At 71.2% G+C, this 56,093-nt stretch carries 54 protein-coding genes and 2 riboswitches; of the genes, 26 read left to right on the top strand and 28 right to left on the bottom strand.

All coding sequences use genetic code 11. The features are described from left to right. Window positions 1–382: 382 nt before the first annotated feature. The 3 genes from WFJ01_RS06805 to WFJ01_RS06815 are packed head-to-tail and all read left to right on the top strand — an operon-like array spanning window position 383 to window position 1,429. Entirely contained in the window at window positions 383–607 is a 225-nt protein-coding gene (locus WFJ01_RS06805; protein ID WP_251447061.1) for a DUF3107 domain-containing protein, read from the top strand. Between the two features lie 5 nt (window positions 608–612). Then, a complete protein-coding gene (locus WFJ01_RS06810) occupies window positions 613–900 on the top strand; it encodes a hypothetical protein (protein ID WP_251447059.1) in 288 nt (95 codons plus the stop codon). Window positions 901–907: 7 nt separating this feature from the next. Further along, window positions 908–1,429, top strand: coding sequence for a hypothetical protein (locus WFJ01_RS06815; RefSeq protein WP_292884717.1), 522 nt, complete (start codon window positions 908–910; stop codon window positions 1,427–1,429). Window positions 1,430–1,450: 21 nt separating this feature from the next. Here WFJ01_RS06815 and WFJ01_RS06820 read toward each other — a convergent pair whose 3' ends face one another. Further along, a complete protein-coding gene (locus WFJ01_RS06820) occupies window positions 1,451–2,164 on the bottom strand; it encodes a ferritin-like fold-containing protein (protein ID WP_292884714.1) in 714 nt (237 codons plus the stop codon). A gap of 211 nt (window positions 2,165–2,375) precedes the next feature. Between WFJ01_RS06820 and WFJ01_RS06825 the strand changes: the two genes are divergently transcribed. Beyond that, window positions 2,376–3,896 carry a DEAD/DEAH box helicase gene (locus WFJ01_RS06825; protein ID WP_251447053.1) on the top strand — a complete coding sequence of 507 codons (1,521 nt, stop codon included), beginning with the start codon at window positions 2,376–2,378 and terminating at the stop codon, window positions 3,894–3,896. Between the two features lie 23 nt (window positions 3,897–3,919). Here WFJ01_RS06825 and WFJ01_RS06830 read toward each other — a convergent pair whose 3' ends face one another. Next, complete coding sequence (locus tag WFJ01_RS06830) at window positions 3,920–4,807, bottom strand: PHP domain-containing protein (RefSeq protein ID WP_251447051.1); 888 nt, start codon at window positions 4,805–4,807, stop codon at window positions 3,920–3,922. A gap of 98 nt (window positions 4,808–4,905) precedes the next feature. On the opposite strand from WFJ01_RS06830, the gene WFJ01_RS06835 reads away from it, so the two are divergent. Continuing rightward, window positions 4,906–5,940: an endonuclease/exonuclease/phosphatase family protein gene (locus tag WFJ01_RS06835; protein ID WP_292884708.1), complete on the top strand. Its 1,035-nt coding sequence runs from the start codon at window positions 4,906–4,908 to the stop codon at window positions 5,938–5,940. 18 nt (window positions 5,941–5,958) lie between these two features. On the opposite strand, the gene WFJ01_RS06840 is transcribed toward WFJ01_RS06835, so the two are convergent. After that, window positions 5,959–6,354: a DUF3054 domain-containing protein gene (locus WFJ01_RS06840; RefSeq protein ID WP_251447046.1), complete on the bottom strand. Its 396-nt coding sequence runs from the start codon at window positions 6,352–6,354 to the stop codon at window positions 5,959–5,961. Window positions 6,355–6,594: 240 nt separating this feature from the next. On the opposite strand from WFJ01_RS06840, the gene WFJ01_RS06845 reads away from it, so the two are divergent. Further along, the gene (locus WFJ01_RS06845) at window positions 6,595–8,025 is read left to right on the top strand and encodes an aminopeptidase P family protein (protein WP_336628615.1); all 1,431 of its coding nucleotides are present in this window, start codon (window positions 6,595–6,597) and stop codon (window positions 8,023–8,025) included. After that, window positions 7,992–8,936, top strand: coding sequence for a phosphotransferase (locus WFJ01_RS06850; protein WP_336628616.1), 945 nt, complete (start codon window positions 7,992–7,994; stop codon window positions 8,934–8,936). Before WFJ01_RS06845 ends, WFJ01_RS06850 begins: the two co-directional genes overlap by 34 nt. Before the next feature lie 36 nt (window positions 8,937–8,972). On the opposite strand, the gene WFJ01_RS06855 is transcribed toward WFJ01_RS06850, so the two are convergent. Genes WFJ01_RS06855 through WFJ01_RS06865 form a run of 3 tightly spaced genes read right to left on the bottom strand, consistent with a single transcriptional unit; the run spans window position 8,973 to window position 11,601 of the window. After that, the gene (locus tag WFJ01_RS06855; RefSeq protein ID WP_336628617.1) at window positions 8,973–10,163 is read right to left on the bottom strand and encodes a MalY/PatB family protein; all 1,191 of its coding nucleotides are present in this window, start codon (window positions 10,161–10,163) and stop codon (window positions 8,973–8,975) included. Next, window positions 10,160–10,864, bottom strand: coding sequence for an alpha/beta hydrolase family protein (locus tag WFJ01_RS06860; RefSeq protein WP_336628618.1), 705 nt, complete (start codon window positions 10,862–10,864; stop codon window positions 10,160–10,162). The genes WFJ01_RS06855 and WFJ01_RS06860 overlap by 4 nt, the downstream gene beginning before the upstream one ends. Beyond that, window positions 10,861–11,601 (bottom strand): general stress protein, encoded by a 741-nt coding sequence (locus tag WFJ01_RS06865; protein ID WP_336628619.1) that lies wholly within the window; start codon window positions 11,599–11,601, stop codon window positions 10,861–10,863. The genes WFJ01_RS06860 and WFJ01_RS06865 overlap by 4 nt, the downstream gene beginning before the upstream one ends. An 88-nt stretch (window positions 11,602–11,689) precedes the next feature. On the opposite strand from WFJ01_RS06865, the gene WFJ01_RS06870 reads away from it, so the two are divergent. From WFJ01_RS06870 to WFJ01_RS06880, 3 genes are read left to right on the top strand one after another with little or no spacing between them, the layout of a single operon-like run. Then, a complete protein-coding gene (locus WFJ01_RS06870; RefSeq protein WP_251447032.1) occupies window positions 11,690–12,958 on the top strand; it encodes a magnesium transporter in 1,269 nt (422 codons plus the stop codon). After that, on the top strand, window positions 12,958–13,482 hold the full coding sequence (locus WFJ01_RS06875) for a DUF1003 domain-containing protein (protein ID WP_251447277.1): 525 nt from the start codon (window positions 12,958–12,960) through the stop codon (window positions 13,480–13,482). Before WFJ01_RS06870 ends, WFJ01_RS06875 begins: the two co-directional genes overlap by 1 nt. Continuing rightward, the gene (locus WFJ01_RS06880) at window positions 13,479–14,606 is read left to right on the top strand and encodes an Mrp/NBP35 family ATP-binding protein (RefSeq protein WP_336628620.1); all 1,128 of its coding nucleotides are present in this window, start codon (window positions 13,479–13,481) and stop codon (window positions 14,604–14,606) included. Before WFJ01_RS06875 ends, WFJ01_RS06880 begins: the two co-directional genes overlap by 4 nt. A 133-nt stretch (window positions 14,607–14,739) precedes the next feature. On the opposite strand, the gene WFJ01_RS06885 is transcribed toward WFJ01_RS06880, so the two are convergent. Further along, window positions 14,740–15,213 (bottom strand): Sec-independent protein translocase TatB, encoded by a 474-nt coding sequence (locus WFJ01_RS06885; RefSeq protein ID WP_336628621.1) that lies wholly within the window; start codon window positions 15,211–15,213, stop codon window positions 14,740–14,742. Window positions 15,214–15,309: 96 nt separating this feature from the next. On the opposite strand from WFJ01_RS06885, the gene WFJ01_RS06890 reads away from it, so the two are divergent. Then, a complete protein-coding gene (locus WFJ01_RS06890; protein ID WP_336628622.1) occupies window positions 15,310–15,942 on the top strand; it encodes an O-methyltransferase in 633 nt (210 codons plus the stop codon). A 91-nt stretch (window positions 15,943–16,033) separates the two neighbouring features. On the opposite strand, the gene WFJ01_RS06895 is transcribed toward WFJ01_RS06890, so the two are convergent. The 3 genes from WFJ01_RS06895 to dapE form a co-directional block, all read right to left on the bottom strand. Then, the gene (locus WFJ01_RS06895) at window positions 16,034–16,207 is read right to left on the bottom strand and encodes a DUF3117 domain-containing protein (protein WP_082072398.1); all 174 of its coding nucleotides are present in this window, start codon (window positions 16,205–16,207) and stop codon (window positions 16,034–16,036) included. An 85-nt stretch (window positions 16,208–16,292) separates the two neighbouring features. After that, a complete protein-coding gene (locus WFJ01_RS06900) occupies window positions 16,293–17,531 on the bottom strand; it encodes a hypothetical protein (protein WP_251447020.1) in 1,239 nt (412 codons plus the stop codon). After that, window positions 17,524–18,597 carry a succinyl-diaminopimelate desuccinylase gene (gene dapE / locus WFJ01_RS06905; RefSeq protein WP_336628623.1) on the bottom strand — a complete coding sequence of 358 codons (1,074 nt, stop codon included), beginning with the start codon at window positions 18,595–18,597 and terminating at the stop codon, window positions 17,524–17,526. Before dapE ends, WFJ01_RS06900 begins: the two co-directional genes overlap by 8 nt. Window positions 18,598–18,662: 65 nt before the next feature. On the opposite strand from dapE, the gene dapD reads away from it, so the two are divergent. After that, the gene (gene dapD, locus WFJ01_RS06910) at window positions 18,663–19,616 is read left to right on the top strand and encodes a 2,3,4,5-tetrahydropyridine-2,6-dicarboxylate N-succinyltransferase (protein ID WP_336628624.1); all 954 of its coding nucleotides are present in this window, start codon (window positions 18,663–18,665) and stop codon (window positions 19,614–19,616) included. Here the strand turns inward: dapD and WFJ01_RS06915 are convergent. Then, window positions 19,613–20,182 (bottom strand): TetR/AcrR family transcriptional regulator, encoded by a 570-nt coding sequence (locus WFJ01_RS06915; protein WP_336628625.1) that lies wholly within the window; start codon window positions 20,180–20,182, stop codon window positions 19,613–19,615. The two genes, dapD and WFJ01_RS06915, sit on opposite strands and share 4 nt — an antisense overlap. A 151-nt stretch (window positions 20,183–20,333) precedes the next feature. Here WFJ01_RS06915 and WFJ01_RS06920 point away from each other — a divergent pair, with 151 nt between their 5' ends. Next, complete coding sequence (locus tag WFJ01_RS06920) at window positions 20,334–21,731, top strand: MFS transporter (protein WP_336628626.1); 1,398 nt, start codon at window positions 20,334–20,336, stop codon at window positions 21,729–21,731. 198 nt (window positions 21,732–21,929) lie between these two features. Beyond that, on the top strand, window positions 21,930–23,327 hold the full coding sequence (locus WFJ01_RS06925; RefSeq protein WP_336628627.1) for a DEAD/DEAH box helicase: 1,398 nt from the start codon (window positions 21,930–21,932) through the stop codon (window positions 23,325–23,327). Window positions 23,328–23,399: 72 nt separating this feature from the next. On the opposite strand, the gene WFJ01_RS06930 is transcribed toward WFJ01_RS06925, so the two are convergent. From WFJ01_RS06930 to WFJ01_RS06955, 6 genes are all read right to left on the bottom strand, one after another. Continuing rightward, window positions 23,400–24,695 carry a citrate synthase gene (locus WFJ01_RS06930; protein ID WP_292884667.1) on the bottom strand — a complete coding sequence of 432 codons (1,296 nt, stop codon included), beginning with the start codon at window positions 24,693–24,695 and terminating at the stop codon, window positions 23,400–23,402. A gap of 141 nt (window positions 24,696–24,836) precedes the next feature. After that, on the bottom strand, window positions 24,837–25,949 hold the full coding sequence (gene dapC / locus WFJ01_RS06935) for a succinyldiaminopimelate transaminase (protein WP_336628628.1): 1,113 nt from the start codon (window positions 25,947–25,949) through the stop codon (window positions 24,837–24,839). Between the two features lie 4 nt (window positions 25,950–25,953). After that, window positions 25,954–26,274, bottom strand: a complete 321-nt coding sequence (gene fdxA / locus WFJ01_RS06940; protein ID WP_251446996.1) for a ferredoxin — start codon at window positions 26,272–26,274, stop codon at window positions 25,954–25,956. Between the two features lie 9 nt (window positions 26,275–26,283). Beyond that, on the bottom strand, window positions 26,284–26,763 hold the full coding sequence (locus WFJ01_RS06945; RefSeq protein WP_336628629.1) for a histidinol dehydrogenase: 480 nt from the start codon (window positions 26,761–26,763) through the stop codon (window positions 26,284–26,286). A 35-nt stretch (window positions 26,764–26,798) separates the two neighbouring features. Beyond that, window positions 26,799–27,113 (bottom strand): AzlD domain-containing protein, encoded by a 315-nt coding sequence (locus WFJ01_RS06950; RefSeq protein ID WP_251446990.1) that lies wholly within the window; start codon window positions 27,111–27,113, stop codon window positions 26,799–26,801. Next, window positions 27,110–27,856 carry an AzlC family ABC transporter permease gene (locus WFJ01_RS06955; RefSeq protein ID WP_336628630.1) on the bottom strand — a complete coding sequence of 249 codons (747 nt, stop codon included), beginning with the start codon at window positions 27,854–27,856 and terminating at the stop codon, window positions 27,110–27,112. The genes WFJ01_RS06950 and WFJ01_RS06955 overlap by 4 nt, the downstream gene beginning before the upstream one ends. A gap of 65 nt (window positions 27,857–27,921) precedes the next feature. On the opposite strand from WFJ01_RS06955, the gene WFJ01_RS06960 reads away from it, so the two are divergent. Then, the gene (locus WFJ01_RS06960; protein WP_292884650.1) at window positions 27,922–28,470 is read left to right on the top strand and encodes a helix-turn-helix domain-containing protein; all 549 of its coding nucleotides are present in this window, start codon (window positions 27,922–27,924) and stop codon (window positions 28,468–28,470) included. A gap of 56 nt (window positions 28,471–28,526) precedes the next feature. Here WFJ01_RS06960 and typA read toward each other — a convergent pair whose 3' ends face one another. After that, a complete protein-coding gene (gene typA, locus WFJ01_RS06965) occupies window positions 28,527–30,437 on the bottom strand; it encodes a translational GTPase TypA (protein ID WP_292884647.1) in 1,911 nt (636 codons plus the stop codon). A gap of 111 nt (window positions 30,438–30,548) precedes the next feature. Between typA and WFJ01_RS06970 the strand changes: the two genes are divergently transcribed. Further along, entirely contained in the window at window positions 30,549–31,346 is a 798-nt protein-coding gene (locus tag WFJ01_RS06970) for a CPBP family intramembrane glutamic endopeptidase (protein WP_336628631.1), read from the top strand. A gap of 268 nt (window positions 31,347–31,614) precedes the next feature. Then, window positions 31,615–32,583, top strand: a complete 969-nt coding sequence (locus WFJ01_RS06975; protein ID WP_336628632.1) for a hypothetical protein — start codon at window positions 31,615–31,617, stop codon at window positions 32,581–32,583. Between the two features lie 199 nt (window positions 32,584–32,782). Here WFJ01_RS06975 and WFJ01_RS06980 read toward each other — a convergent pair whose 3' ends face one another. The 8 genes from WFJ01_RS06980 to gcvT form a co-directional block, all read right to left on the bottom strand. Further along, a complete protein-coding gene (locus WFJ01_RS06980) occupies window positions 32,783–33,340 on the bottom strand; it encodes a PH domain-containing protein (protein WP_295034474.1) in 558 nt (185 codons plus the stop codon). A 20-nt stretch (window positions 33,341–33,360) separates the two neighbouring features. Then, entirely contained in the window at window positions 33,361–35,034 is a 1,674-nt protein-coding gene (locus tag WFJ01_RS06985) for a dipeptide ABC transporter ATP-binding protein (RefSeq protein ID WP_292884635.1), read from the bottom strand. Next, window positions 35,031–35,972 carry an ABC transporter permease gene (locus tag WFJ01_RS06990; RefSeq protein ID WP_292884632.1) on the bottom strand — a complete coding sequence of 314 codons (942 nt, stop codon included), beginning with the start codon at window positions 35,970–35,972 and terminating at the stop codon, window positions 35,031–35,033. The genes WFJ01_RS06985 and WFJ01_RS06990 overlap by 4 nt, the downstream gene beginning before the upstream one ends. Continuing rightward, window positions 35,965–36,891 carry an ABC transporter permease gene (locus tag WFJ01_RS06995; protein ID WP_292884629.1) on the bottom strand — a complete coding sequence of 309 codons (927 nt, stop codon included), beginning with the start codon at window positions 36,889–36,891 and terminating at the stop codon, window positions 35,965–35,967. Before WFJ01_RS06995 ends, WFJ01_RS06990 begins: the two co-directional genes overlap by 8 nt. Before the next feature lie 185 nt (window positions 36,892–37,076). Beyond that, complete coding sequence (locus WFJ01_RS07000; RefSeq protein WP_336628633.1) at window positions 37,077–38,702, bottom strand: peptide ABC transporter substrate-binding protein; 1,626 nt, start codon at window positions 38,700–38,702, stop codon at window positions 37,077–37,079. A 197-nt stretch (window positions 38,703–38,899) separates the two neighbouring features. Next, window positions 38,900–41,716 (bottom strand): aminomethyl-transferring glycine dehydrogenase, encoded by a 2,817-nt coding sequence (gene gcvP / locus WFJ01_RS07005; protein ID WP_442928044.1) that lies wholly within the window; start codon window positions 41,714–41,716, stop codon window positions 38,900–38,902. Between the two features lie 56 nt (window positions 41,717–41,772). Then, on the bottom strand, window positions 41,773–42,150 hold the full coding sequence (gcvH, locus tag WFJ01_RS07010) for a glycine cleavage system protein GcvH (protein ID WP_295034476.1): 378 nt from the start codon (window positions 42,148–42,150) through the stop codon (window positions 41,773–41,775). Further along, the gene (gene gcvT, locus WFJ01_RS07015; protein WP_336628635.1) at window positions 42,147–43,253 is read right to left on the bottom strand and encodes a glycine cleavage system aminomethyltransferase GcvT; all 1,107 of its coding nucleotides are present in this window, start codon (window positions 43,251–43,253) and stop codon (window positions 42,147–42,149) included. Before gcvT ends, gcvH begins: the two co-directional genes overlap by 4 nt. A gap of 54 nt (window positions 43,254–43,307) precedes the next feature. Next, window positions 43,308–43,436, bottom strand: a riboswitch (glycine riboswitch). Window position 43,437: 1 nt separating this feature from the next. Then, window positions 43,438–43,531, bottom strand: a riboswitch (glycine riboswitch). Between the two features lie 110 nt (window positions 43,532–43,641). Here gcvT and WFJ01_RS07020 point away from each other — a divergent pair. The 7 genes from WFJ01_RS07020 (at window position 43,642) to WFJ01_RS07050 (ending at window position 51,072) form a co-directional block, all read left to right on the top strand. After that, complete coding sequence (locus WFJ01_RS07020; RefSeq protein WP_336628636.1) at window positions 43,642–44,307, top strand: NUDIX hydrolase; 666 nt, start codon at window positions 43,642–43,644, stop codon at window positions 44,305–44,307. Window positions 44,308–44,425: 118 nt separating this feature from the next. After that, on the top strand, window positions 44,426–45,736 hold the full coding sequence (gene nadA / locus WFJ01_RS07025; protein WP_336628637.1) for a quinolinate synthase NadA: 1,311 nt from the start codon (window positions 44,426–44,428) through the stop codon (window positions 45,734–45,736). Next, window positions 45,736–47,223 carry an L-aspartate oxidase gene (gene nadB, locus WFJ01_RS07030; RefSeq protein WP_336628638.1) on the top strand — a complete coding sequence of 496 codons (1,488 nt, stop codon included), beginning with the start codon at window positions 45,736–45,738 and terminating at the stop codon, window positions 47,221–47,223. Before nadA ends, nadB begins: the two co-directional genes overlap by 1 nt. Further along, window positions 47,220–48,086: a carboxylating nicotinate-nucleotide diphosphorylase gene (gene nadC, locus WFJ01_RS07035; protein WP_251446943.1), complete on the top strand. Its 867-nt coding sequence runs from the start codon at window positions 47,220–47,222 to the stop codon at window positions 48,084–48,086. The genes nadB and nadC overlap by 4 nt, the downstream gene beginning before the upstream one ends. Window position 48,087: 1 nt before the next feature. Next, window positions 48,088–49,236, top strand: a complete 1,149-nt coding sequence (locus WFJ01_RS07040) for a cysteine desulfurase family protein (protein ID WP_336628639.1) — start codon at window positions 48,088–48,090, stop codon at window positions 49,234–49,236. A gap of 64 nt (window positions 49,237–49,300) precedes the next feature. Further along, window positions 49,301–50,242: a glycosyltransferase family 2 protein gene (locus WFJ01_RS07045; RefSeq protein ID WP_336628640.1), complete on the top strand. Its 942-nt coding sequence runs from the start codon at window positions 49,301–49,303 to the stop codon at window positions 50,240–50,242. Window positions 50,243–50,298: 56 nt separating this feature from the next. Beyond that, a complete protein-coding gene (locus tag WFJ01_RS07050) occupies window positions 50,299–51,072 on the top strand; it encodes an SDR family NAD(P)-dependent oxidoreductase (RefSeq protein ID WP_251446934.1) in 774 nt (257 codons plus the stop codon). A 41-nt stretch (window positions 51,073–51,113) separates the two neighbouring features. Here WFJ01_RS07050 and WFJ01_RS07055 read toward each other — a convergent pair whose 3' ends face one another. Beyond that, window positions 51,114–52,997, bottom strand: a complete 1,884-nt coding sequence (locus tag WFJ01_RS07055) for an ABC transporter ATP-binding protein (RefSeq protein WP_442927993.1) — start codon at window positions 52,995–52,997, stop codon at window positions 51,114–51,116. A gap of 256 nt (window positions 52,998–53,253) precedes the next feature. Here WFJ01_RS07055 and WFJ01_RS07060 point away from each other — a divergent pair, with 256 nt between their 5' ends. Together WFJ01_RS07060 and WFJ01_RS07065 are read left to right on the top strand one after the other, a co-directional pair. Continuing rightward, window positions 53,254–54,732, top strand: a complete 1,479-nt coding sequence (locus WFJ01_RS07060) for an MDR family MFS transporter (RefSeq protein ID WP_292884602.1) — start codon at window positions 53,254–53,256, stop codon at window positions 54,730–54,732. Between the two features lie 51 nt (window positions 54,733–54,783). Then, window positions 54,784–55,767 (top strand): hypothetical protein, encoded by a 984-nt coding sequence (locus WFJ01_RS07065; RefSeq protein WP_336628641.1) that lies wholly within the window; start codon window positions 54,784–54,786, stop codon window positions 55,765–55,767. A 64-nt stretch (window positions 55,768–55,831) separates the two neighbouring features. On the opposite strand, the gene WFJ01_RS07070 is transcribed toward WFJ01_RS07065, so the two are convergent. Beyond that, window positions 55,832–55,990: a hypothetical protein gene (locus WFJ01_RS07070; RefSeq protein ID WP_336628642.1), complete on the bottom strand. Its 159-nt coding sequence runs from the start codon at window positions 55,988–55,990 to the stop codon at window positions 55,832–55,834. Between the last annotated feature and the right edge of the window lie 103 nt (window positions 55,991–56,093).

A 56,093-nucleotide genomic window follows, 5' to 3' on the forward strand; every position in this document is an offset into this window, starting at 1 on the left:
CCTCATTCACCGCCACCAACTGCGCCCGCGACAATCCCGCCCCGGACGCCGCCGCACCCCACGCCTCCTGCAGAAGCCGAGTGGCCTCCAGGAGCGGATCAAGGGTGCTGGACATACCCCGAGCCTACCGAGAATCGAAACTAGCTTCGAAAGTTATCCACAGGCATTCCCCTCTTGCTCTGAGGAGTCCCCGCGCGTCTTGCTCTGAGGAGTCCCCGCGCGCAACGGCGACGGACCGCCGAAGAGGATCCGGGGTATCCGACCCGACAAGGCCCGGCACCGGGCTCCGCAATCGCCCTCGGCGAACACCGCCCCGCACACGATCCCACCCCGCAGAGCCCGCGATAGAGTGACGGAACCTCAACCTTTCAAGGAGCATTCCGTGGAGATCCGCATCGGCATCATCAACACCGGCCGCGAGCTCAGCTTCGAGACCTCGGCCGACGCCTCCGAGGTGCGCGCGGCCATCGCCGGCGCGCTCGACCAGGGCGCGAGCCACGTCGAGCTGAGCGACACCAAGGGCAACTCCTACATCGTGCCGACGGCGAGCCTCGGCTACGTCGAGCTCGGGACCGAGGAGTCCCGCCGCGTCGGCTTCGTGGCCTGAGCCCCGTGTACATCCTGCTCGCGCTGATCGCCGCCTGCGTGCTGGGCGTGATCGTGCACTTCGCGATCCCCCATCGGGATGTGCGAGGGGTCGCGCTCGTCCCGGCGGTCGCGACCGCGGTCGCCGCGGCGGCCTACACGCTCGGGCAGTGGGCCGGGTTGAAGGAGTCCAGCTTCTGGCTGTGGCTGATCGCCCTCGGCGGTGCGGTCGTGGTCTCCGCCCTCGTCGGAGTTGTTCTCACCCGCGTGCGGCACCACGGCGACGCCGTGCGCCGCGCGGAGCTCGGCGTCTGAGCCCACGGTGACGGCCTCCGCGAGCGGGGACCGTGTCCGCACCCTGCGCGGGATCAGGATCTGCCTCAGCATCCTCATCCTCGGACTGATCGTGAGCGGCGTCACCGCCTTCCCGCTACGGGAGGAGCTCGGCCTGGCCGCCAGGATCCTGGACGGATCGCCCGTGTCCGCGCTCTTCCCCGACGCTGCCGGGTGGGTGGACCGCGTGGCCGCCGCCCTCGCCGACACCGGCGCGCGATACCCCTTCCTCGCCTACGGCACGGATTGGCTCGCCTTCGCGCACCTGATCATCGCGGTGGTGTTCCTGGGCCCGCTGATCGATCCGGTGCGCAACATCTGGGTGATCCAATTCGGGGTGATCGCCTGCGCCGGGATCATCCCGCTCGCCCTCATCGCGGGAACGCTGCGCGGAATCCCGCTGGGGTGGCAGCTCATCGACATGTCGTTCGGGATCCTCGGGGTGATCCCTGTCGTCGTCGCCTGGCGGCTGACCCGGCGCCTCGAAAGGCTTCCGGTCGAGGCGGGTTGAGCCCGCCGCCGGTCCCGCCTGCTAGGACGCGAGCCCCATCGCGTCCATGCGTCGCGCGTGGGCGCCCATCAGCTCTGTGAAGACCGGCTCGAGACGATCGTCCTCGGCACCGGGCAGATGCGGGCGCAGCGCGGCACGCGCGACGAGGATCGTGTCGCCGACGAGTCTCCGGCCCCACATCGACAGCAGGGAACGCCACTGCTCGTCGCTCGCGATCGTGGCCTGCACGATCCCGATGATCTCGTGGCGGTCGTCGGCCTCGGAGAGGATCGTTGCCACCTTCGCCCCGGTCTCGCCGTAGCTGGACGCAAGCGCCACGTAGAAGTCGTCGAGCATGCCGGCCGTGAGGTAGACCGCGAGCATGGTCTCCGCGATGCGCGGGCCGAGGGTCTTGCGGCGGAACGCGTCCAGCTGCTCGCGGAACGGCAGCATCACCTCGGTCGGGTCGTCGCCGTGCGCGGTGATGATGTCGACGATCCCGCGGTGCTTGACCAGGGCGGCGCCCGCGGCACGCGAGAGGATCTCCTTCTCCGCGAGATCGCTCGTGGCGCGGATGAGGCGGGTGAGCGTCTCGAAGTAGCCCAGCTGCAGATAGGCGGCCTGGCCGAGGAAGGTGTTCAGCTCGGGCGCCAGCTCGGCGAAGTCGACGCGGGTCGCGTCGCCCACGTCGCCCCGGGAGCGGAGCACCAGGGTGCGTCGCGGCGCCTTGTCGCGCTGCCAGAACCACCTCACCACGCGCCCAGCCTAGTGGAGCCGCTCCCCCGGGATCGGCGACGGCGCGCACCGTGCGCACTCCGCTCCCGGAGTCGGGGGCGCGCTCCGGTAGGCTGGATCCCGCTCCGGCGACGGATCGGAGCCCCGCGCCTGTGCATTCGGATTCGGCGTGGACCCCATCAACGAGGCGGCGCCGCGATCGCAAGGCCCGCCGGACAGGCAATCAAAGACTGTGACTTCTTTCGCCGATCTCGGCATCGATCAGGACATCGTGGACGCCCTCGCGGCGAAGGGCATCGTCGACGCCTTCCCGATCCAGGAGCAGACCATTCCCCTGGGCCTGCCCGGCCAGGACATCATCGGACAGGCCAAGACCGGCACGGGCAAGACCTTCGGCTTCGGCATCCCCGTGGTGCAGCGCCTGGGCCTCGACCCCGAGCCCGGCGTCAAGGCGCTCATCGTCGTCCCCACCCGCGAGCTCGCGGTGCAGGTGTACGAGGACATGGACCTGCTCACCTCCGGCCGCTCCACGAGCGTCGTCGCGATCTACGGCGGCAAGGCCTACGAGGGCCAGATCGAGCAGCTCAAGGCCGGCGCGCAGATCGTCGTCGGCACGCCCGGCCGCCTCATCGACCTCGCCAACCAGCGCCTGCTCGACCTCTCGCACGCCACCGAGGTGGTGCTCGACGAGGCCGACAAGATGCTGGATCTCGGCTTCCTGGCCGACATCGAGAAGATCTTCTCCAAGGTCCCCGCGGTGCGGCACACGCAGCTATTCTCGGCGACCATGCCCGGCCCGATCGTGGCCCTGGCGCGCCGGTTCATGACGAACCCGATCCACATCCGCGCGAACGACCCCGACGAGGGCCTCACCCAGGCGAACATCCGCCACCTGGTCTACCGGGCGCACTCGCTGGACAAGGATGAGGTCATCGCCCGGATCCTCCAGGCCGAGGGCCGCGGCAAGACGGTGATCTTCACGCGCACGAAGCGCGCGGCCCAGCGTCTGGTCGACGAGCTCAGCGACCGCGGCTTCAACGTCGGCGGTGTGCACGGCGACATGGGGCAGGACCAGCGCGAGCGCTCCATGGCCGCGTTCAAGGCCGGCAAGCGGGACGTGCTCGTCGCGACCGACGTCGCCGCCCGCGGCATCGACGTCGATGACGTCACCCACGTCATCAACCACACCATCCCCGACGAGGACAAGACGTACCTGCACCGCGCGGGCCGCACCGGCCGCGCCGGCCGCACCGGCATCGCGGTGACGTTCGTGGACTGGGAGGACCTGCACAAGTGGGCCCTCATCAACCGCGCCCTCGAGTTCGGCCAGCCCGAGCCGATCGAGACCTACTCGTCCAGCCCGCACCTGTACGAGGACCTCGACATCCCCGCCGGCACCAAGGGCCGCCTCGTCACCGCTCCCGTGTCCGAGAAGCCGGCCCGCAAGCAGCGCGAGCCGCAGCGTGCGACCGAGGCGGCCGCCGAGGGCACGAGCGAGGGCACGACGCGCCGTCGCCGCCGCCGTCGCCGTGCGGCGGAGGGCGTGGGATCCACGTTCACCGAGGGCGCCGAGACCGCCGTCGCCAAGGGCGCACCGGCGGGCGACGCCGACCGCGGCGCGGAGGGATCCGGCACGCACGACGGCCAGGGCGCCGAGCACCACGACGGCAAGCCGGCCGCGCAGCGTCGTCGCCGTCGGCGTCGCCCCTCCGGGGGCGCGGCCGGTGGCAGCGCCCCGCAGACCGGGGCCTGAGGCTCCCTCCCGGTCGCGGGCGCTCAGCCCCCGACCGGGTAGACCGGGGCCGCTCCGGATCCGCGGTCGATGATCCGCTGCAGCATCGCCGGGGTCGTGGTGTTCTCCCCCGGGACGTTGGGCTTGCCCGCCCCGTGGTAGTCGCTGGATCCGGTGACGATGAGGTCGTGCTCGGCGGCGATGCGGTGCAGCCAGGCCCGCCCTTCCGGGGTGTTCTCGCGGTGGTCGATCTCGAGGCCCGCGAGGCCCGCGTCGATGAGACGGCGCAGCGTCGCGTCGGTCATCCGCTCCCGGCCGGCCGGATGGGCGATCACGGCGACGCCGCCGGCGGCGGCGATCAGCTCGATCGCGGTGACCGGATCCGGCGCGTAGTGCCCCTCGTAGTAGCCCTCGCGCGGGTGCAGGATCCCGTCGAACGCCTCCCCGCGGTCGCGCACGATGCCCTGCGCGACGAGCGCGTCGGCGATGTGCGGACGCCCGACGGTGGCGTCGGGGTCGGTCTGCTCCAGGACGTCCTCCCAGCGCAGCGGATAGTCGCGGGCGATGTTGCGGACGATCCGCTCGGCCCTGCCGATCCGGTCCTCGCGGATCCGCGTGGTCTCCGCGACGAGATCCGGATCCGTCGGGTCGAACAGGTAGGCGAGCACATGGACGCTGCGCCACCCGTCCTTCGACGACATCTCCATGCCGGGGATGAAGGTCATCCCGTGCGCGGCCGCCGCGGCGGCCGCCTCACCCCAGCCCGCCGTCGTGTCGTGGTCGGTGAGCGCCAGGGTGCCCAGGCCCTGCTGCGCCGCCTGCGCGACGAGCTCGGCCGGATCCTCGGTGCCGTCGGAGCGGTTCGAGTGCAGATGCAGATCGATCGGGCCTGCGAACAGGGCGGGTCGCGGCGTCGGATCGGCATCGGTCATCCTTCGAGCGTAGCGATGCAGGGGCGCCACCGGCGCACGGCGCTTCCCCGGCTCCGCACCAGACGGCTCACAGACGCGGTCGCCTAGGCTCGAGGGCGATGCTTCGTCTGATCGGGATCCTGCTCACCGTCCTCTTCGCGATCGCTGCAGCGGTCGTGACCTGGCCGCAGTTCTTCCATCTGGAGCAGACGTTCCCGATCACGCAGATCGTCGCCTCCCGGGCGGTGCTCGTGCTCGCGTTCGCGGGCATCCTGCTGCTCGCCCTCCTGCTGATGCTCGCCCGGCCCCTGCGCGGGTTCGCGGCCTCGATCGCCCTGATCGCGCTGCTCGCCGGCGGCGCGTCGGCGGGGATCCTCGCGCTGCGCGGAGTCGACACCGCCGACGCGCTGCCGGCGAAGGCGGCGAAGAGCGTGCGGGTGCTCGCGTGGAACACCGCGGGAGAGGCCGTCTCCGCGGACGAGATCGCCGGCACCGTCGTCGCGCAGCAGGCCGACATCGTCGCCCTGCCCGAGACCACGGAGGCGGTCGGCGAGGACATCGCGCTGAAGCTGCGCGAGGCGGGGCACCCGATGTGGGTGCACCATGTGCAGTACCGTCCGGAGGTGACGCAGGGGCCGGATTCCTGGCAGACGACCGTGCTCATCTCCCCCGCTCTGGGCGACTACTCGGTGATCCCCTCCTCCGCCGACGGATCGAGCAACACCTCCTCGGTGCCCAGCGCGGTGGTCATGCCCGTGAGCGGCGACGGCCCGACCGTCGTCGCGGTGCACACGGTCGCCCCGCGGCAGGACGAGATGGACGGCTGGTCGCAGGATCTGCGCTGGGTGGCCGATCAGTGCCCCGCAGGCAAGAACGTCATCCTCGCCGGCGACTTCAACGCGACGCTGGACCACATGGCCGGCCTCGGCACGGCCGGAGGGGACCTCGGCGCCTGCCGCGACGCGGCATCGCGCACCGGCTCGGGCGCCGTCGGCACCTGGCCGACGTCGGTGCCCGCGCTCGTCGGCGCGCCGATCGATCACGTCATGGCCACCGAGCAGTGGCGGCCCTCCGGATCCGCTGTGCTCCCCGCCGGCGCCGGCGGGAGCGATCACCGGGCGCTCATCGTGCAGCTGGAGCCCGCGAAGTCCTGACGCCGACCGGCCGCGCGCTCAGCGGCTCGAGCGCACCCGGGCGACGAGCGCCGCGATCCCGCGCCACCCGACGAGGAACACCAGCAGCGTCACCGTGGCGACGATGATGAACGCGACGGCGGTGGTGCCGCCCGCGAGGACGCGCAGCAGCATCCCCAGCACGACGGTGATCACGACCAGTCCGACGCCCGTGCGCAGCGGCGCGGCCGGCGCCCGCCACGCCCGCAGCACCAGCCAGCCGACCGCGAGACCCGCGAGGAAGGGCCAGGCCGTCTCCAGCACGCCCAGGGCATCGACTCCGTGCTCGTGGCTCGCACGCCCGATCGCGGCGAACACGATCACGAGCACGACGTCGATCCCCGCGGCCCACGGCCAGGACGGAGCGGATCGGCGGACGGAGGCGGCTTCGGTCATGCCTCCACGCTAGCCCGGCCGGCTGTGCGCTCGGACGGCCTCGGCCCCGGACCGGCGTCCGCACGCGACGGGTCCGCCGGAGCTCCGCGCGAGGGAGCGTGTGACGATCAGCACAGCCCGGCACGATCTGCACACGGATCCGGCCGATCCGTGTGCAGATCGTCACAACGTGTGCGGATCGTTGCATGGCCGGCAGGCGCCACGCGAGAGGGCGGGGCGACGCGGTGAGAGGATGGATCCATGACCTCCGAGCACGACACGATCGAGCAGCCGGGCGACGCCGCCACCGCGACCACCTCGACCACGACCAACCGCCGCCAGCCCTTCCCCCAGGGGTTCCTCGACACGATCTCCACAGGCTGGGCCGAGCGGCCCGAATCCCTGCCCGCACCGCGCACGCAGGCAGAGTACGCGGCCGCCCGTCGCGCCGCCGTCTCCGCGGCCTTCCCCGGCAAGCGCCTCGTGATCCCGGCCGGATCCCTCAAGCAGCGCAGCAACGACACCGACTATCCGTTCCGCGCCCATTCGGCGTTCGCGCACCTCACCGGGTGGGCCGCCGACTCCGAGCCCGACTCGCTGCTGGTCTTCGAACCCACCGCCGACGGCCATGACGTCACCCTGTACTTCCGCGAGCGCGCCGACCGCACCACGAGCGAGTTCTACTCGGACGCCACGATCGGAGAGTTCTGGATCGGCCCGCGTCCCGCCCTCGCCGGCGTCGCCGCCGACCTGGCCGTCGCCACCGCGCACCTCGACGACTTCGCCGCAGGCGAGTCCGACCTCGTGATCGACGAGGACGACGAGCTCACCCGATTCGTGTCCGAGTTGCGCCTCGTCAAGGACGAGTACGAGATCGCCGAGATGCGCCGCGCTGTCGAGATCACCGCGAACGGCTTCGACGACATCATCCGAGACCTTCCGCGGGCGGTCGCCCACCCGCGCGGCGAGCGCATCGTCGAGGGCGCCTTCCACCAGCGCGCCCGCAGCGACGGCAACTGGGAGGGCTACGACACGATCGCGGCATCCGGTCCGCACGCCTGTTACCTGCACTGGACGCGCAACGACGGCGCGGTGCTGCCGGGCGACCTGATCCTCATCGACGCGGGCGCCGAGGCCGACAGCCTCTACACCGCCGACATCACGCGCACGCTGCCGGTGAACGGCACGTTCAGCGACGTGCAGCGCCGCATCTACGACACCGTGGTCGAGGCCGCAGACGCCGCGTTCGCGGCGGCGCAGGTCGGTGTGCCGTTCCGCGAGGTGCACGGCGCCGCGATGGACGTCATCGCCCGCCGCACCGCCGAGTGGGGCCTGCTTCCCGTCTCCGCCGAGGAGGCGCTCGACGCCGACAAGGGCGGCCAGCACCGCCGTTACATGGTGCACGGCACGAGCCACCATCTCGGCATCGACGTGCACGACTGCGCGCAGGCGCGGCGCGAGATGTACTACGACGGCCTCATCGAGCCGGGCATGGTGTTCACGATCGAGCCCGGTCTGTACTTCCAGATCGACGATCTGACCGTGCCCGAGGAGTACCGCGGCATCGGCGTGCGCATCGAGGACGACATCCTCATCACGGCCGACGGACCCGTGAACCTCTCCGCCGGCATCCCGCGCACCTCGGCCGAGGTCGAGGCGTGGATCGCCCGCGTGCAGGGATCCGCGTCCTGACCGAGGACATGCATCCGGGGCAGCTCCGGGTGGGCGAGGCCGCCGCGGCCGCACGGATCGCGGCGGCCTTTCCCGCACTCGCGGGGCTTCCCGTGCATGCGCTCGCGACACCGGGTACGGTGAACGCACTGTTCCGGATCGGCGCGACCCACGTCGCGCGCTTCCCGCTGCAGCCGACCGCGCATGCCGAGATCGCCGCCGAGGCGGCCGCACTCGAGGAGTTCGCCGCGGTCGCGCCCTTCCCCGCTCCGGTCGCCCTCGGCGTCGTCGACGGCGACGCCGCCTACCCCTCGGCCTGGTCGGTGCAGACGTGGATCCAGGGACGCACGGCGGCGGAAGCGCTCCCCGACGCGGATCCGGGTCCGCTCCCCGGCCTCGCCGACGATCTCGCGCACCTGATCGGGGCCCTCCGCCGCGCCTCGCTGCGCGGACGCTCCTTCGACGGCCGCGGCCGCGGCGGAGACCTCCGCGCGCACGAGGACTGGATGACCGAGTGCTTCGCGCGCAGTGAGCACCTGCTCGACGTCGCCGCGGCGCGCTCGCTCTGGGCACGGCTGTCGCGGATCCCGCATCCCGGCGTCGAGGTTCTGTCGCATCGGGACCTGATCCCGCCGAACCTCGTGCTCTCCGAGGACGGGCGGCTCGACGGTGTTCTCGACGGCGGGTCCTTCGGCCCGGCCGACCCCTCCCTCGACCTCGTGATCGCGTGGCACCTGCTCGGACTCGACGACCGGCGCCGGCTCCGTGCGGCCCTCGGCTCCGACGACCGCGAGTGGCGCCGCGGGGCCGCGTGGGCGCTGCAGCAGGCGATGGGCCTGGGCTGGTACTACGAGCGGACGAACCCGGTCATGGCCGCGCTCGGTCTGCGCACGATGGGGCGCCTGCTGGAGGATCCGGATCTGGTGGGCTGATCGCCGGATCGGCTGGATCAGCCCACTGGGCCGCACTTACACGGACCGACTCCTCATGGCATGCTCGCGCAGCGCGTCCGCCATCTGTCGAACGGCCTGCTCGATGATCGGACGCGGAGTCGCGAGGATGAAGCGCAGGTGGTCCTCCCCCGCCGGGCCGCAGGCCAGCCCGTCCGTCATCGCGACGCCGGCGTGCTCGCGGAAGAACTCGGCCGGCGATCCTTCGATGCCCAGGGCCCGGGCGTCCAGCCAGGCGATGTAGGTGCCCTCGGGGGCGCGGTAGCCCATCGCAGGGATGTGCGCGGCGAGCAGCTCACCCAGGACGCGCCGGTTGCCGTCCAGGTAGTCGAGGGTCTCGGCGAGCCACCCTCTGCCTTCGTCGAATGCCGCGGTCGTGGCGACGACACCGAGGTTCGCCGTGCCGTGCTCGGCCCACGCGACCTCGGGGCGCGCCCAGGTCTCGGCGTCGGCATCGTTCGTGAGGATCACCTGGGCCGCCTTGAGACCCGGCAGGTTCCAGGCCTTCGAGGCGCTCACCGCAGTGATCGTGTGCGCCGCCGCAGCGGGACCGGTGCTCGCATACGGCACATGCCGGTGCGGGGCGAACACGAGAGGCGCATGGATCTCGTCCGAGAAGACCCGCGCTCCGTGCCGTTCCACGACGGCGGAGACGGCTTCCAGCTCGGCCCGCTCGAACACCCGCCCGAGCGGGTTGTACGGATTGCAGAGGATCAGCAGGCCGCCGCCGTCCGCCAGCGCCCGGTCGATGCCGTCGAGGTCGTACACGGCGCGACCTCCGTCGACGAGCATCGGCACCTCGATGATCTCCCGGTCGTGCATCGCGGGGATCGTCAGGAACGGCATGTACGCGGGCGTCGGGAGCACGATCTTCGACCCGGGGGCCGTGAAGAAGTCGATCGTGGTGCGCAGCGCGGTCAGCACGTCCGGGACCGGGCGGATCCGCTCGGCGGGCACCTCCCAGTCGTAGCGGTCGCGCTGCCAGCGCGCCACGGCGTCGGCCATCCGATCCCGGACCGCCGCGGGCAGGTAGCCGGTCAGCCCCCGGTCGAGGGCGTCCCGGATCGCCGAATCGACCGCGGGCGCCGCAGGGAAGTCCATCTCGGCGACGAACGCGCCGATCGCCTCGGGGAAGACCGACCACTTCAGACTGCCGTTCTCCCGCAGCCGGTCGATCCCGATCGCGTCCAGCTCCTCCGCCGTGCTCATACCCCTGCTGCTCCGATCCTCACGAACTCCGCGACCAGCGGTGCGATCCCCGCGCCGACCTCGGCGGGCGGGCGCTTGCGCCCCTTCACCTCGAACGAGTGCCCGCCGCCGTCGACCCAGGCGATCCGGGCGTCCCGGCACGAGGCGACCGCGTCCTCGAGCTGCGCGAGCGGCTGCACGAACGGGTCGTTCGTCCCCTCCACGAAGAGCTGCGGCTGCCGCACCGCGGGCAGGTGCTCGATCCGCGGCTTCTCCGGTTTGCCGGGCGGATGCAGGGGGTACCCGAGATAGGCCAGGCCGGCGACGTCGAGACCGGGCTCCTCCGCGGCCGCCATCGACGCCATCCGGCCGCCGTACGACTTGCCGCAGCCGAACACGGGTCCCCGGGTGCGCCGTCTCGCCTCCGCGACCACGGCGCGCCAGGTCACGATGGCGTGCGCGGCCGGTCCCGGCATCCGCCGGCCGGCCTCGAGATACGGGAAGGTGAAGCGCAGGGTGTGCAGCCCGTCGGCCCGCAGCGCCGCGGCGAACCCGTGCAGGAAGGGATGATCCATCCCCGCCCCGGCGCCGTGGGCGATCACGACGAGCGGTGGGTCCTCGACGGGCGCCGCGAGCGCGGGTCCGAAGACGGCGGAGACCTCGACGCCACCCGCCGGAAGCGGAACCGGAATCGGGAACCGCTCCTCGGCGGACTCCGTCATCGTGAGGAGCCGTCGCCCGGCTGCTCGTCGCCCTCCGGCTGCGGGCCCTCGTCGCCCTGCGGGGCGCCCTCGGGCGCGGGGGCCGGGGCGGCCGGCGGCGCGGCGACCGGCTCGGCCGGCACCGGGGACGCGGGGACCGCGGGGGGCATCGGCGGCATCGGCGGACGCTCGGGGGTCACGCGCTCGCCGTAGCGCGGCGGCTCCTCCACGCGCTCCCCGTACTGCGGCGGCTCGGCCGCGGTCGCGGACGGCGCGGGGCGCGGGATCGGCGTGACGGCGCGCCCCAGCACCTGGCGCGCCTTGCCGACGGAGTCCGGCAGCACGGTCACCTCGTAGTGGTCGGCTTTGAGCTGCATGACGCTCGCGTAGTCGCGGCGGCGGCGCACGATCGAGTAGGTGATGAGGCTGAGGATCATGCCGATCGCGACGCCGACGAACAGGATCCCGATGAAGGCCTGCATGGGGACCGAGGGGTTGCCCAGCACGAAGATCGCCGAGAGGAAGAGCCCGATGAGCACGCCGTTCACGGCGCCGGAACGCGCGGCGTTCGCATACCCGAGGCGTCCGGTGACGCGCTCCACCGTCTGCACGCCGACGCCGACGATCGCGATCGCCCTGGCGGGGATCTCGCCCGCGATCAGCTGCGAGACGAGCTTCTGCGCGGCCTCGTACTCGGCCACCGTGGCGACCGTCTCGCCGATCTCGCCCGCCGGACCCGACGCATTCATCATGCTCATCGGTCCATTGTTCCACGCGGCCGTCCGGAGTCCGCCGGATGCCGTCACCCGCCCCGGATCCCGAGGCGCAGGACAGTACGCTGGAAGCATGAGCACACAGCGGGTTTTCGTCGCGCGCCTGGCCGGGTGCGCCGTGTTCGACCCCGCCGGCGACCGGATCGGCAAAGTCCGAGATGTCGTCGTCGTGTACCGAAGTAGCGCGGCCCCCCGTGTGATCGGCCTGGTGTGCGAGATCCCCGGCCGCCGCCAGGTCTTCCTCTCCATCGGACGGGTCGGATCGATCAGCACCGGGCAGGTCATCACGTCGGGGCTGATGAACGTGCGCCGGTTCAAGCCGCGCAACGGCGAGGTGCGCATCATGGCCGAGCTCATCGGCCGCCGGGTCGACTTCGCGGACGCCTCCGGAACGGCCGTGATCGAGGACGTCGCGATCGAGCCGAACCGGCTCGGCGAATGGTCGGTCAGCCAGCTCTTCCTGCGCAAGCCGAAGACCAGCGCGTCTCCCTTCGCGAAGGGTCCCACCACGTTCGCGACCTGGACCGAGGTGCGCGAGCATCACCGTCCCGGCGAGGCGCAGTCGGCCGAGCAGCTCGTCGCGACGTTCTCCGAGATGCACCCCGCCGACCTCGCGAACACGCTGCTCGACCTCCCCCAGCAGCGCCGCATCGAGGTCGCCGAGGAGCTCCCGGACGAGCGGCTCGCAGACGCCCTCGAGGAGATGCCCGAGGACGACCAGATGGACATCCTGGACCGGCTGGGCGACGAGCGCGCCGCCGACATCCTGGACCAGATGGAGCCCGACGACGCCGCCGACCTCCTCGCCCAGCTCCCCCAGGGCCGTCTGGAGCACCTCCTCGAGCTGATGGAGCCCGAGGAGGCCGAGGACGTGAGGATGCTGCTCCGCTACAGCCCCGACACCGCGGGCGGGCTGATGACGCCGGAGCCGATCATCCTCTCCGCCGACGCCACCGTGGCCGAGGCGCTGGCGCTGATCCGGCGGCACGAGCTGCACCCCGCCCTCGCCGCGGCCGTGTTCATCACGCTCCCGCCGTTCGAGACCCCCACCGGACGCCTGCTCGGAGTGGTGCACTTCCAGCGCATGCTGCGCTATCCGCCGCACGAACGGCTGGGCGCGATCGTCGACGACACACTGGAACCGGTGCCCGCCACCGCTTCCGCCGCGGAGGTGGCGCGCATGCTGGCCAGCTACGACCTCGTCTCGCTCCCGGTCGTCGATCAGGCGCACCGGCTGGTCGGCGCGATCAGCGTCGACGACGTGCTCGACTACCTGCTGCCCGATGACTGGCGCTCGCACGACGCGGACACGTCCGTCCCGACGCAGGGCGCGGCCGGATGATGGCGAAGTCGGGCCGCCGGGGCCTGGATCTGCCCCGCGGTCGCTCCGGCATGCTCGGGCGCAGCGCGACCTCCTCCGGCTCGAGCGACACCTTCGGGCGCTTCTCCGAGGCCTTCGCGCGCGCGATGGGCACCTCGGGCTTCCTCATCGGGATGAGCGTGTTCGTCATCGTCTGGCTGTGGTGGAACATCGCCATGCCCCGGGACTGGCAGTTCGACCCCGCCGCGACGAACTTCACGCTGCTCACGCTGATCCTGTCGCTGCAGGCGTCCTACGCCGCCCCGCTGATCCTGCTCGCGCAGAACCGTCAGGACGACCGGGATCGGGTCCAGATCGAGCAGGACCGCCAGCGCGCCGAGCGCAATCTCGCCGACACCGAGTACCTCGCGCGCGAGATCGTGGCGCTGCGGATGGCCCTCGAGGAGCGCTCCTCGCAGGGCGTCACCCGCGAGGTGCTGCGCGCCGAGCTCCGGGCGATGCTGAGCGAGCTGCGCGACGAGGATCCGGCGGAGCAGACTCCGTGACCGCCGACCTCGCCGCCGCAGTCCGTCGTGCCGTCGGCGCCGTCACCGACCCCGAGCTGCGCCGCCCGCTCGCCGATCTCGACATGCTCCGCGACATCACGGTCGACGGGGCCGTCGCACACGTCGGCATCGCTCTCACGATCGTCGGCTGTCCCGCGGCGACCCGGATCGAGGCCGATGTGCGCGCCGCGGCAGCCTCGGTGCCCGGCATCGAGGGCGTCGAGGTCGCGGTCGGGGTGATGACGCCGGACGAACGGCGCGCCCTGACCGATCGCCTCCGCGACGGCAGGGCCCCACGGCAGATGCCCTTCGGCCCGGACTCGCTCACGCGCGTGATCGCGGTCACGAGCGGGAAGGGCGGCGTCGGGAAGTCGTCGCTCACCGCCAACCTCGCGGTCGCCCTCGCGGCCCGCGGCCGCCGGGTCGGTCTCATCGACGCCGACGTGCACGGCTTCTCGATCCCCGGGCTGCTCGGCATCGCCCCCGGCACGCAGCCCACCCGCATCGACGACCTCATGCTGCCGCCCGTCGCGTACGACGTGAAGGCGATCTCGATCGGGATGTTCCTGCGGGAGGGCGAGTCCGTGGTGGCCTGGCGCGGCCCGATGCTGCACCGCACGGTGCAGCAGTTCCTCACCGACGTGTTCTTCGGCGACCTCGACGTGCTGCTCATCGACATGCCGCCCGGCACCGGCGACATCGCGATCACCCTCGGCCAGCTGCTCCCGCACGCCGACGTGCTCGTGGTGACGACACCCCAGGAGGCGGCCGCCGAGGTCGCGATCCGCAGCGGCCTGGTGGCCCGCCAGACGGGTCAGCGCGTGATCGGCGTCGTGGAGAACATGGCCGCGCTCACCCTGCCAGACGGCAGCTCGCTCGACCTCTTCGGCTCGGGCGGCGGGCAGGCGGTGGCGGAGGCGCTCTCGCAGGATGCGGATCCGGTCCCGCTGCTCGCCTCGGTGCCGCTGAGCCCCGCGCTGCGCACCGGCGGTGACGCGGGTGTGCCCGTCGTGCTCGCGGATCCGCGCGACCCTGCCGCGGGCGCGATCCTCGCCGTCGCCGACGCGATCGACCGCGCGGGTCGCGGTCTCTCCGGCAGGCGGCTGCCGGTCAGCCCGCGGTGAGCTGCCCCGATGGGGTCGTTGAGCGAGGACGCGCGAAGCGCGACCGAGACGAAACGCGGCACCCTCGCGAGGTGACCGCGTTTCGTCTCCCTCCGGCTCCGCCGGTGCTCCCTCAACGCCCCCGAAGGGGACGTCAGGTGGCTTCGCTGTCGTAGGGCGGCAGCTCTTCGGCGGAGAAGACCTTGGGCGCCCGGGAAGCCGGAGCGTCCGGCGCCGGTTCCGCGGAGGCGGAGGCGGCGTTCATCGCCGTCGCGGAGGCCAGCAGCGCCGCCGCCGATCCCGCAGCGGGAGCCGCGGCCGCGGGCGTCTCGACCGCGACGGCCGGCGCCGCGGGGCGCGCCGGGGCGGGGCTGTCGTCCATCAGCGCATCGCGGATGATGCGACGCGGGTCGTACTGACGCGGATCGAGCTTGCGCCAGTCCAGCTCGTCGATCTCGGGGCCGACCTCCTCGCGCATGCGGTCCTTGGCGCCGCGCAGGTAGTCGCCGGCCCGCTTGACCAGGCGCGCGAACGACTCCGCATACCGCGGAAGCCGCTCGGGGCCCACGAGAAGGGCCGCGATCACGCCGATCACGAGGAGCTTCTCGATGGTGATGCCGAAGAACATGTCACAAGGGTACCGCCGCGCCTGGCCGCATCGGACACGCAGGACGCCTACGCTCGTAAGATATGCGGCGCACTGAGTGACCGCGAGGGAGTCGAAGTGAGCGAGCAGGACGCCAACGCACGGTACGTACGCGAGGCCATCGTCGAACCGGACGAGATCGCCCGGGCGCGCGCGCTTGCCGTCGAGCTCGGCGCGCAGCCCATCAGTGCTGCCGTCGGCGCGCAGATCGCCCTGCTCGCCGCGGCGTCGGATGCCCGTTCGATCGTCGAGATCGGCACCGGCGCCGGCGTCTCGGGGCTGTGGCTGCTGCGCGGCGCTCCGAAGGCGGTGCTCACCTCGATCGACAACGAGCCGGAGCATCTGGCCGCGGCGCGCAGCGCCTTCCAGGACGCGCGGATCGCCCCGACCAGGGCCCGCTTCATCGCCGGCCGGGCCGCCGACGTGCTGCCGCGCATGAACGAGGCCGCCTACGACATCGTGCTGGTGGACGCGGATCCGGAGAACGTCATCGAGTACGTCGAGCACGGTCTCCGGCTCGTGCGCGCGGGCGGAACGGTGCTGGTGCCCCGTGTCCTCGCCGGCGGGCGGGTCGCGGATCCGGTGCAGCGCGACGACGTGACCGTCGCCTACCGCTCGCTCATCCAGGAGACCCAGCAGTCCCCTGCCGTGCTGGCGGCGCTGAACACGGCGGGCGAGGGGCTGCTCCAGCTCACCGGCGTCTCCGTCTGAGCGGGAGGGCCTTCCCTCCGGAGCGCGAGGAAGACGTCCGGGAATGACGAAAGGCCCGCAGAACGCGGGCCTTTCGACGATCTGAAAGAACTCAGGCGGCTGCCACGACGCTGCTCAGCACGTCGTGCAGCTCCTTCGCCTCGGCGTCATTGACGGAGACGACCAGGCGCCCGCCGCCCTCGAGCGGCACGCGCACGATGATCAGCCGGCCCTCCTTCACGGCCTCCATGGGTCCGTCGCCAGTCCTCGGCTTCATCGCTGCCATCGCGGTGCTCCCTTTCCTCGGTGGTCTACAGCTTCCATATTAGTGGGTGCTGGGACACCGCTTACCGCTTCGGCGCCCGAGGGGCTCAGGGCACGCGCCAGAACGTGTCCGCATAGCCGTAGACGTTCGCGATCCAGACCCACTGGAGCCACAGGCAGACGATCAGCACGCCGACGCGGAGCCACCACGACCGTCGCCAGCCGACGGCGCCCCACAGCGGCGCGAGCGGGAACAGCAGCCGCAGCGTGCTGGACTGAGGGAAGAACACCGCCAGCAGATAGAGAGCATAGCTCGCCGCGTAGAGCCGGATCTCGGGCCCGAGCCGCCGCACGCCGGGGCCCGCGATCAGCGCCGCCGCGAACAGGGCGACGAGCACACCGAGGACGACCAGCCCGAGCCAGCCGGGCAGCCCGAGCATCTTGGCCCAGTACGGCATCGCCGACAGCCAGCCCTCGAACGGGGAGAACGACGGCTTCCCGTCCTGCGGCATCCAGAAACCGCGCCAGCTCAGCTCGGTCTCCAGATAGGCGTTCGGCACTCCGGTCGCGATGCCCGCGATCACCTGCCAGGCGAAGCCCACGGCCACGGCGAGCGCACCGAGACCGAGGTAGTGCGCGATCTCCCGGCCCCTCAGCGGATCCGTGCGGCGCCGGAGCCATCGCAGCACGAGCATGAGACCGAGCATCAGCGCGAACGCGAGCACACCGGGGCGGGTGAACCCCATGAGCACGATGAGGGGGTACAGCCGCACGTAGCGCCGGCGGATGAGGCCGTCCAGGGCCAGGAGCAGGAACAGCATGTTCAGCACCTCGGCATAGCCGACCTGGAAGAGGGCACCGAGAGGTCCCGCCGCGAAGAAGATCACGGTCCAGACGGCGGCCATCCGGCCGATCCTGCCCCGCATCATCCGGAAGAGGACGAGACAGCAGAAGTATCCGGCGATGAGTGAGACGATCGCGGCGCCGACGGGCCAGCCGCCCTCGCCGAACGGCAGCCCGACCACCTGCGAGACCCAGGAGTACACCGGCAGGAACGCCCACGAGTTCTGGGTGACGTGTCCGTCCGCCCCGAGCGGCAGGGTGGTCGGATAGCCGTAGACGGCGATGTACCAGTACCACTGCGCGTCCCAGCCGCTCACGAACGAGGCGATCGTGGCGTGCGCGCCGAACCTCGATCCGGGGCCGCCGGAGAGCCCGGTCGCGATCAGCAGCAGCGCCGTGGTGATCAGGCGCGCGCCGAGGTAGACCGCGAGGATGCCGGCCCAGGCGGGCGTGCGGGCGTAGACGCGTCCTGCCCAGCGGGGCAGGGCCGCGAGGTCAGACACCGCGAAGCCAGGATCGCAGACCCTGCTCCGTGGCGGTGATCTGCGCGATCGGAACCCGCTCCTCGTCGTGGTGCGCGAGATGCGGGTCGCCGGGTCCGTAGTTGACCGCGGGGATGCCCAGCGCGGAGAAGCGCGCGACGTCGGTCCAGCCGTACTTGGGCTTCGGCGTCGCGCCGACGGCGGCGACGAACTCCTGCGCGATCGGCGCGTCCAGGCCGGGACGCGCACCCTCGGCGACATCGGTGATCTCCACCGTGAAGCCGGCGAACACGTTGCGCACGTGCGCCTCGGCGTCGGCCGCGGACTTGCTCGGCGCGAACCGGTAATTGACCTCGACCTCGCAGAGATCGGGGATGACGTTGCCGGCGATGCCGCCGCTGATGCGGACCGCGTTCAGTCCTTCGCGGTACTCCAGGCCGCCGACCGCGATCTCGCGGGGACGGTACTCGGCGAGGCGCGCCAGGATCGGCGCCGCGCGGTGGATCGCGTTCTCGCCGATCCAGGCCCGCGCGGAGTGCGCGCGCACCCCGGTCGTGCGGACGACGGCGCGCAGGGTGCCGTTGCAGCCGCCCTCGACCTCGCCGTTCGAGGGCTCGCCGAGGATCGCGAAATCGGCCCGGAACAGTTCGGGCCGGCTCTCGGCGAGCAGCTTGAGGCCGTTGCGGGCCGCCTCGACCTCCTCGTTGTCGTACCACATCCAGGTGATGTCGACGGCGGGATCGACGAGTTCGGCGGCGAGCTTCAGCTGCACCGCGACCCCCGCCTTCATGTCGACCGTCCCGCGGCCCCAGATCATCGGCACGCCGTCGATCTCGACGTCGCGGGTCGGGACGTTGCCGTTGATCGGCACCGTGTCGATGTGACCGGCGATCGCCACGCGCTGCGCACGACCGAGGTTCGTGCGGGCGACGATCGTGTTGCCCTCGCGGATCACCTCGAGATGCTCGCGATCGCGCATCGCCTCCTCGATGAGGTCGGCGAGATGCGCCTCGGATCCCGATTCGCTGGGGATGTCGCAGATCGCGCGGGTGATGTCCGCCGCAGAGGCGGTGAGATCGAGCGGCATGTCCCCCACCCTAGCGCCGCGTCATGAAGCCGAAGCTGGAGGCGCCGATTCGCTACCGTGGTTCCATGACCGACGCGCGCACGATCCATGGCTCAGGGCTCACCACGATCGCCGGAGACGGCACCGTGCTGGATGCGTGGTTCGCGGAGGTCGGCACCGATGCCCCCTCGGCCGGCGATCTCGCCGCCGCCGCGCTGACCCTCGAGTCCTCCGCCGGGCCCGACGAGCGGCGGAACGTGACCGTCGAGCTCGTGCAGCTGACGATCGACCTCGACGACGCGCCGGCCTCGACGGCGGACGCCTACCTCCGGTTGCACGCGCTCTCGCATCTGCTGGTGCGCCCGAACGAGGTGAACCTCGACGGGATCTTCGCGCACCTCCCGAACGTCGCCTGGACCAGCGCCGGCCCGATGCTCCCCTCCGACGCTGCGCGCCTCCGCCCGCTGCTGCAGCGGGCCGGGATCCAGATCACCGGAGTCGACAAGTTCCCCCGGCTCACCGACTACGTGCTGCCCGCCGGCGTGCGCATCGCTGATGCCTCCCGGGTGCGCCTCGGCGCCCATCTCGCACCGGGCACCACGGTCATGCACGAGGGCTTCGTGAACTTCAACGCCGGCACCCTGGGCGCGTCGATGGTCGAGGGCCGGATCTCGCAGGGCGTCGTGGTCGGCGACGGCTCCGACATCGGCGGCGGATCCTCGATCATGGGCACGCTGTCCGGCGGCGGCACGCACCGCGTCTCCATCGGCGCGCGCACGCTGCTCGGCGCGAACGCGGGCATCGGGATCTCCCTCGGCGACGACTGCATCGTCGAGGCGGGGCTGTACGTCACGGCCGGCACGAAGATCGTGCTCGCCGATGCGGCCCCGACGGCCGACGGCGGCCGCCCGGTCGTCAAGGGCGCCGAGCTCAGCGGCGAGAACGGGATCCTGTTCCGCCGCAATTCGCTGTCGGGAGCGGTGGAGGCGGTCCGCCGGGCCGGGGTCGGGGTGACGCTGAACGAGGCGCTGCACGCCTAGGCGCGCAGCGATCCGATCGCGAGTCCCAGCACGCGGCGGCGCTGCGCCTCGTCGTCGTAGGCGACCGCGCTGACTCCGGCGATGAGCTTGACGACGTCGGCGATCGCGAGATCCGCCTTCACCGCGCCGGCGGCCTGGGCGCGCGCCAGGAGCGGCTCCCCCGCTCCGAGCATCACCCCGCGGCACTCGGCGAACACCGAGGACTCGCGGTTCAGCCCGTCCAGCAGCACGTGCTTGGTGCCGACGTATTCGACGAACCGGTCGAGCCAGGCCTCGAACGCCGGTCCGGGCTCGAGGTCGGCGACCTCGTCCGCGGCATCCGCAAGCGCGGCGACCTCGCGGAGGTAGAGCGTCTCGATGAGGTCGTCCCGCGTCGGGAAGTTGCGATACAGGGTGCCGATGCCGACACCCGCACGACGGGCGATGTCCTCGAGGGAGGCGTCGGATCCGTCCTCGGCGAACGCCTCGCGACCCGCGACGACGAGCGCGTCGAAGTTGCGCGCCGCGTCGGCGCGGCGCGGTCGCCGCTCCTCCAGCGTCGTCGCCGCCCGGTTCTGACCGACCATCGCGTCGTCCCTCCAGAAAAGCCTTCAGAAAAGTCTCGGAAGACCCCTTGCAAAACGGAGGCACCCTCCGGTACCGTCAATCCGGAGGCAGCCTCCGTTCGGAGGTCTCCTCCCACTTTACCTCTCTCATCCAGGCTTCGGAAGGGAACTCATGTCCCGCTCATCCACCTCGATCCTGGTCGCCATCGCCGTGGCGGTCTCGTCCATCGCACTCCTGCAGAACCTCGTCATCCCCCTCGTCCCCCTGGTGCAGGCCGAGTTCGGCGTCAGCGCCGATGCGGCCAGCTGGACGATGACCGCCTGGCTCATCGCAGCCGCGGTCGCCACGCCCACGCTCGGCCGCGTCGGGGACCTGCGCGGCCGGCGCACCACCTTCCTGATCACCCTCGGGGTCACCGCAGCGGGCGACGTCCTTGCCGCCGTCGCACCCGGCCTCGAGATCCTCATCGTCGCCCGCGTGCTGCAGGGCATCGGCGGCGCGCTGTTCCCGCTCGCCTACGGACTGCTCCGCGACGCCCTCCCGCGGGAACGCGTGACCGGCGCCATCGGCATCGTCAGCGCCGTCATCGGCATCGGCGGCGCCGCGGGCACCGTCCTCGCCGGCCCGCTCGCCGACCTGGTCGGCTGGCGCGGCACGTTCGCCGTGCCGTTCCTCGTCGCCGCGCTCGGCGCTCTCCTCACCCTCGCCGTCGTGCGCGACACGGGCGTGCGCGCCCGAGGCCGGGTGAACACGCGGTCCTCCGTGCTGCTGTGGCTCTGGCTGGTGGCGCTGCTCGTGCCGCTCAGCACCGGCGCCCGCTGGGGCTGGACCTCTCCTGCCGTCCTCGCGCTGTTCGGACTCGCCGCCGCGGCCTTCGCCGCATGGATCGTGTCGGAGCTGCGCTCCGCAGAGCCGCTCGTGGATCTGCGGCTGCTCGCCTCGCCTGCAATCTGGCCGGTGAACGCGGCCTCGCTGCTCATCGGCGCCGGCGTCTTCGCCTTCTGGGGCTACCTGCCGCAGTTCCTCGAGCTCACCGAGTCGGCCGGAGGTGCGGGTCTCACGGTGCGCGACGCCGGCCTCATGCTCGTCCCGATGCTCATCGGAATGAGCGGCGTCGGCTTCGCCACCGGCGCGCTGAACCGGATCCTGTCGCTGCGCACGCTGCTGGTGATGGGCTCTCTGCTGATGGGACTCTCCGCGGCGTCCGCCGCCCTCGCCCACTCGGCACCGTGGCAGCTCGCCGCGGCGGGCGCCGGGTTCGGGATCGGCTGCGGCCTGGCCTACGCGGCTTCCGCGGGGATCGTCGTGCAGAGCGTGCCCGCCGCCGTGACCGGTGTCGCGACCGGGGTGAACGCCAACCTCCGCACGATCGGCTCCGCGATCGGCTCCGCGGCGACCGGTGCGATCGTGTTCGGCGCGGCTCCGCACGGCACGGGCTCCGGCTTCGCCACCGCCTGGATGCTCGTCGCGGTCGCCACTCTCCTCGGCGGCGCCATCGTCTGGGCGGTGCGCACGCGTCCTGCGGCGACGACGTCCGCGACCGCGGTCCCCGAGCTCATCGAGGCGTGAACCGAGGATCCGGGGATCCGCGATAGGATGGACCCGATGTCGGATCTTCCGGCATCTCGTCGCCATCCCGGATCCCTGGATTCATCATCCCTGGAAGTGGAGCCCCGCTCCCCCTCGCGATCCGGTTCTCGAGCGGCGACCTCTCGCGTCGACAACGACGCCCTTATGCGGCCGGCGAATCCGGCCCAGGAGATATCCATGCCTTCCTTCCTCGATCTCGGCGTGCCCGCGCCGCTCGCCGCGGTGCTCGCCGCCGATGGCAAGACCGAAGCCTTCCCCATCCAGCAGGGCACCCTGCCCGACTCGCTCGCCGGCCGCGACCTGCTCGGTCGTGGCCGCACCGGCAGCGGCAAGACCCTCGCGTTCTCGATCCCCCTCGTCGCCCGGCTCACCGGCGCGACCTCCCGCCCGCAGCACCCGCGCGGCCTCGTTCTCGCGCCGACGCGCGAGCTGGCCACCCAGATCGCGGCGACCATCACCCCGCTCGCGAAGGCGGCGGGGCTGCGCGTCACGACCGTGTTCGGCGGCGTCAGCCAGCGCCCCCAGGAGGAGGCGCTGCGTCGCGGCGTCGACATCGTCGTCGCCTGCCCCGGCCGCCTGGAAGACCTCATGAAGCAGGGCGTCGTGCGCCTCGACGAGGTGCGCGTCACCGTGCTCGACGAGGCCGACCACATGGCCGACCTGGGCTTCCTGCCCGGGGTCACGCGGATCCTCGCGGCGACCCCGCAGGGCGGCCAGCGCCTGCTGTTCAGCGCGACCCTGGACAACGGCATCGACGTGCTCGCGCGCCGCTTCCTCTCGAACGCGGTCAGCCACGAGGTCGACGAGTCCAGCGTCCCGGTGGGCGAGATGACCCACCGCGTGCTCGAAGTCGCCGACGCCGAAGCCAAGAAGACCCTCGTCCAGACCCTCGCCTCGGGCACCGGCCGGCGCATCCTGTTCACGCGCACCAAGCACCAGGCGAAGAAGCTCGCCAAGGTCCTGACGACGGCCGGGATCCCCGCCGTCGACCTGCACGGCAACCTCGGCCAGAACGCCCGTGAGCGCAACCTCGCGGCCTTCTCCGCCGACCCGGCCGAGGGCGGCGTGCGCGTGCTCGTCGCCACCGACGTCGCCGCGCGCGGGGTGCACGTCGACGACGTCGACCTGGTCGTGCACGTGGATCCGCCTGCGGAGCACAAGGCGTACCTGCACCGCTCCGGGCGCACCGCGCGCGCGGGCGCCGCAGGCACCGTCGCGACCGTCCTCCTGCCCGAGCAGCGGCGCGACGTGAAGGACCTGCTCCGCAAGGCCAAGATCACCGCGGCGATCGAGCAGGTCTCCGCGGCGTCCCCCGCGGTGTCCGGCCTGGTCGGCGAGACCGCGCCCTACGTGAAGCCCGCGCCGAAGCCGGTCGCGCAGCAGCCCGCCAAGAAGAAGCCGGCCGCCGCCGGCGGCGCGACCCGTCAGCGGCAGGGCCAGCCCCGTCAGGGGCAGGGCCAGGCGCAGCCCCAGGGTCAGCGCCGTGCCGCGGCATCCGGTGATGTCGCCGCCGCGCCCGCCCGCCGCCGCCGTCGTCGTTCGTCGCGTCCGCAGGGCACGCCGAGCGCCCGCTGAGCCGCAGCGCGATGCAGTGAGGGCGGGGATCCGATCGGATCCCCGCCCTCACTGCATCGTCGCGCCGTCGGCTCAGCCGCGGCGGAAGTCGCGCTCCGGGGAGCCCGTGTAGAGCTGCTGCGGACGGCCGATCTTCGTCTGCGGGTCGAGGTTCAGCTCGCGCCACTGCGCCAGCCAGCCGGGCAGACGGCCGATCGCGAACAGCACCGTGAACATCCGCGTCGGGAAGCCCATCGCCTTGTAGATCACGCCGGTGTAGAAGTCGACGTTCGGGTAGAGACGGCGCTCCTGGAAGTAGTCGTCCGCGAGCGCGATCTCCTCGAGCTCCTTCGCGAGGTCCAGCAGCGGATCCGTCACGCCGAGCTCGGCGAGCACCTGGTCCGCAGCGGCCTTGACGAGCTTCGCCCGCGGGTCGTAGTTCTTGTAGACGCGGTGCCCGAAGCCCATGAGCTTCACGCCGTCTTCCTTGTTCTTCACCCGCTCCACGAAGCGCTGCATGCTCTGACCGGAGTCGCGGATCTGCGCGAGCATCGTCAGCACGGCCTCGTTCGCACCGCCGTGCAGCGGGCCCGAGAGCGCCTGGATGCCGGCGGAGATCGACGCGAACTGGTTCGCCCCGGTCGAGCCGACCAGGCGCACCGTGGAGGTCGAGGCGTTCTGCTCGTGGTCCTCGTGCAGGATCAGCAGCAGTTCGAGGGCCTTCGACATGACCGGGTTGATCTCGTACGGCTCGCTGTGCACGCCGAAGTTGAGCTTGAGGAAGTTGTCCACGAAGCTCAGCGAGTTGTCGGGGTAGAGGAACGCCTGACCGATGCTCTTCTTGTGCGCGTAGGCCGCGATCACCGGGAGCTTGGCGAGCATGCGGATCGTGTTCAGCTCCACGTGCTCCGGGTTGTGCGGATCCGACTCGTTCTCGTAGTACGTCGACAGCGCGGCGACCGCGGAGGACAGCACCGCCATCGGGTGCGCATTGTCGGGAAGGGCCTGGAAGAAGTGCTTCAGGTCTTCGTGCAGCAGGGTGTGCCGGCGGATCTTCTCGTCGAAGTCGGCGAGCTCGGCGGGCGTGGGCAGCTCTCCGTAGATGAGCAGCCACGCGACCTCGAGATAGGAGCAGGAGTTCGCGATCTGCTCGATCGGGTAGCCGCGATAGCGCAGGATGCCCTGGTCGCCGTCGATGAACGTGATCGCCGACTTGGTCGACGCCGTGTTCACGAACCCGTAGTCCAGCCCCGTGTGCCCGGTCTGCCGGGTGAGGGTGGAGAAGTCGATGCTGCTGTGTCCGTCGGTGCCGTGCAGGACCGGGAACTCCGCGGTCGTCTCGCCTACCGTCAGCGTCGCCTTGGTCGGCCGCTCGCCCGCTGCGCTCACGCAGTCCTCCTCATGCGTCTGTCGATTGGGGGATGTGCGATCGGTGCCGATGGGCCCGGATCGCGACGCCTCTACAGCCTATCCCCCGTGCGGTCCTACTGTGAAAACAGCCAAGACTGAAGCGCGAACGACTGTGGAGACCTACGAAACACTCCCCCGAAGCCGCTGCGCGGCCGCCTCGATGCGCTCGAGCGGCGCCGTGAGGGACAGCCGCACGTGGTCGGCGGAGTGGTCGCCGTAGAACGGCCCCGGACCGGCCAGGATCCCGAGGTCCGCCAGGCGCCCCATCGACTCCCAGGCGTCGCGCCCCTCGGTCGCCCACAGATAGAGACCGGCCTCGGAGCCGTCGATCCGGAAGCCCGCCTCGACGAGCGCCGGCCGCAGCGCATCCCGGCGCCGGCGGTACAGCTCCTTCTGCGCGGCCACATGCTCGTCGTCGCGCAGGGCGACCTCCATCGCGTGCTGCACGGGGGCCGGCGGCATCAGGCCGAGGTGCTTGCGGGCCGTGAGGATGTCGCCGACGATGCGAGCGCACCCCGCCACGAACGCCGCCCGGTAGCCGGCCAGGTTCGACTGCTTGCTCAGCGAGTAGACGCTGAGCAGCCCCGATCGGGTACCGCCGGTGACACGAGGGTCCAGCACGCTCGGCACGCGTTCCGTGGCCCACGGCCCGTCCCAGCCGAGCTCTGCGTAGCACTCGTCGCTCGCGAGGACGGCGCCCAGCTGCCGCGCGCGACGCACGGCCTCGGTCAGCTCCTCGACGGTCCAGGTACGGCCGTCGGGGTTCCCCGGGGTATTGATCCAGATGAGCCGCGCGCCCTCGGGCCAGAGCGCCGGGTCGTCCTCGCTGACGACGGTCGCGCCGACGACCTGGGCGCCGACGGCGTAGGTCGGATAGGCGACCCGCGGCTGCACCACGATGTCCCCCTCGCCCAGGCCGAGCAGGGTCGGGAGCAGGGCCACCAGCTCCTTCGAGCCGATCGTGGGCATCACGTTGTCCACGCGCAGGTCGGGGACGCCCCGGCGTCGGGCGTACCAGTCCACGATCGCCTCCCGCAGCGCCGGGGTGCCCACGGTCTGCGGGTAGGAGTGCGCGTCGGTGGCCTCGGAGAGCGCCCGGCGGATGATCTCGGGCGTCGGATCCACCGGGGATCCGATGGCGAGGTCGACGATCCCGTCCGGATGCGCGGCCGCGCGCTCACGGAACGGGGCGACCGCGTCCCAGGGGTAGTCGGCGAGGTCGCGGACGCTCATGACGTCACTCGCCCTGAGGCGGGAGAGCGGCGATGACCGCGTGGTCGTGATGGATCACGCCGACCTTGGCGGCGCCGCCCGGGGACCCGATCTCGTCGAAGAACTCGACGTTCGCCTTGTAGTAGTCGGCCCACTCCTCGGGCAGGTCGTCCTCGTAGTAGATCGCCTCCACGGGGCAGACCGGCTCGCAGGCGCCGCAGTCCACGCACTCGTCGGGGTGGATGTACAAAGAGCGCTCACCCTCGTAGATGCAGTCCACGGGGCACTCGTCGACGCACGCGCGGTCCTTGACGTCGACACAGGGAAGAGCGATCACATAGGTCACCGCCCCAGTCTACGACCCGTCGGCGGGAGCCTCTCCCTGACCCCGAGGATCCTGCCTCTCCTCCGGCCCCTGCCTGTCCGCCGGCCCCTGAGCCTGTCGAAGGGCGGCCTGCTCCTGCTGGATCCGGCGGATGCGCGAGAAGTCGGGCCAGGCCGCGACGAGCAGCACCATCCCGGCGACCGTCCAGGTCCACACGACGCCCAGCAGGTCGTTCGGCACGATCACCGAGCCGCCCGGGCCGCGTCCGGAGATCACGATCATCCCCGCGAGCATGCCCAGGCCGGTGAGGAGCGCCGCCCAGCGGTCGCGCAGCAGCAGGCGCACGGCCAGGAGCATCCCGCCGCACGCGATCACGCCGAGCACGATGCCCGCCCAGCCGAAGCCCCAGAGCGAGGAGGCGTGGGTGACGGTCGCGGCGAGCCCGAAGACCACGCCCACGATCAGCAGGGCCACCCAGGAGAGCACTCGATTGAGCCAGGATCCGCGCACGCCTCGAGCTTACGCGGCCACCCTGTCCACCGCCCTCAGGCCGCCCAGCCCACCAGGCGCAGAAGGGCGGCCACCACGGCCGCGGCGATCACGACGACGAGGAACGACTGCCGAAGCCACAGCAGCCCGGCGGCCACGAGCACCGCAGGGACCCGTGCGTCCACGACGATGTGCTGCCCCGAGGCGAGCGCCTGCACGGCGACGAGGGCCGCCAGCAGGGCGACGGTGAGCAGATCCGTGATGCGCGCCGGCCGCGGCGCCTCCAGCACCGAGGCCGGCACGAGGTATCCGGCCGCCTTGAGCGCCAGACACCCGATCGCCGCGAGCAGCACCGCGTTCCACAGCGTCATGCCGCTCCCCCCGCCGGTTCGGCTCCCTCGCGCCCCAGCCAGTTGAACCACCCGACGACGACGGCCACGAGCGCGGCGACGAGCACCGGCAGCCCGGGGATCAGCACGGGCGTGAGCGCGGTCGCCACGGTCGCGGCGGCGATCCCCACCGCGATCGCCTGGCGTCGGCGCAGCCGGGGCCAGAGCAGGGCGAGGAACGCCGCGGCCGCCGCCGCGTCCAGGCCATAGGTCTTGGGATCCCCGAGGACGTCGCCGAGCAGCGCGCCGAGCAGCGTCGTCAGATTCCAGCCGGCGTAGATGCCGAGCCCGGTGATCCAGAAGCCGAGGGTGCGGGCCCGCGGCGAGGTCTGCGCGAGCGAGACCGCGGTGGACTCGTCGATGGTGAAGGGGGCGGCGGCGGCGCGCTTGAGCGCCCCACGGCCGATCACCGGGGACATCCGCATGCCGTAGGCGACGTTGCGCACGCCCAGCAGCAGCGCCGAGGCGATCGCCGCGGGCGCCGCCGCGATCCCGCCGGCGCCGATCACGCCGACGAAGGCGAACTGCGACCCGCCGGTGAACATGAGCAGGCTGAGCACGCAGGTCTGCCACACGTCGAAGCCGCTGGCGACGGCCAGCGCCCCGAAAGACACGCCGTAGGCGCTCGTGGCGAGGGCGACGCCGAGCGCCTCGCGGCGCGCGCCGCGGACCTCTGCGGCGATCTCGTCGCCGTCACGGTCGACCGTTCGCTCCTCTGAACGCATGACGATCATTCTGAACATCGGTGCAATGTTTGTCAAGGCGAACGATCGTTTGGAATACTGGCCGCATGGATGATCTCCGCGAGCGCATCTCCCGATCCCTCCGTCGCGAACGCGAGACGGCCGGGATCTCCGTGTCCGAGCTCGCACGACGCGCCGGCGTCTCCAAGGCCACGGTGTCGCAGCTGGAGAGCGGATCCACCGGCCCGAGCGTCGAGACGCTGTGGGCGATCGCCGACGCGCTGGGCCTCCCCTTCGCCGCATTCGTCGAGGAGCGCGTCAGCGCCCCGACCCTGATCCGCGCCGGCGAGCACGCCGGCGTGCCCTCGGCAGCGGCACCGTATCTGGCGACGCTGATCGCGGCCTGTCCCCCGGGTGCCCGACGCGACCTGTACATCATCCAGGCGGAGCCCGGCGAGCCGCGCCGCTCCCAGCCGCACCACGTCGGCACCACCGAGCACGTGGTGCTGATCAGCGGGCGCGCGCTGGTCGGCCCGGCGGACGGGGCCGTCGAACTGCGCCCCGGCGACTATCTGTCCTACCCGGGCGACGCCGGGCACGTCTTCGAGGCGCTCGAGCCCGGCACCTCCGCCGTGCTCGTCTCCGAGCTGCGCTGACCGGCGCCGCGCACGAGAAAGGCCCGCCTGCCGGAGCAGACGGGCCTTTGCGCGGATCAGGCGCCCGAGTCCTGGCGCTTCTGACGCGAGGCCTCGCGGCCGCGGACGGTCGCGTCCAGGATCACCTTGCGGATGCGGACCTTCTCGGGGGTGACCTCGACGCATTCGTCGTCACGGGCGAACTCGAGGCTCTCCTCGAGGGTCAGCAGGCGCGGCGGCGTCATCGACTCGAAGTTGTCGGCCGTGGAGGAGCGCATGTTGGTGAGCTTCTTCTCCTTGGTGATGTTCACGTCCATGTCGTCGGCGCGCGAGTTCTCGCCGATGACCATGCCCTCGTAGACCTCTTCGGTGGGCTGCACGAAGAACGACATGCGCTCCTGCAGGGCGATCATCGCGAAGGGGGTGACCACGCCGGAGCGGTCGGCCACGATCGAGCCGTTCTGGCGCGTCGTGATCTGACCGGCCCACGGCTCGTAGCCGTGCGAGATCGCGTTCGCGATGCCGGTGCCGCGGGTCGTGGTGAGGAACTCGCTGCGGAAGCCGATGAGCCCGCGCGACGGGACGATGAACTCCATGCGCACCCAGCCGGTGCCGTGGTTGGTCATGTTGTCCATGCGCCCCTTGCGGTTCGCGAGGAGCTGGGTGATCGCGCCGAGGTGCTCCTCCGGCGTGTCGATCGTGAGGTGCTCGAACGGCTCGTAGGTCTTGCCGTCGATCTTCTTCGTGACCACCTGCGGCTTGCCGACGGTGAGCTCGAAGCCCTCGCGACGCATGTTCTCGACGAGGATCGCGAGCGCGAGCTCGCCGCGGCCCTGCACCTCCCACGCGTCCGGACGCCCGATGTCCTCGACCTTGAGCGAGACGTTTCCGATGAGCTCGCGGTCCAGACGGTCCTTCACCATGCGCGCCGTGAGCTTGTGGCCCTTGACCTTGCCCATGAGGGGCGAGGTGTTGGTGCCGATCGTCATCGAGATCGCGGGATCGTCGACCGTGATGGCCGGGAGCGGACGCACGTCCTCGGGATCCGCGATCGTCTCGCCGATCGTGATGTCGGCGATGCCGGCGATCGCGACGATGTCGCCGGGGCCGGCCTCCTCCGCGGGGTAGCGCTCGAGGGCGCGGGTCTTCAGCAGCTCCGTGATGCGGGCGTTGCTCGTCGAGCCGTCACCGCGCACCCAGGCGACGGTCTGCCCCTTCTTCAGCGTGCCGTTGAAGACGCGCAGCAGCGCGAGGCGGCCGAGGAAGGGCGAGGAGTCGAGGTTCGTGACCCAGGCCTGCAGCGGCGCCTCGTCGTCGTAGGCGGGAGCCGGCACGTGCTCGAGGATCGCCTCGAACAGCGGCTCGAGGTCGTCGTTGTCGGGGAGCGAGCCGTTCTCGGGACGCGTGCGCGAGGCCGCGCCGGCGCGGCCCGAGGCGTAAACCACGGGGACGTCGAGCAGGGCGTCGACGTCGAGGTCGGGGACGTCGTCGACGAGGTCGGACGCGAGGCCCAGCAGCAGGTCGTGCGCCTCCTCCTCGACCTCGGCGATGCGCGCGTCGGGACGGTCGGTCTTGTTCACGAGCAGGATGACCGGGAGCTTGGCCTCGAGCGCCTTGCGCAGCACGAAGCGGGTCTGCGGCAGCGGGCCCTCGGACGCGTCGACGAGCAGCACCACGCCGTCGACCATGGACAGGCCGCGCTCGACCTCGCCGCCGAAGTCGGCGTGACCCGGGGTGTCGATCACGTTGATCGTGATCGGGGTGTCGGTGTGCGCGCCGTTGTAGGTGATCGCCGTGTTCTTGGCGAGGATCGTGATGCCCTTCTCACGCTCCAGGTCGTTGGAGTCCATCGCGCGCTCTTCGACGTGCGCGTGCTCGCCGAAGGATCCGGTCTGGCGGAGCATGGCGTCTACCAGCGTGGTCTTGCCGTGGTCGACGTGCGCGACGATGGCGACGTTGCGGAGATCGGAACGGAGGGCGTGCGCCATGAAGGAATCCAATGCAGATGGGGTTTCGCCCGGGATTCCGGACTCTTCAGGATACAACACGGCACCTGGACGGAGCCTTACGCTCATCAGACGGCCCCGTACGCTCATCACATGAAGATCGCGGTCCCCCTGTCCCCGCCGGATGCCCCGTCCCGGATCCGGATCGGCTGGGAGATCGCGATCGTGCTCGCGCTCGGGCTGGGCCAGTCCGCCGTGTACGCGATCGTGCAGCTCATCGACAGCGCGACCCGCTCCACGCCGATCGCGCAGCAGAGCACGTCCCTGAACCCCGCACTGTCCAGCCGGGAGGTCTTCGACCTCCTCTACCAGCTGCTCGGTCTCGCCTTCGCCGTGGCGCCCGTGCTGCTGGTGTGCTTCCTGCTGTGGCGCCCGACGCGGCCGCATCTGGGCGCACTCGGCCTCGACGGCCGCCGCATCGGACGCGATACGGCCTGGGGCGCTGGCCTCGTGCTCGCGATCGGCGTCCCCGGCCTCGCGCTGTACGTCGCGGGACGCGCGCTGGGACTGTCGCTCGCGGTGGATGCGGGATCCGCGAGCGCCTACTGGTGGACGATCCCCGTGCTGCTGCTGTCGGCGGCCCGCGCGGCGCTGCAGGAGGAGTTCGTCGTCCTCGGGTACCTGTTCGCCCGCCTGCGCCAGCTCGGCTGGAGCCCCTGGACCATCGTGCTCGGCACGTCCGTCCTCCGCGCGAGCTACCACCTGTACCAGGGCCTGCCGGGTTTCGTCGGCAACCTCGCGATGGGCCTCCTGTTCGGCGCCCTCTTCCTGCGCAGCGGCCGCCTGCTGCCGTTCCTCGTGGCGCACTTCCTCATCGACGCCGCCGCGTTCGTCGGCTACCCCGTGGTCGCGGCCCTGTGGCCGTCCCTGTTCGGTATCAGCGGCCACTGACCCCCGCCTCACCCCGTCCCGCCCGTCCCGTCGCCCCGTCCCGCCCGTCCCGTCGCCCCGCCCCGTCCCGCCCCCTGGCCGCGTCTCGCCCCCTGGCCGCGAGACCGAACCTGCGTCCCGAGACCCGCGATGCCAACGTCGGTTTCGGGACGGGAGTTCGGTCTCGCTGACGACGGCTGTCGTCCTCCACAGGCGGGAGGTGCGGCCGGTTCCTCACCGTTTCGGCGATGGGCCCCGGGGTCGTCCGGAGCGTGGTGATGATCAGGGGATGAACGGCACCTCCGAATCCATCGCTGTCGACGGGATCGCCCCCGTCCCGATCGAACTGCTGCGAGAGCGCAGCCCGCTGAACGCGAGTCGCCTGAACCGGGCCTGGCATCGCGGCGAGATCATCCGGATCATGCCCGGTGTCTACGCCGAGTCGAAACGCTGGCAGACGCTGCCGCCGTGGGCTCGCTACCTCGCGCACGTCCATGCCGTGGCGCTGAAGAAGCCGGACGCCGTGTTCTGCGGCGTCTCCGCGGCCGCCCTGCGCGGCGTCTATCTCGGCCGGGCCGATGAGCCGGTCCACGTGCTCGAACCCCTCGGATCCAGTCGGCTCGCCGGCAGGATCCGTATCCACACCGGCGGCCACGACCGCGTGATCGAGGAGGTCGGCGGAACACTGCTCACCGGGATCCCGGATACGGCCGTGGATGTCGCGCGCTCCGTCCCGCCGATCGAGGGCCTCGCGTACGTCGACGCGCTGCTTCGTCGCGCCAGGGATCCGAGGCCGGACGAGCTGCGAGCGATCAACGAGAGCCGTGAGACCTCACGCGGTCGCAGGAATGCGCGATGGGCGCTCGAACGCGCGACCGGCGTGCCCGAGAGTCCGCTGGAGTCGCTGAGCCTCGGAGTCATGGAGGCAGCGGGGTTCGAGCTTCCCGAGCTCCAGGTCGAGTTCCGCGTGGAGGGATGCGTCGATCGCGCGGACTTCTTCTGGCGGAGCAGGAGGATCATCGGCGAGGCCGATGGCCGGATCAAGTACGACGGGACACTTCAGGATCCGATGAGCGCGATCATGCGGGAGAAGCAGCGGGACTCCCGTCTGCGCCGCCAGGCCTCGGGCCTCCTGCACTGGGGCTGGAGCGAGGTCCGGGACTTCGCCATCCTCACCGGCATCCTGATGAGCGCCGGCGTGCCCCGCCCCCATCGCCGGGATGCGGCGCTGCTCGCGACGCTGCGGGATCTCGCGTGACGGTGCGCGGCCACCGCACCGTGAGACCGAACTTGGCGCACGAGACCGACGATGCGATCGCGGGCCTCGGCACGGAAGTTCGGTCTCACGGTCGCACGCCGGACGGACGGAGCGGACGGCCACACGCTCAGCGGCGCGCGCGCAGCGGCCGCACGTCGGACGGACCGAGCGGACCGAACGGACCGGCCGGACGGCCGGGTCAGCGGGTGACGGCGATCGCGATCGCGGCCCAGACGACGATGACGACCAGCGCGCCGATCGCCGGCCAGTCCCAGCTGCGCCGGATGGAGGCGTCCACGCCCTCGCCCGTCGTGCCGACCGGGCGCTCCACCGCGTTCTCCCAGCGGGCGCGCACGTCGGTGAGCGCCTGCAGACTCTGCGGAACGGTGACCTCGCCCGAGCGCTTCATCCGCGGCGACTGGATCCGGCCCGGGCCGCCCCAGCAGGCGAGCTTCCGGCCGTCGTCGAGTGTGAAGTCCAGCTGCCAGCGCAGATCGAGCTCGGTGACCCTGCGCCAGCCGAAGCGGGTGCGGCGCAGGAAGTTCTGCACCGAGGCGCCCTCCTCGTCGACCCGCACCATCGATGCCACGCTCACCACGTAGATGAGCCACAGGACGAGCAGGACCCAGGGCACGAACAGGAGCATGAGCCCCCAGCTGCCCCGCACCACCGCGTCGCCGAGCAGGAACACGGACAGCACCGCGCACACGACGAGAACGGCGACACCCGTGGTCGCGCGGTAGGTCCGCGCGCCCACGGGCGTCTGATCCATCGAGCTCACGCGCTGCGACCGCCCAGGGCGATCGAGACGCCCGGGATGGCCTGGAGCAGGCGCTCCGTGTACTCCTGCTGCGGGTTCGCGAAGATCTCGTCCACCGTGCCCTGCTCGACCAGCTTGCCCTTCTCCATCACGCACACCAGGTCGGCGGCGACGCGCACGACGGCGAGGTCGTGCGTGATGAACAGGTAGGTGAGGTCGAGCTCGCTCTGCAGTTCGGCGAGCAGCTTCAGGATCTGGTCCTGCACCAGCACGTCGAGCGCGGAGACCGCCTCGTCGAGGACGACGATGTCGGGCTTCAGCGCGAGCGCACGCGCGATCGCGACGCGCTGACGCTGACCGCCGGACAGCTCGTTCGGATACCGCGTCGCCAGCTCCCGCGGCAGCGAGACCTGATCCAGCAGCTCGAGCACCCGCGCGCGGCGCGACGCCTGGTCGCCCACGCCGTGGATGTCCAGCGGCTCCGAGATCGTGTTGCCGATGTTGCGCAGCGGGTCCATGGATCCATAGGGATCCTGGAAGACCGGCTGCATGCGCCGGCGCAGCGCCAGGGTCTCGCGTCCGGAAAGACCCGAGATGTCGGCGCCATCGATCTGGATCGTTCCCGAGCTCGGCTCCTCGAGCTTGAGGACCATCTTGGCGACGGTCGACTTGCCCGAGCCCGACTCGCCCACGAGGGCGAGCGTCTTGCCGCGCGGGATGTCGAAGGACACGGCGTCGACGGCGCGGAACGGCACACTGCGGAACGACCCCTGACGGATCTTGTAGTCCTTGGTGAGCTCGCGCACGCTGACGGTCGGCGGGATGCCCGCGATGTCCTCGCTCGTCTCGATGCCGCGCTTCTCGACCACGGCCTGGATCCGCTGCGAAGCGATGCTCGGGGCTGCGGCCACGAGCTTCTTCGTGTACGGATGTAGCGGGTTCTCCAGGATCTCCCGGCTCGGTCCCGCCTCGACGATCTCGCCGTTCTGCATGACGATGATCTTCTCGGCGCGCTCGGCCGCGAGCCCCAGGTCATGCGTGATCAGGAGCACCGCGGTGCCCTTCTCCTTGGTGAGCCCCGCGAGGTGGTCCAGGATCACGCGCTGCACGGTCACGTCGAGCGCCGAGGTGGGCTCGTCCGCAATGAGCAGCTTCGGGTCGGCCGCGAGGCCGATGCCGATGAGCGCGCGCTGGCGCATGCCGCCGGAGAACTGGTGGGGGTACTGGTGCAGGCGCTTGGCCGCGTCCGCGAGTCCCGCCTGCTGGAGCACCTCGATCGCGCGGGCCTCGATCTCCTTGCGGCCCTGGGCGAGCCCGTTCGCACGGATCGCCTCCTTGACCTGGAAGCCGATCGACCACACGGGGTTGAGGTTGGACATCGGATCCTGGGGCACGTAGCCGATCTCGCGACCGCGGATCTTCTCCATCTGACCCTCGGTGAGCCCGGTCAGCTCCTTGCCGTCGAGCGTGATGCTCCCGGCGGTCACATGCCCGGTGCCGGGCAGCAGGTTGATGATCGCGGAGGCGGTCGTCGATTTGCCGGATCCCGACTCGCCCACGATGGCCAGGGTCTCCCCCGGGTACAGGTCGAAGTCGACGCCGTGCACGACCTCCCTCGTCCCCTTCTGGGAATCGAAGGCGATCCGCAGATCACGGATCCGCAGCAGCGGAGTGTCGGTCGATGCGCTCATCGGCGAGCCCTCGCTCTCGGGTCGAGGGCGTCTCGCACGAGCTCGCCCAGCATGATGAACGCGAGGACGGTGACGGTCAGCGCGATCGACGGGTAGATGAGCGACATGGGCGCGACGCGCAGCGAGGCCTGTGCCTGGCTGATGTCGGCTCCCCATGACATGGTGTCCGGTCCCAGACCGACGCCGAGGAACGACAGCGTCGCCTCGGCCACGATCGCCGCGGCGAGGCTCAGCGTGGTCACGACGAGCAGCGGCGCGATGGCGTTCGGGATGACGTGCGAGATCAGCGTGCCGAACCGCGACTTCCCGAGTGCGCGCGAGGCCATCACGAAGTCGGCCTGACGCACTCGCAGCACTTCGGCGCGGACGACGCGGGCAGTGGAGGCCCACGCGAACCCGCCGATCGCGAGCGCGAGCGTGAACACGTTGCGGAACTGGGCGAACACGCTCATCACGACCACGGCCGCGAGGATGTAGGGGATCGAGAAGAAGATGTCGCCGATGCGGGACAGCACGCCGTCCAGCCAGCCGCCGTAGAAGCCCGCGAGGGCTCCCATGACCAGGCCGATGACGGATCCGATCAGCGTCGCGATGAGGCCGACCGAGACCGACGTGCGCGCGCCCCACACGGTACGGGCGTAGATGTCGCAGCCCTGGAACGTGAAGCCGAGCGGATGCCCGGCCGCGGGGCCGCCGTTCGAGTTCGACAGCTGGCAGTTGCTGTTCGGCGGGGTCTGGGTGAACAGCGTCGGCCACACGGCCATCAGCAGGACCACGAGCACGATCGCGAGCGAGATCCAGAACATCGGGCGCTTGCGCATGTCGGACCAGGCGTCGCGCCAGAGGTTGGACGGCTTGTCCGCGATCTTGATGGCGTCGACGGCGACGGTGCCCTCGGGGATGGGAGCGACGTAGTGCGTCGCGCTGGTGTCAGACATAGCGGATCCTCGGGTCGAGCAGGCCGTACAGCAGGTCGACGAGCAGGTTGACGAGCACGTAGATGATCACGAACACCGTCACGAAGGAGACGATCGTCGGACCCTCGTGCTGCAGCGTCGCGTGGAACAGCGTGTTGCCGACGCCGGGGACGTTGAAGATGCCCTCGGTGACGGTCGCGCCGACGAGCAGCACGCCGAAGTTGGTCGCGGAGTTCGTGATCACCGGGATCAGCGAGTTGCGCAGCACGTGCACGGGGATGACGCGACGGCGCGGCAGACCCTTGCTGTAGGCGGTGCGCACCCAGTCCTGGTTGAGCGTGTCGATGACCGAGCCGCGCATCAGTCGCATGCTGGTCGCGTACAGGCTGACGCCGAGCACGATCGCCGGCAGCCAGAGATCGCCCCAGTCGTTCTCGGCGCCCACGGTCGGGCTGAACCACTGCAGCTTCACCGCGAGGAAGTACTGCGCGAGGAAGGCGATGACGAAGATCGGCAGCGAGATGAAGATCAGTGAGACCACGAGCATCGAGTTGTCGAAGATCTTGCCCTTGCGCAGCGCGGAGAAGGTGCCGATGATGATCGCGAGCACGAACTCGAGCCCGATCGCCATGACCGCCAGACGTCCCGTGACCGGCAGCGTCGCCGCGAGCACATCGTTGACGGACTGACCGGAGAACGTGGTGCCCATGTCCCCGCGGAAGATGCCGCTCAGGTAGTACCAGTACTGCACGATGAACGGCTGGTCCAGGTGGTACTGGGCCGTGAGAGCCGCGTGCAGCTGCGGGCTCGGCTGCTTGTCGCCGAAGAGCGCCGCGATCGGGTCGCCGGGCATGGCGAACACCAGAAAGTAGATGAGCAGGGTGGCCCCGAGGAACACGGGGATGACCTGCAAGAGGCGTTTGAGGATATATCCGAACATTCGCCCTCCCTCCAGATGAGGAGGCGCCTCGGGTCCCCGGCACGATCTGTGCGGGTGCGACGCCTCGCTGAGAGAATCGTGTCACGTGTTCGACGTGCACGACACTTTGGGTTTGCGCTGTTTTGACAGCGCGCGAGGCGGTGACGTGGTCGTCACCGCCTCGCGGGTGTGATCCCTCGGGCCGGTCAGCCCTTGGTGATCTCGTAGTACAGCGGAACCGAGTTCCAACCGAACTGGACGTTGTTCACGCCCTTGGCGAAGCCGCCGTTCACGTTGGAGTACCACAGCGGGATCGCCGGGAGGTCCTGGAGGAGGATCTCCTGCGCCTGCGAGTAGTCCTTCGTGGCCTCGGACTGGTCGGAAGCCGAAGCGCCCTTCGCGAGCAGCGCGTCGAACTCGGGGTTCGAGTAGTCGCTGTCATTCGACGAGGCCTTGGTGCCGTAGAGCGGCTGCAGGAAGTTGTACTGCGCCGGGTAGTCCGCCTGCCAGCCGGTGCGGAACGCGGTCTGGATGGTGCGGGCGTTCACGTCCTTGCGGAGCGAGGCGAAGTCGACGTAGGGGTTGCCCGAGGCGTCGATGCCGAGGTTGTTCTTCAGCTGGTTCGAGACCGCGTCGACCCACGCCTGGTGGGAGGAGTCGGAGTTGTACGCGATCTGGAACTTACCGGACCACGGCGAGATCTTGTCGGCCTCGGCCCACAGCTCCTTCGCCTTCTTGGCGTCGAACTTCAGCACGTCGGCGCCCTTGAGCGAGTCCGACCAGCCCGCGATGACCGGCGAGGTGAAGTCGCTGGCCGGGGTGCGGGTGTTGTTGAAGATCGTCTTCGTGATCGCCGCGCGGTCGATGGCGAGCGAGATCGCCTCCTTGCGGAGCTTGCCCTCGTCGCCCGTGAAGTGCGCCAGGTTGCCCGGAAGGGTGAACGACTGGAAGATCGCGGCCGGCTGGTTGACCGCACGGTCGCCCAGGTCGGACTCGAACGTCTGCTGCGCCGAGGCCGGGATCAGGTCGATGACGTCGACCTTGTTGCTCTGCAGGTCGGCGTACGCGGCGTCGGCGGTCGCGTAGAACACGAAGGTCACGCCGCCGTTCTTGGCCTGACGCGCACCCTTGTAGCTGTCGCTCTTGACGAGGTCGAGCTCGACCTTGTGCTGCCACGCGCCCGTCTTGGCGAACTTGTACGGGCCGTTGCCGATCGGGTTCTCGCCGAACGCGGCCATGTCCTTCAGACCAGCCTCGGGGATCGGGTAGTACGCCGAGTAGCCGAGACGCTGCGAGAAGTCCGCCGCGACCGGGTTGGAGAGCTTGATCGTGAAGGTGTAGTCGTCAACCTTCTTCAGACCGGTCAGCGGGGAGTCCGCTTCGGCGCTGAAGCCCTCGATGTCGCTGAACCAGGACTGGTTGAGCTGCTTGTTCGAGAACAGCGCACCGTACTGCCAGGCGTTGATGAAGCTGTCGGCGGTGACCTTCTCGCCGTTGGAGAAGGTGTTGCCCTGCTTGACCTTGATCGTGAGGTCACTGGCGTCGTCGACCTTGATCGATTCGGCCATGTCGTTGACGAGCTTGCCCTTGGCGTCGTAGAACGCCAGACCGGCGAAGATCGAGTCGAGGATCTTGCCGCCGCCGACCTCGTTGGTGTTGGCGGGGAGCAGCGGGTTCTCGGGCTCGCTTCCGCTCACACGGATGATCGACTTCGAGTCCCCACCCGTCGAGGCGGTGGCGTCGCCGCCGGACTTGCTGGAGCAGCCGGCGAGGGCGAGTGCGCCCGCCGCAAGCAGCCCGATGCCCGCGAGGGCGATCTTGTTGCGCTTCACGTTGTGTCCTCCTGTGGACAATTGACAGCAATCTGCGCACTCGTCGTCGAGTGCTCAGGGATACTCGAGCCTAACCGCCGATCCGCGGATCGCACGAATGCGCGGCGTTAACCGTTATTCACTGGTGACCTGAACGACGAGACGCCCCGGAAGCGGATTCCGGGGCGTCTCGACGGCTCTTCATCGGGTCTCGACGACTACAGCGCGAACGCCTCCACGGGCGGGCAGGCGCACACCAGGTTGCGGTCGCCGTAGGCGTTGTCAATGCGACGCACCGGCGGCCAGTACTTGCCCGCGATGAGCGCATGCGTCGGGTAGGCCGCCTGCTCGCGGGAGTAGGCGTGATCCCACTCCCCCATGAGCAGCGAGGCCGCGGTGTGCGGTGCGTGCACGAGCGGGTTGTCGTCGGCCGGCCAGACGCCCGCGGCGACCTCGGCCGCCTCGGCCCTGATCTGGATCATGGCCTCGACGAAGCGCTCCAGCTCACCGAGGTCCTCCGACTCCGTGGGCTCCACCATGAGCGTGCCCGCGACGGGGAACGACATGGTCGGGGCGTGGAAGCCGTAGTCGATGAGGCGCTTGGCCACGTCGTCCACGGTGATCCCGGTCGCCTCCTTGAGCGGGCGCAGGTCGAGGATGCACTCGTGCGCCACCCGGCCCTGCTCCCCCGAGTACAGCACCGGATAGTGCTCGCTCAGACGCGCCGCGACGTAGTTGGCTGCGAGGACCGCCGCCACCGTCGCGTCGCGCAGGCCGTCGGCGCCCATCATGCGCACGTACGCCCACGAGATCGGCAGCACGCCGGCGGATCCGTACGGCGCCGCGGAGACCGGACCGCCCTCGAAGACGTAGCCGCCCGCGTGCGTCTCGCGCTGGGCCTGCGGGTGCCCGGGCAGGTACGGAGCGAGGTGCGCCTTGGCTGCGACCGGGCCCACACCGGGGCCGCCGCCGCCGTGCGGGATCGCGAACGTCTTGTGCAGGTTGAGGTGCGAGACGTCGCCGCCCAGGTCGCCGAACCGGGAGTAGCCGAGCAGCGCGTTGAGGTTCGCGCCGTCGATGTACACCTGACCGCCGGCCGCGTGCACCGCCGCCGTGATGTCGAGCACGTCGTGCTCGTACACGCCGTGCGTGGACGGGTAGGTGATCATGAGCGCGGCGATCTCGTCGGCGTGCTGCGCGATCTTCGCGCGCAGGTCGTCGAGGTCGACGTTTCCCAGCTCATCGGTCGCGACGACGACCACCTTCATGCCGGCCAGCACCGCCGAGGCGGCGTTGGTGCCGTGCGCGGACGACGGGATCAGGCACACCGTGCGGTGATCGTCGCCGTTCGCGAGGTGGTAGCCGCGGATCGCGAGGAGGCCCGCGAGCTCTCCCTGCGAACCGGCGTTCGGCTGCAGGGACACCGCGTCGTAACCGGTCACGTCGGCGAGCCACGCCTCGAGCTGGTCGATCAGCTCGAGCGTGCCGCGCACGTCCGCCTCCGGGGCGAACGGGTGCAGCTGCGCGAACTCGGGCCAGGTGATCGCCGCCATCTCGGTCGCCGCGTTGAGCTTCATCGTGCAGGATCCGAGCGGGATCATGCCGCGGTCGAGCGCGTAGTCCCGGTCCGCGAGGCTCTTCAGATACCGCATCATGGCGGTCTCCGAGCGGTGCGCGTGGAACACGGGATGCGTGAGGTACTCGTCCTGACGGGCGAGGGCCGCGGGCACGCTGGTGACCGGGATGTAGGCGAAGGATCCCTCTCCCGCGCCGAAGACCGTCGCCACCGCGAGGATGTCCTCGTAGGTCGTAGTCTCGTCGGCGGCGATGCTCACCGTGTCGGCGTCGACCGGGTTCAGCAAGATCCCCGCCGCGCGGGCGTCGGCGACGAGCGCCTGCGCCCGGCCGGGGACGCGGACCGTGATCGTGTCGAAGTAGTCCGCGTGCACGATCTCGGCGCCGGCCTTCTCCAGCTGGGTGGCCAGGAAGCGCGCCTTGGACGCGACGCCGGTCGCGATCTCCCTGAGCCCCTCCGGGCCGTGGTAGACCGCGTACATCGAGGCCATCACGGCCAGCAGCACCTGGGCGGTGCAGATGTTCGAGGTGGCCTTCTCCCGGCGGATGTGCTGCTCGCGGGTCTGCAGCGCGAGGCGGTAGGCCGGGTGGCCGTCCGCATCCTGCGAGACGCCGACGAGGCGACCGGGGAGCTGCCGCTCCAGACCGCTGCGCACCGCCATGTAGCCCGCGTGCGGCCCGCCGAAGCCCATCGGCACGCCGAAGCGCTGCGTGGTGCCCACGGCGACGTCGGCGCCGAGCGATCCCGGCGAGGCGATCAGGGTGAGCGCGAGCAGGTCGGCCGCGACGACGGCGAGGGCGCCGGCGAGGTGGGCCGCGTCGATGACCGCGGACGGATCCCAGATCCGGCCGGAGGCGCCCGGGTACTGCACGAAGACGCCGAACAGCTCCTCGGGCAGCGTCTCGCCCGCGGCGAGATCGCGCTCGACGAGCTCGATGCCGACGGCGTCGGCACGCGTCGCGAGCAGTGCCTTGGTCTGCGGGAGCGCATCGGCGTCGACCACGAAGACGGAGGAGGCGGACTTGGATCCGCGCCGCGCGAGCAGCATGCCCTCGGCGACCGCGGAGGACTCGTCGAGCATCGACGCGTTCGCGGTGTCGAGGCCGGTCAGCTCCGAGACCATGGTCTGGAAGTTGATCAGCGCCTCGAGCCGGCCCTGCGAGATCTCCGGCTGATAGGGCGTGTAGGCCGTGTACCAGGACGGGTTCTCCAGCACGTTGCGCTGGATCACGCTCGGCGTGATGGTGCCGTAATAGCCCAGGCCGATCATGGCGCGGTTCACCGTGTTGCCGTCGGCCAGGGCGCGCAGCTCGGCGAGGGCCTCGGCCTCGCTCGCGGCGGCCGGAAGCACGCTGACGCGGTCTGCCGCCGAGCGGATCGAAGCGGGCACGGCCTCGCGCATGAGCGCGTCGACGGGGCGCTCATCGGCGCCGAACGCGATGCCGATGGCGTCGAGCATCGCCCGCTGGGCGTCGGCCGTGGTGCCGATGTGGCGGTCTGCGAACGAGGTCACTCTCAGCCCTCCGTGTGCGCCACGTACGCGTCGCGGTCCAGCAGACCGTCGACCGCGCCCGCGGCGATGGAGACCTTGATCAGCCAGCCGCCCTCGAAGGGGGCGGAGTTGACCAGCGAGGGGTCGCCGACCACGGCGTCGTTGATCTCGACGACCGTGCCGTCGACCGGCGCGTAGAGCTCGGAGACCGACTTGGTCGACTCGGCCTCGCCGAAGACGTCGCCACGGCTGAAGGAGGTGCCCACGGCCGGCAGCTCGACGAAGACGATGTCGCCGAGGGCGTCGGCGGCGAAGTCGGTGATGCCGATGGTGGCGTTGTCGCCGTCCACGGCGACCCACTCGTGCTCTTCGCTGTAGCGCAGGGTGTTCAGATCGGTCATTTCTTCCTCCGGTAGAAAGGCAGGGCGGTGAGGGATGCGGGGATCTTCGTCCCGCGGACGTCGAGGAACAGGGGGACGGAGCCGTCGGCGACCGCGGGGTCGACGAAGGCCATCGCGATCGGGTGGCCGAGCGTGGGGCTGAGGGCGCCGCTGGTGATCTCGCCGACCACCGTGCCGTCCTCGCTCACGACCGCGTACTCCGCGCGGCCGGCTCGGCGGCCCTCGGCGGCCAGGCCGACGAGCACGCGCGCGCCCTCGGCCGGCGTGATGCCGTCCTTGCCGACGAAGCTCTCCTTGTCGGCGACGACGACGCGGCCGAGCCCGGCCTGGGCCGGCTTCGTCTCGCGGTTCAGCTCGTGCCCGTAGAGGGGCATGCCTGCTTCGAGGCGCAGGGTGTCGCGTGCGGCGAGACCCGCGGGGACGAGCCCGTGCTCCGCGCCGGCGGCGACGACCGCGTCCCAGAGTGCCGCGGCGTCCGCGGCGGCCACGAGCAGTTCGAACCCGTCCTCGCCCGTGTAGCCCGTGCGCGCGAGCAGCAGCGGCTTGCCTTGGTAGTCCGCACTCGCCCAGGCGTAGTACTTCTGCTCCGCCCAGGGGACGGAGACCTCGTCGATGCCCGCGGTCTCCGCGAGGATGGCCTCGGCGTTCGGACCCTGCACGGCGATGAGCGCGTAGTCGTCGGAGACGTCCGCCACGACGACCTCACGATCGGCGGTGCGGGCGAGCAGCGCCTCGCGCACGGCGTCGCGGTTGCCCGCGTTGCTGATGATGAGGAAGTCCTCGTCGCCGAGCCGGTAGACGATGACGTCGTCGATGATCCCGCCGTCCTCGGCGAGCAGGAGGGAGTACTTCGCCTTGCCGACCGCGAGAGCCGAGAGCCGGCCGGCGAGGGCGTAGTCGAGATACTCCGCGGCGCCGGCGCCGCGGATCGTGAACTCGGCCATGTGCGAGATGTCGAAGATCCCGGCCGCCTCGCGCACGGCGTGGTGCTCGGCGAGGTCGGACGTGTAGCGGACCGGCATCTGCCAGCCGCCGAAATCGGTGAACGAGGCTCCGAGCGCCTCGTGGCGCTCGCGGAGCGGGGTGTAGCGGGCGTCTGTCATGGAGCTCTCCCGTGCGGATGGGTGAGGATCCGGGCGGCGCGCGGATCCGAGAACTCCCCCTCTGTCATGAGCCTGAGAGCTTCGCCCGCGCGCGTGCGCGAGGGCTTTCACCGTCGGCGGATCCCGGGAGCGTGACACGAGAGGTGGAGATCTCGCTTCGCTTGGAATCGCTTTTCAGAGCGGCCGGATCTGCGCGGTGCGGTTACCTGAGAGATTGGCGGGGAGGCTTGCTCCTTCGGTGTCCGGCTGCGATCACCGGACTCTCCCGCGCGGACCATGCGGCCACGTGTTCAGTTGATCCCCCCAGCATAGCGGCACGGCCCGCGCGGGCGCAGGGGTCGGCGGGCCATCGTCGCCCGAACGGGGATCCTCGCCCTAGGCTCGTGGTGTGACCCAGGCGAGGACAGAGGACGACGCGATCCGCGTCGCCGTCTCGGCCGTCATCTTCTCCCTGCGCGCCTCGGACGACGGCGACCGGCTCATGCTGCCGCTGGTCCGGCGCACCCGGGAGCCGTACCGCGGGATGTGGGCGCTGCCGGGCGGCTGGCTGGGCGTCGACGAGGACCTCGACGCGGCCGCGGCGCACACCCTGGCCGAGACGACCGGACTCACGCCGAGCTACCTCGAGCAGCTGTACACGTTCGGCGACGTGGATCGCTCACCGAACCGTACGATCTCGGTGGTCTACTGGGCCCTGCTCCGCTCGGACCTCGTCGACGCCCAGCGCTCGGCGGCCGGCGCGCCCGAGAACGTCGAGTGGCTGGACGTGGACGCGATCCCCCCGCTCGCCTTCGATCACAACCGCATCGCGGCCTACGCCCTCGACCGCCTGCGCAACAAGGTCGGCTACAGCCGGATCGCGGCGGGGCTCCTCCCCGACGAGTTCACCCTCGCGGAGCTGCGCGAGGTCTACGAGACCGTGCTCGGACGGCGTCTGGATCCGTCGAACTTCCGCCGCCTGCTCGAAGGCTCGGGCGAGCTCGTCCCCACCGAGTCGTTCCGCACCGGCAACCATCGGCCCGCCCGGCTGTACCGCTACTGCTCCGAGACCTGAGCCCCTCAGGGCGCCGCGCTCCCGGGCCCTCCCGCCCCTCCGCTTGCACTTCTGGTCATTTCGACTTAATGTGTACTCAGCGACACTAAATGTCGATTCGACCAGAAGGCGGCGCGCCATGTCCTCCTCCCCCCTCCTCGATCCCTCCGTCGATCACGCGCTTCAGCTGATCGTCTCCGGCGCCTCCACCGAGGAGACCTGCGCGACCGATCTCGCCGCCGGCCCGTGGAACTTCGACACCATCCCGGGGTACGGCCCCGGATCCTCGATGGGCGACGTGATCCCCACGGGCGCCCCGCGCCAGGGCGAGCTGCCCGCGTCCTACCGCGAGGCCGCGGAGCCCGAGCTGCACGAGAGGATCCGCGCCGCGAAGGCCGCTCTGGGCGAACGGGTCGTGGTGCTCGGGCACTTCTACCAGCGCGAGGAGGTCGTGCAGCACGCCGATTACGTGGGCGATTCCTTCCAGCTCGCGACCGCGGCGAAGGAGCACCCGGATGCGGAGGCGATCGTCTTCTGCGGCGTGCACTTCATGGCCGAGACCGCGGACCTCCTCTCCGGACCCGACCAGGCCGTGATCCTGCCGAACCTCGCGGCCGGCTGCTCGATGGCCGACATGGCCTCGATCGACCAGGTCGAGGAGTGCTGGGAGCAGCTCGCCGAAGTCCTCGGCCCGCTCGACGCACCGGATGCCGACGGCCTCGTCCCCGTGATCCCCGTCACCTACATGAACTCCTCCGCCGCGATCAAGGGCTTCGTCGGCCGGCACGGCGGCATCGTGTGCACCTCCTCCAACGCCCGCACGGTGCTGGAATGGGCCTTCGCGCGCGGCCGCCGCGTGCTGTTCTTCCCCGACCAGCACCTCGGACGCAACACGGCGAAGGCGATGGGCGTGCCGCTCTCCGAGATGCCGCTGTGGAATCCGCGCCGTCCGCTCGGCGGGTCCTCCGCGGCGGAGCTGCAGGACTCGCGCGTCATCCTCTGGCACGGGTTCTGCTCCGTGCACCGCCGCTTCACGGTCGCCCAGATCGACCAGGCGCGCGCCGCGCACCCCGGCGTGCGGGTGATCGTGCACCCCGAGTGCCCGATGGAGGTCGTGGACGCCGCGGACGAGGCCGGATCCACCGACTTCATCCGCCGTGCGATCGACGCCGCGACCGAGCCCACGACGTTCGCGATCGGCACCGAGATCAACCTCGTGCGCCGGCTCGCCGCCCAGTATCCGCAGCACGAGATCTTCTGCCTGGATCCGGTGGTCTGCCCGTGCTCGACGATGTACCGGATCCACCCCGGCTACCTCGCCTGGGTGCTCGAGGAGCTCGTGGCGGGACGCACGCCGAACCGGATCACGGTGACCGCCGATGTGGCGGATCCCGCGCGGGTCGCGCTCGAGCGCATGCTGGCGGCACGCCCTCCGGTGGCGGTCGGCTGATGGACGTCCTCGTCGTCGGCGGCGGCATCGGCGGTCTCACCGCGGCGCTGCACGCGCACGAGGCTGGCCATCGCGTCACGATGGTCGTGAAGGACGCCCTGGGCGACGGCGCGACCGCGCTGGCGCAGGGCGGGATCGCGGGCGCCTACGGGGCCGGCGACTCCCCGGCCGCGCACGCCGAGGACACCCTGGTCGCCGGATCCGGGCTGTCCGATCCCGAGGCCGTCGAGGTGCTGGTCGGCGACGCGAGCGCGCGGATCGCCGAGCTCATCGCGCGCGGCGTGCCCTTCGACCGCGACGCCGCCGGGGCGCTGCGGCTCGGGCTCGAGGCGGCGCACTCGGCGGCGCGCATCGCGCACGCGGGCGGCGACGCGACCGGAGCCGGGATCTCCGCCGCGCTGTGCGCCCGGCTGCGGGAGACGGGTGTCCCGGTCCGCGAGCATGCGGTGCTCGTCGATCTGCTGACCGCCGACGGTCGCGTGCGCGGCGCGCTGCTCCTCGCGGAAGGCCGCCTCCAGGAGGTGACCGCCGACGCGGTGATCCTCGCGACGGGCGGCGCCGGCCAGCTGTTCCGCCACACCACCGCCCCGGTCGTCTGCACCGGCGACGGCATCGCCGCGGCGCTGCGCGCCGGCGCGGCGGTCGCCGACCTGGAGTTCGTGCAGTTCCATCCGACGATCCTCGTCTCCCCCGGTCCCGCCTTCCTCGTCTCCGAGGCGGTGCGCGGCGAGGGGGCGACCCTCATCGACGACGACGGCCGGCGGTTCGCGTTCGACGCGCACCCCGACGGCGAGCTCGCCCCGCGCGACGTCGTGGCCCGTGCCATCGTGCGCCGCGCCGCCGAGCAGGGCTCCCCGGTGCGGCTCGACGCCACGGCGCTCGGGGCCGACCGCCTGGCCGCGCGCTTCCCGACGATCGACCGGGTGACGCACGAGCGCGGCTTCGACTGGGCGCGGGAGCCGATCCCGGTGACCCCGGCGGCGCACTACCTCATGGGCGGCGTCGTCACCGACATCGACGGACGCACCACCCTGCCCGGACTCTTCGCGGTCGGCGAGTGCGCCCGCACCGGGGTGCACGGCGCGAACCGGCTCGCCTCGAACTCGCTGCTCGAAGGGGCGGTGTTCGGCGCACGCGCGGCGGCGGCGCTCGTCTCGGCCTCTCCGCGGGACTCCTCGAGCGCGCCGCAGCGGCCCCGGGAACAGGCGGCGGGCGTCGGGGACGGATCCCGCCGGACCCCGTTCTCCCGTCCCGCCCTGCAGGAGCTCATGTGGGACCTCGTCGGTCCGCTGCGCACCCCCGACGGGCTCGGACAGGCGCTCGCGACGGTCCGCTCCTGGCGCCCGCCGGAGGGCCTCACCCGGACGGCCGTCGAAGACCGCAACCTGCTCCAGCTCGCGGAGGCGATGATCGCGGCCGCCCTCTCACGCCCGGTCTCGGTCGGCGCGCATCACCTCGAAGCCCCCGCCCTGATCGGAGCGCGATGATCACCCCCGCCGTCCTGAACCGCGTCGTGGGCGCCGCCCTGGAGGAGGACGCCCCCTGGGGCGATCTGACCAGCACCGCCCTGCTCCCCGTCGATGCGACCGCCACCGCCGACCTGGTCGCCCGCGAGCCCGGGGTGTTCGCGGGGGGCGACGTCTTCACCGCCGCGTTCGCGCTGACCGACCCGACCATCTCGGTGGATCTGCACTTCGCGGACGGCGACGCCTTCGCCGCGGGTGACGTGCTCGCGACCGTGACGGGATCCGCCCGCAGCGTGCTCACGGCCGAGCGAGTGGCGCTTAACTTCACGCAGCGCCTCAGCGGCATCGCGACCCTCACGGCCGCCTACGTCGCCGCCGTCGACGGCGCCGGCCCCGACGGCAAGCGGGTCCGGATCGCCGACACCCGCAAGACCACGCCGGGTCTGCGCGCCTTCGAGCGGCACGCCGTCGTGGCGGGCGGCGGGCGCAACCACCGCTTCTCACTCTCCGACGCGGTGATGGCGAAGGACAACCATCTCGCCGTGCTGCGCAGAGGGGGGCGGGATCTCGCGACGGCGCTGCGCGAGGCCATCGCGACACTGCCGCACACGACGCACGTCGTGGTCGAGGTGGACCGGCTGGACCAGATCCCCGCCGTGCTCGAGGGCGGTGCGGACACCGTGCTGCTGGACAACTTCTCCCTCGACGACCTCCGTTCCGGTGTCGCACTGATCGCCGGCCGTGCGACGGCGGAGGCCTCGGGCGGCGTGAACCTCGACACCGTGCGCGCGATCGCCGGCACCGGGGTCGACGTCATCTCGGTGGGTGCGCTCACCCACTCCGCGCGGGCGCTGGACCTCGGGCTCGACGTGCGGATCGACTGACATGAGTGGTCCGCTGTACCTGGATCACGCGGCGACCTCCCCCGTGCGCGCCGAGGTGCTCGAGGCGATGGCACCGTACCTCACCCGGGCGTTCGGCAACCCGTCCAGTCACCACACGGTGGGCGAGACCGCGGCGGCGGGGCTGGAGGGCGCCCGCGCGCGCGTCGCCCGCGTGCTCGGCATGCGCACCGGCGACGTCGTGTTCACCGCCGGCGGCACCGAGGCGAACAACCTCGCGGTCAAGGGCATCGTGCTCGCCGCGCTCTCCCCGGGCCGTCGTCACGTCATCACGACGCCGATCGAGCACGAGTCGATCCTGGAGTCCGTGCACCACCTCGAGCGGTTCCACGGCGTCGAGTCGACCCTCGTGCCCGTCGACGGCACGGGTCGGGTGGATCCGTCCGACATCGCGGCCGCGATCCGCCCCGACACCGCGCTGATCGCCGTCGGGCACGCGAACAACGAGATCGGCACCGTCCAGGACATCGCCGGCATCGTGGCCGCGGCGACGGGCTCGGGCCGGATCCCGGTGCACGTGGACGCCGTCCAGTCCGCAGGCTGGCTGCCCCTGGTCGGCCTCGGGGCCGATGCCGTCGCGATCGCCGGGCACAAGCTCGGCGCTCCCAAGGGGATCGGCGCGCTGGCCGTGCGCGGACGCGTGCCGCTCGAACCGCTCGTGCACGGCGGCGGCCAGGAGCGCGGCCGCCGGTCGGGCACCGAGAACGTCGCCGGCGCCGTCGCGCTGGCGACGGCGCTGGAGCTCGCGGAGGCCGAGCGCTCCGCGGCGTCGGCGCAGGTCGGCGCGCAGTCCGCACGGCTCATCGCCGGCATCCTCGCCGCCGTGCCGTCGGCGCGTCTCACGGGGGATCCCGTCCGGCGGCTGCCCGGCACTGCGAGCTTCACCTTCAGCGAGGTCTCCGGCGAGGCCGTGCTGCTGGAGCTGGAGCGTCGCGGCGTCGTGTCCTCGAGCGGATCCGCGTGCGCGGCCGGCAGCGACGAGCCCTCGCACGTGCTGCTCGCCTGCGGCGTCGCACCGGCCGTCGCGCAGACCTCGGTGCGGTTCACGCTCGGCCGCACCGGACTCCCCGGCGACGCACCGGAGCGGCTGGCCGCACTGGTCGCCGACGCCGTGGCCGCCGTGCGCTCCTGACGGCCGGCGCACGGCGCGAGACCCGCCCGGCGCCACCGACCGGGCGCGCTCCTAGACTGACAGGGTGCCTGCCCCGCTCGTGACCGTGATCGTGCCCGGGCGCGACATCGCCGCCTTCGCTCCGGCCGCGCTGGACTCGTTGCGCGCGCAGACGCTGACCGCATGGCGGGCCCTGCTCGTCGACGACGGATCCGCCGACGACACCGGACGGATCTTCGCCGCCGCGGCCGAGGCGGATCCGCGGTTCGCAGTGCTGCACCACACCGAGCCCCGCGGGCTCGGCGGCGCCCGCAACGCCGCGCTCGACCTCGTCGACACCGACTACGTCGGCTTCCTCGACGGCGACGACGAGCTGACCCCGTCGGCGCTCGAGCGCCTCACCGGCACGCTGGCCGCGAGCGGCAGCGACTTCGTGGCCGGTGCCTACGTGCGCTCGCGCTGGGACGGCGAGCGCTACGCGCCGGGCCGGATCCAGCCCTGGGTCGCGGCCGCGACGGATCCGGAGCGTCTGGGCACGACGATCTTCGACCACCCGGCCGCGTCGGCGAACATCGTGGCGTGGTCGAAGGTGAGCCGCACCGGTTTCTGGGACGGCCTGCGGTTCCCCGAGGGCGTCGCCTACGAGGACCAGATCGTCGCACAGCGCATGTACACGTCGGCGCGGGCCTTCGACGTGATCCCCGACGCCGTCGTCCGGTGGCGCCTGCGCGCCGACGGCAGCTCGATCACCCAGGGCAAGGACCGGCTGCCGGTGCTGCGCGACTACCTCGCCGCCCTCCGCGGCGGAATCGCGGTGCTGCACGATGCGGGCGCCCATGCCGCGGTGGCCGCTAGGCTCGGTCTCATCCTCGCGATGGACGTGCCGCCGCTCCAGGAGATCGCCGGCACCCACCCCGACCCCGCCTATCCCGCGGCGGTCCGAGCCTTCCTCGACGAGCTCGAGGCGCTCCCGGAGTTCTCCGACGCCCGCGTCGATCCCTCCCTCGTCGCCGCGCTGCGCTGGTAGCCGCGGCCCGTCCCCGACCGCGCGCGCCCTGCGCCGCCGTCAGAAACAGGACCACCATGAACGCCTACCTCTCCGAACTGTTCTCCCTCGACGGCCGCACGGCCGTGGTCACCGGGGGCAGCTCCGGCATCGGCCGCGGCATCGCGACCGCCCTCGCGCGAGCGGGAGCGGCGACCGTGATCGTCGCGCGCGGCGCCGAGCGCGTCGACGAGACCGTGCGCGAGCTCACCGACCTCGGCTGCCGCGCCGCCGGCGTCGTCGGCGACCTCGGCACCCGAGAGGGGATCCGTACGGTCGCCGAGGCCGCGGCGGCGCCGTTCGGTGAGCCGGACATCCTCGTGAACTCCGCCGGCATCAACATCCGTCCCGCCTTCGCCGACATCACTGAGGACGACTGGGACGCCACGATGACCGTGAACTCCCTCGCCCCGTTCCTGCTGGGCCAGCGCTACGCCGTCGGCATGGCCGAGCGGGGCTATGGACGCCTCATCCACATCAGCTCCCAGCAGGCCCATCGCGCCTTCGTGGGCAGCGGCGTCTACGGCGTCTCCAAGGGCGCGGTCGAGTCGCTCATGCGCTCCGAGGCCGAGGCGTGGGGAGGCACCGGAGTGACCAGCAACACCCTCGTCCCCGGATTCGTGCTGACCCCGCTGAACGCGCGTCTGCAGGAGGATCCGGTGCAGATCGCGGCCCTCGCGGCGCGGACGATGATCGGGCGCAACGGCCTTCCCTCCGATTTCGCGGGGGCGGCCGTGTTCCTCGCCGGCGCGGGCTCGGCGTACGTCACGGGGCACTCGCTCTTCGTCGACGGCGGCCTTTCGGCGCACTGAGTGTCGGGTCCGGGGGCGGTCGCCGGTCCCCGGATCCGCGCTCAGGCCGAACGGATGTCGTCGTCGATCCTCGCCGCCGCCACCTGCTGGGCGGCGAGATCCGCGTACAGGCCGCCGTGGGCGAGCAGCTCCGCGTGCGTGCCGGACTCGACGATCCGCCCCTCCTCGACGACGTGGATGACATCGGCGCCGATCACGGTCGACAGACGGTGGGCGATGGTGAGGGTGGTGCGGCCACGGGCCGCCTCGTCGAGGGCCTCCTGCACGACGCGCTCCGAGACCGTGTCCAGCGCCGACGTCGCCTCGTCGAGCAGCAGCACCGGCGGATCCTTCAGCAGCACCCGTGCGATCGCGATGCGCTGCTTCTCGCCGCCCGACAGGCGGTACCCTCGCTCGCCGACCACGGTGTCGTAGCCCTGCTCGAATCCGGCGATCACGTGATGGATGTTGGCCGCCGTGCACGCCGCGACCAGCTCGTCTTCGGTGGCGTCCGGCTTCGCATAGAGCAGGTTCTCGCGGATCGTCGCGTGGAAGAGATACGTCTCCTGCGAGACGATGCCGATCTCGTCGATGATCGACTCCTGCGTCAGCGTGCGCACGTCGGCGCCGTCGAACAGCACCGCGCCCCCGCTCGCCTCGTAGAGCCGGGGCGCGAGATACAGGATCGTGGTCTTGCCCGCCCCGGAGGGTCCGACGAAGGCGACGTGCTGCCCGGGTTCCGCGGTGAACGAGACCCCCTGCAGGGTGTCCCGCGCGGTCGGCGATGCGTCCGGATAGCGGAAGCGCACGTCACGGAACTCGAGCAGTCCGCGCGGACCCGGGGCGGCGGTCGCCGGCAGGGCGTCGGGGGCGTCGGTGATCTGCGGCACCATGTCGAGGTACTCGAAGATGCGCGCGAACAGCGCCTGCGAGGTCTGCACGTCCAGCGCCACGCGCATGAGCCCGATCAGCGGCATGAGCAGCCGCGCCTGCACGGTGGTGAACGCGACGATGGCGCCGGCGCTGATGGATCCGGTGCCTCCGGCGACGAGGAAGCCCGCGACCAGGTAGATGATCGCAGGGACGCTCGACATCAGCACCGAGACGACGGCGAAGAAGCCCTGCCCGCTCATCGCCGTACGCACCTGCAGACGGATCTGCGTGCGGTTCTGCGCCTGGTACCGGGCCGACTCGGAGCGCTGCCGGTTGAACGACTTGGACAGCAGGATCCCGGAGACGCTCAGCGTCTCCTGGGTGATCGCGGTGAGCTCGGACAGCGACTCCTGCGTCTCGCCCGCGATCCGCGCCCGCACCTGGCCCACGCGGCGCTGCACGAGCACGAGGATCGGCATGACGCAGACCGCGATGATGGTGAGCCGCCAGTCCAGGAGGATCATGGCGACGAGCGAGGCGATCACCGTCACGGTGTTGCCGAGGATGCTCGTCACCGTGCTGGTGAGGACGCCGGAGACCCCGCCGACGTCGTTCTGCAGCCGCGATTGGATGACCCCGGTCTTGGTACGGGTGAAGAAGCCCAGCTCCATCGCCTGCAGATGCTCGAAGAGGCGCACCCGCAGGTCGCCCGTCACGCTGTTGCCGACGGTCGAGGTGAGCCAGGTCTGCACGACGCCGAGCCCGGACGAGAGCAGGTACAGGCCGATCATCGACACGACCAGGGTGACCAGCAGCCCGAGCTGCGGACCGGAACCGTCCTGGGGGAACAGCGCGTCGTCGAAGACGCGCTGCACGAGCAGGGGCGGGATGACGCCGAGCGCGGCGCCGAGGACGACGAGCAGGACCGTCGTGAGGATCCGGTTCCGGTAGGGCCGGAACAGCGTCACCACGCGGCGACCGAGGTTCGGGATCCGGGGCGCCTCGGCGTTCTGCCTGCGCTGAGCCGCCTCGTCCACGGGCCGGCCGCCGCGCGCGCCGCCCATCCTGGCCATCATGCTCATCCGCTCACCCCTGCCTGCCGCGGGTCGCCTGCAACTTCGGCACCCCGCAAGCGTATGACCAGGAGCTCTGCTCGGGCTTCGCCCGGCGGCCTCGTCCGCTCAGGGCGCAACGTCGCGGGCGCGGTCCAGCGGCGATGCCCCGCTTCGGGGGAATGGAATGTCCGACCCTGTGGTTACGCTGATAGTCGCTGGTCGCTCCGCCGGCCCATCCCTCATCTTTCGCCCCCGCCGAGCCGGAGGAACACACATGTCTGCCATCGATACCGGATCCACCCCCGCCGTCTCCGACGGGGGTCTGATCCCGCGCCGCGACATGGGCGTGATCTGGGTCCTGCTCGCCGCCGCATTCGTCGCGATCCTGAACGAGACGACGATGAACATGGCGATCCCGCATCTCATCGACGATCTCGGCATCACGCCGCTGGCGGCCCAGTGGGTCACCAGCGCCTTCATGCTCACGATGGCGGTCGTCATCCCGACGACCGGCTTCCTGCTGCAGCGCTTCACCACGCGGCAGATGTTCCTGACCGCGCTTGCGCTGTTCTCGGCGGGAACGCTCCTCGCCGCGCTCGCGATCGGATTCCCGATGCTGCTCGCTGGCCGCATCGTGCAGGCGTCGGGCACGGCCATCATGATGCCGCTGCTCATGACGACCGTGATGAACCTGGTGCCGCCGTCGTCGCGCGGCCGCATGATGGGCCGCGTCAGCATCGTGATCTCGCTGGCCCCGGCGATCGGCCCGACGCTCGCCGGCTTCCTGCTCGATCACTTCAGCTGGCGCTCGATCTTCGTGGTGGTGCTGCCGATCGCGCTGGTCGCGATGTTCATCGGCTGGCGCTGGCTCACGAACGTGGGCGAACAGACGCACGCGCCGCTGGACGCGCTGTCCATCGTGCTCAGCGCGTTCGGCTTCGGCGGCCTCGTGTTCGGGCTCAGCCAGATCGGCGAGCTCTCCGGCGGCGAGGGCTCGCCGCTGCCGATGGCGATCGCGCTGATCGTGGGCGCGATCGGACTGGCGCTCTTCCTCTGGCGTCAGGTCGTGCTGCAGCGCAAGGACGATGCCCTGCTAGATCTGCGCGTCTTCGCGTCGCGCGACTTCTCGCTCTCCATGGTGCAGATGTTCCTGCTCTCGATCGCGTTCTTCGGCGCGATCACCGTGCTGCCGCTGTTCCTGCAGAAGGGCCTCTCGCTGGGCACCACCGAGGCCGGCCTCGTGGTGCTGCCCGGGGCGCTCGCGATGGGCCTGCTGGGACCGGTGATCGGCCGGATCTACGACGCCCGCGGCACGAGGATCCTGCTGATCCCCGGCTCGATCCTCGCCGCGAGCATGCTGTGGCTGTTCACGACGCTGAGCACCAGCACGCCGGTGTGGGTGCTCATCGTCGCGCAGACGCTGCTGTCCATGGGGCTCGCACTGTCCTTCACGCCGCTGTTCACCGCGTCGCTCGCCTCGCTGAAGCCGAGGTTCTACTCCTACGGCAGCGCGGTGATCTCGACGATCCAGCAGGTCGCGGGCGCCGCCGGCATCGCGGTGATGATGGCGGTCTTCACGGTGATCGTGAACGCGAACGGCGGCACCGAGCAGCCGGCCGCCGTCGCCGCCGGCTCCCGCACGACGTTCGTGATCGCGGCGGTCATCGCGACGCTGACGATCGTCGGCGCCTTCGTGATCCGCAAGCCGGAGGACCAACCGCACGAGGAGGGCACCGCTCCGGCGATGCACTGACCTGGGCCTCCGCCACATTCGAGTCGTCCCCCTGAGCACGGTCCATAGGTCGTGCTCAGGGGGACGACTCGCGTTCTGTGGAGAACTCGACGCATGATCCGCCGTGCTGCGGCACTGTTTCCAGGCATGGGATGGCGAGAGCTCGCGGGAGCGCAGGACGGTCTGATCACGCGCGCGCAGCTCCGCGCTCATGGGATCGACAACGACGCGGTGCGACATCGAATCGCGACCGAGCGCTGGGTCGCCCGCTCGGCTACCGTCATCGGCACCACCACCGGTGGCCTCACCCGTGCGCAACGGATGCGACTCGGCGTTCTCCATGCCGGCGCTCCAGCGATCATCGGCGACCTCAGCGCCGCCGAAGTGTCCGGCCTGCGCAGCTGGCACCGTGAGGAGATCACGGTGCTGGTTCCCCAGGGCAGCGATCTGAGGCAACCCCTCGCCGGGATCCGGTTCGTCGAGACCCGGCGATCACTGGCCGCGATGCGCGATCCTGCTCGCGAGCTTCCGACATGCCGGTTGGAGCCCGCGATACTTCACTTCGCGGCGTACCAGCACTCCCCGCGCACCGCCGAGGGCGTCGTTGCGGCAGCGGTTCAGCAGGGCCTGACCACTCCGGCACGACTGGCTGCCTGGATCCCCCGGATGCGACCGCTGCGATGGGCGCGGATGTTCCGCGAGACGCTGAGCGAGATCGCGGACGGGGCCCAGTCAGTCGCCGAGCTCGATGTGCTCCATCTCTGCCGTGCCTTCGGGCTGGCCACGCCTCGGCGCCAGACCATGCGCCGTGGCACAGACGGACGGGCCCGCTACACCGACTGCGAGTGGTCGCTTCCCGACGGCAAGACCCTCATGCTCGAGGTCGACGGCGCGTTCCACATGGAGGTCGCGCACTGGGAGGCGGATCTGGCGCGCCAGCGTGCGCTCGCCGCGCCGGATCGCATTCAGATCCGGTGCACATCGCGCGAGCTTCGGGACTCACCGGACCGCATCGCTCGCGACCTGCGCCTCCTCGGCGTTCCACGCGCCGTATGACCGCGTCGTCCCCCTGAGCACGGCCCATAGGTCGTGCTCAGGGGGACGACTCGAATGTGGGAGGTCAGTCCGTCGCGCCCGGGAGACGGCAGAAGCCGCCGATGCAGAGTCCGGCGTCCGTCGCTTCGTCGCCCGCAAGCAGGGTGAGCCCCGGCGCGGCCGCCGGCATCGGACGCTCGGCGTCCGCGGGGGCCTGCGATTGGGGGCCAGTTGCCGTGGTCATCCCTCGATGCTACGCCCGTCCGGATCGGACGGCGCCGTTCTCGGGATCCGGCACGGCGAAGCGCGGTGGCGGATGCCCACCCATACCGTCCGCCGCGCGCCAG

It is taken from the genome of Microbacterium sp. MMO-35, from assembly GCF_037147555.1.
Lineage (GTDB): Bacteria > Actinomycetota > Actinomycetes > Actinomycetales > Microbacteriaceae > Microbacterium.

Coding starts and splice junctions, on each gene's coding strand:
- dapC (WP_336628628.1), bottom strand. CDS start 25,949: ATGAGCGTCCGCGACCTCGCCGACTACCCCTGGGACGCGGTCGCCCCG.
- WFJ01_RS06865 (WP_336628619.1), bottom strand. CDS start 11,601: ATGAGCATGATGAATGCGTCGGGTCCGGCGGGCGAGATCGGCGAGACG.
- WFJ01_RS06835 (WP_292884708.1), top strand. CDS start 4,906: ATGCTTCGTCTGATCGGGATCCTGCTCACCGTCCTCTTCGCGATCGCT.
- WFJ01_RS06840 (WP_251447046.1), bottom strand. CDS start 6,354: ATGACCGAAGCCGCCTCCGTCCGCCGATCCGCTCCGTCCTGGCCGTGG.
- WFJ01_RS06875 (WP_251447277.1), top strand. CDS start 12,958: ATGGCGAAGTCGGGCCGCCGGGGCCTGGATCTGCCCCGCGGTCGCTCC.
- WFJ01_RS06895 (WP_082072398.1), bottom strand. CDS start 16,207: ATGGCAGCGATGAAGCCGAGGACTGGCGACGGACCCATGGAGGCCGTG.
- gcvP (WP_442928044.1), bottom strand. CDS start 41,716: ATGCTCGACGCCATCGGCATCGCGTTCGGCGCCGATGAGCGCCCCGTC.
- gcvH (WP_295034476.1), bottom strand. CDS start 42,150: ATGACCGATCTGAACACCCTGCGCTACAGCGAAGAGCACGAGTGGGTC.
- WFJ01_RS06975 (WP_336628632.1), top strand. CDS start 31,615: ATGAACGGCACCTCCGAATCCATCGCTGTCGACGGGATCGCCCCCGTC.
- WFJ01_RS06870 (WP_251447032.1), top strand. CDS start 11,690: ATGAGCACACAGCGGGTTTTCGTCGCGCGCCTGGCCGGGTGCGCCGTG.
- WFJ01_RS06915 (WP_336628625.1), bottom strand. CDS start 20,182: ATGGTCGGTCAGAACCGGGCGGCGACGACGCTGGAGGAGCGGCGACCG.
- WFJ01_RS06985 (WP_292884635.1), bottom strand. CDS start 35,034: ATGAGCGCATCGACCGACACTCCGCTGCTGCGGATCCGTGATCTGCGG.
- dapD (WP_336628624.1), top strand. CDS start 18,663: ATGACCGACGCGCGCACGATCCATGGCTCAGGGCTCACCACGATCGCC.
- nadA (WP_336628637.1), top strand. CDS start 44,426: ATGTCCTCCTCCCCCCTCCTCGATCCCTCCGTCGATCACGCGCTTCAG.
- WFJ01_RS06885 (WP_336628621.1), bottom strand. CDS start 15,213: ATGTTCTTCGGCATCACCATCGAGAAGCTCCTCGTGATCGGCGTGATC.
- WFJ01_RS06970 (WP_336628631.1), top strand. CDS start 30,549: ATGAAGATCGCGGTCCCCCTGTCCCCGCCGGATGCCCCGTCCCGGATC.
- WFJ01_RS06995 (WP_292884629.1), bottom strand. CDS start 36,891: ATGTTCGGATATATCCTCAAACGCCTCTTGCAGGTCATCCCCGTGTTC.
- WFJ01_RS06960 (WP_292884650.1), top strand. CDS start 27,922: ATGGATGATCTCCGCGAGCGCATCTCCCGATCCCTCCGTCGCGAACGC.
- typA (WP_292884647.1), bottom strand. CDS start 30,437: ATGGCGCACGCCCTCCGTTCCGATCTCCGCAACGTCGCCATCGTCGCG.
- gcvT (WP_336628635.1), bottom strand. CDS start 43,253: ATGACAGACGCCCGCTACACCCCGCTCCGCGAGCGCCACGAGGCGCTC.
- WFJ01_RS06830 (WP_251447051.1), bottom strand. CDS start 4,807: ATGACCGATGCCGATCCGACGCCGCGACCCGCCCTGTTCGCAGGCCCG.
- WFJ01_RS07060 (WP_292884602.1), top strand. CDS start 53,254: ATGTCTGCCATCGATACCGGATCCACCCCCGCCGTCTCCGACGGGGGT.
- WFJ01_RS06855 (WP_336628617.1), bottom strand. CDS start 10,163: ATGAGCACGGCGGAGGAGCTGGACGCGATCGGGATCGACCGGCTGCGG.
- WFJ01_RS06950 (WP_251446990.1), bottom strand. CDS start 27,113: ATGACGCTGTGGAACGCGGTGCTGCTCGCGGCGATCGGGTGTCTGGCG.
- nadC (WP_251446943.1), top strand. CDS start 47,220: ATGATCACCCCCGCCGTCCTGAACCGCGTCGTGGGCGCCGCCCTGGAG.
- WFJ01_RS06920 (WP_336628626.1), top strand. CDS start 20,334: ATGTCCCGCTCATCCACCTCGATCCTGGTCGCCATCGCCGTGGCGGTC.
- WFJ01_RS06955 (WP_336628630.1), bottom strand. CDS start 27,856: ATGCGTTCAGAGGAGCGAACGGTCGACCGTGACGGCGACGAGATCGCC.
- WFJ01_RS07050 (WP_251446934.1), top strand. CDS start 50,299: ATGAACGCCTACCTCTCCGAACTGTTCTCCCTCGACGGCCGCACGGCC.
- WFJ01_RS06925 (WP_336628627.1), top strand. CDS start 21,930: ATGCCTTCCTTCCTCGATCTCGGCGTGCCCGCGCCGCTCGCCGCGGTG.
- WFJ01_RS07070 (WP_336628642.1), bottom strand. CDS start 55,990: ATGACCACGGCAACTGGCCCCCAATCGCAGGCCCCCGCGGACGCCGAG.
- dapE (WP_336628623.1), bottom strand. CDS start 18,597: ATGCCGCTCGATCTCACCGCCTCTGCGGCGGACATCACCCGCGCGATC.
- WFJ01_RS07040 (WP_336628639.1), top strand. CDS start 48,088: ATGAGTGGTCCGCTGTACCTGGATCACGCGGCGACCTCCCCCGTGCGC.
- nadB (WP_336628638.1), top strand. CDS start 45,736: ATGGACGTCCTCGTCGTCGGCGGCGGCATCGGCGGTCTCACCGCGGCG.
- WFJ01_RS06845 (WP_336628615.1), top strand. CDS start 6,595: ATGACCTCCGAGCACGACACGATCGAGCAGCCGGGCGACGCCGCCACC.
- WFJ01_RS06990 (WP_292884632.1), bottom strand. CDS start 35,972: ATGTCTGACACCAGCGCGACGCACTACGTCGCTCCCATCCCCGAGGGC.
- WFJ01_RS07055 (WP_442927993.1), bottom strand. CDS start 52,997: ATGGCCAGGATGGGCGGCGCGCGCGGCGGCCGGCCCGTGGACGAGGCG.
- WFJ01_RS06860 (WP_336628618.1), bottom strand. CDS start 10,864: ATGACGGAGTCCGCCGAGGAGCGGTTCCCGATTCCGGTTCCGCTTCCG.